This is a genomic window from Pseudomonas brassicacearum, assembly GCF_003732175.1.
Classification (GTDB): domain Bacteria; phylum Pseudomonadota; class Gammaproteobacteria; order Pseudomonadales; family Pseudomonadaceae; genus Aquipseudomonas; species Aquipseudomonas brassicacearum_G.
In genome coordinates this window covers 1-51,843 of record NZ_MOBI01000031.1, presented here as the reverse complement: position 1 = coordinate 51,843, position 51,843 = coordinate 1, and the positions used below count along the sequence as shown (strand labels likewise).

Here is a 51,843-nt window from a genome sequence, read left to right as displayed (position 1 = left end):
GAAGTATCCGATCAGAAATAAAAATGCCAGTCAGCTTAACTGACTGGCATTAGCCCGCGAGGGCCTTTTTTTCGTCTGCCGAATCTGTCGGCGGGCGGTTGAACCCTGCCGAAAACCCGGTCGGCACGATGCGTTTCTGTGCCATGCAACCGCTACGGTTTGCCTGGGGTATTCAGCAATTTGATGGTCATGGGTGTAGGAAAATCCTTCGCTACACTGCGAGTATCTTCCCCGGAACATCAAGGCAACTCCCTATGCAAAATCGCATGATGATCACTGGTGCCGGATCCGGCCTGGGTCGCGAAATCGCTCTGCGCTGGGCTCGTGAAGGTTGGCAGTTGGCCTTGTCCGATGTCAGCGAGCCAGGCTTGCAAGAAACCCTGAAACAGGTCCGCGAGGCGGGTGGTGACGGTTTCATTCAGCGTTGCGATGTGCGCGACTACAGCCAGTTGACCGCCTTCGCTCAAGCCTGTGAAGAGAAGCTGGGCGGCATCGATGTGATCGTCAACAACGCCGGCGTGGCCTCGGGAGGTTTCTTCAGTGAGCTGTCGCTGGAAGACTGGGATTGGCAGATTGCGATCAACCTGATGGGCGTGGTCAAAGGCTGCAAGGCGTTCCTGCCTCTGCTGGAAAAGAGTAAAGGCAAGATCATCAACATCGCCTCGATGGCTGCGTTGATGCAGGGGCCTGCCATGAGCAATTACAACGTGGCCAAGGCTGGTGTCGTGGCGTTGTCCGAGAGCCTGCTGATTGAACTGGCACAGCAGGAAATCACTGTGCATGTGGTCTGCCCGTCGTTCTTCCAGACCAACCTGCTGGACTCCTTCCGTGGCCCGACCCCGGCCATGAAAGCCCAGGTCGGCAAGTTGCTGGAAAGCTCGCCGATTACCGCCAGCGACATCGCTGACTACATCTACCAGCATGTTGCCGCAGGCGAGTTCATGATTCTGCCCCATGAGCAGGGCCGTATGGCCTGGGCACTCAAACAGAAGAATCCGCAGCTGCTCTACAACGAGATGACCGTGATGGCCGACAAGATGCGCGCCAAGGCCAGGCAAAGCGCCAGCTGAGCTTGCGAGTATCGGGCTGCGTCGTTAGGGTTGCCGCTTCTGGCCGCCCTGACGAGATGTGTGCATGCTCAATTACCTGTGGTTTTTCCTCGCGGCGCTGTTCGAAATCGCCGGCTGTTTCGCTTTCTGGATGTGGTTGCGGCAGGGCAAAAGCGTCTGGTGGGTCGTGCCGGCGCTGCTCAGTTTGACGCTGTTCGCCATTGTGCTGACCAAAGTCGAATCGACCTACGCGGGCCGTGCTTATGCAGCCTACGGCGGCATCTACATCATTGCGTCCATCGGCTGGCTCGGCGTGGTCGAGCGGATTCGACCGCTGGGTTCGGACTGGCTGGGCGTTGCGTTGTGCGTATTAGGCGCGAGTATCATTCTGTTTGGCCCACGCTTCACTACACCTTGAGTCATTGGCGTTGCGGTGAAAGGGACGTCTGTAAGGGGAATCGTTTTACCGTGTAGGAGGGAACTGTTTTACCGCTGTTGCATTGTAGACCCGGCGTCAGCCGGTCATCTTCAAGGCCCGGTAATCTCAAGGACTAGAGCCATGCTCGTACTCAGCCGCGTCGTGGGCGAATTGATCTCCATTGGCGACAACATCTCTGTGCGTATCCTCGCCGTGAACGGAAGCAACGTCCGGTTCGGTATCGAAGCCCCGCAAAACATCAATGTGCATCGCGCCGAAGTCTACGAGCGCATTCAGGCCAAACGGGTACACGGCAAACGCGACTGAAGGACCCGGTTAAATAGCTGCCCGGCCAAACGGATGCTCAGTCAAACAGGTGCTTGGGCACGTCGTGCTTGAGCATCAGTTGGCATTGCTGGCTTTCAGGATCGAACACAATCAGCGCCTGACCTTTGCTCAACGCATGGCGCACCCGCAACACGCGGGTTTCCAGCGGGGTTTCGTCGCCATTGTCGGTACCGTCACGGGTGACGAAGTCTTCGATCAGGCGGGTCAGGGTGTCGACTTCAAGTTGGTCGTGGGGAATCAGCATAGGCACCTCGGGTCATCAATCCGGCGATCCTACGGCGGATAACCATTAACAGCCAGTAGGAGCTGGCGTAGCCTGCGATCTTTTAGCGTCCTCAAAGGCGCCGAAGATCAATAGATCGCAGCCTGCGGCAGCTCCTACGCGAGTAGGGTTGCAACCCGCTGTCGATTCAGCTGCCGCGAATCAGCTTGCGCAAGGCAAACCGGTTCGGATGGCAGGCCTCGGCGACGCTTCGCGGCAGGGGCAACGGTTCGTTGTCCAGCCACGCCGCCAGCAATTCGCCCGACAGCGGTGCGGTGATCAATCCGCGTGAACCGTGCCCGCTGTTGACGTACAAACCGTCGAGCCATGGACACGCGATGTCTGGCACTTGTCGGGCATCCTTGCTCAGTGCGGCATAGACTTGGGCGAACGCCTGGCTGTCAGCCAATGGGCCGACGATCGGCAGGTAATCAGGACTGGTGCAGCGGAACGCGGCACGACCTTGCAGTTGTTCGGGGTCCAACTGTCTGGTGTGCAGGCGAGTGACCAGATCACTGGATATTTCCTCGAGCAGTTCCAGGTTGCCGAGGTGTTCGGCGGTGGTCGGAGTCAGGTCGTCGCTCTTGAAATCGAAGCTGGCACCCAGAGTGTGTTCACCCAAGCGTGCGGGTGCGACGTAACCTTCAGCGCAGACCACCGTCGCCAGGCACTGGCTCTCAGCAGTTTGCGCCAATCGGGTGATTTGCCCGCGAATGCGTTTGAGCGGCAGCTCGGCACTGTGCGCGAAGCGTTTGATTTCCGCCGCGCCGGCCAGTACCACCACGGGCGCGCTGGCGAGCAGGGTCTCGCCATCCCAGGCTTGCCACTGATCATCGACCTTGCGCAGTTCCAGCACATCGCGGTGCGTCAGCAGTTGGACATTGGGGAACGATGCTTGCCATTGGCACAGGGTCGGCGGATGAACCCAACCACCCTCTGGATAGAACAGCCCGCCATGGGCCAGTTCGATTCCGGCTTGGGCCTGCGCGTGCGGCTGGTCCAGCAGGTGCAACAGATCGGCGGGGAAGGCTGCTGCCAGTTGCGCCTGACGCTCGGCTTCCTTGGCATTGAATGCCAGTTGCAGCACTCCGCAATCGTCCCAATCGACGCCGCGCTGCAAGTGTTCAAGCAAGCGCCGGGTGTGTCCGAAACCGCTGACGATCAATTGCGAAAGTGCGGTGCCATGGGCCGAGAGTTTCAGGTACAGCACGCCTTGCGGGTTACCCGAGGCTTCTTGCGCCAGGTCGGCATGCCGTTCCAGCAGGTTGACCTGCCAACCGCGTGCGGCGAGGCTGGCGGCGCTGGCGCAACCGGCCAGCCCGGCGCCGATCACCAGCGCACGACGTTCGCCGCTCACCTGATTCGGGCGAGCAAACCAGGGTTTGGCGGTTGCCGGGGCCGGTGTTTCCTGCGGCCAGCCGACGAACTCACCCCGCAGGATTTCCCATTTGTGACCGATGCCCGGTGTGCGGCGCATTTTGAAACCCGCCGCATTGAGCAGACGGCGTACCCAGCCGGTGCTGGTGAAGGTGCTGATGGTCGAACCGGGCGCCGACAGACGCGCCAGTTCGGCAAACAGTTCGGCGGTCCACATGTCGGGGTTTTTCGCCGGAGCGAAACCGTCGAGAAACCACGCGTCGACCTGTGCGTCCAGTTGTGGCAGCTGGTCCAGCACATCACCGATCAACAGCGTCAGGGTTACGCGGCCATTGTCCAGCACCAGCCGCTGAAAGCCCTGGTGGATGGCGACGTACTGCGCCAACAACTGATCGGCAAACGGTTTTAGGTCGGGCCAGAGTGTCAGGGCCCGTTGCATATCTGCCGGGCTCAGCGGGTATTTCTCGACGCTGATGAAATGCAGCCGTGCGCCAGCCACAGCCTGTTGCTTGAACAACTGCCAGGCGCAGAGAAAATTCAGCCCGGTACCGAAACCGGTCTCGCCAATCACCAACCTTTCGCCGGCCGGCAGTTCGGCAAAACGTTCGCTCAGGCGGTTCTGCTCGATGAACACGTAACGGGTTTCATCAAGGCCCGACTGGTCGGAGAAATACACGTCGTCAAACACCCGCGAGCGCGGGCGACCTTGGTCGTCCCAGTCGAGCTGGGCATGCGGTACGGGGTTCGGCAGTGTTTCAGGATTCATGGTCGGCTCAGGCGAGGCAAGGTGGCCATTCTAGCCGATCGCGACACAAGCGATTGATCCATGGCAAAGCGGATGGGATGGTCCAGACAAACACTCGGTCAATCCGCTAGTCTTGGGCAATCTTGGAAGGGAGTCGCTCATGTTCGAATCTGCCGAAATCGGTCATGTGATTGATAAAGAAGCCTACGAGGCTGAAGTGCCGGCGTTGCGTGAGGCTTTGCTTGAAGTTCAGTTCGACCTCCAGCAGCAAGCGCGATTTCCGGTAATCGTGTTGATCAACGGGATTGAAGGCGCAGGTAAGGGCGAGACGGTCAAGTTGCTCAATGAGTGGATGGACCCGCGATTGATTGAGGTCCGCACCTTCGATCAGCAAACCGATGAAGAGCTGGCGCGACCCCCGGCCTGGCGCTATTGGCGAATGCTCCCGGCCAAGGGGCGGATGGGGGTGTTTTTCGGCAACTGGTACAGCCAGATGTTGCAGGGGCGAGTTCACGGTCTGTTCAAGGACGCGGTGTTGGACCAGGCAATCAACCAGACCGAGCGCCTGGAGAAAATGCTCTGCGATGAAGGCGCGGTGATCTTCAAGTTCTGGTTTCACCTGTCCAAGCAACAAATGAAGGCACGCCTCAAGGCCTTGCGGGACGACCCATTGCACAGCTGGCGCATCAGCCCGCTGGACTGGCAGCAATCGCAGACCTACGACAAGTTCGTGAAATACGGCGAGCGGGTGATTCGCCGGACCAGCCGTGACTACGCGCCCTGGTATGTGATCGAAGGTGTGGATGCCCATTACCGCAGTCTGACCGTGGGCAAGATCCTGCTCGACGGTCTGCAAAATGCCCTCAAACGCCCCAGGATCAACCCGGACAAAGTCAGCGCTGCGCCGCTGTCGGCCAGTGTCGATCACTTGAGTTTGCTCGGTAGTCTGGACATGAGCCAGCGGCTGGAGAAGAACGATTACGAGGAGCAACTGATTACCGAGCAGGCACGGTTATCCGGCCTGATGCGTGACAAACGCATGCGCCGACACGCACTGATCGCGGTATTCGAGGGTAATGACGCTGCGGGCAAGGGCGGGGCGATTCGTCGTGTGGCCGCCGCACTCGACCCGCGCCAGTACAGCATCGTGCCGATTGCCGCGCCGACGGAGGACGAGCGCGCCCAGCCGTATTTGTGGCGCTTCTGGCGACAGATCCCGGCTCGGGGAAAGTTCACTGTCTTCGACCGTTCCTGGTATGGCCGGGTGCTGGTGGAGCGCGTCGAGGGCTTTTGCAGCCAGGCCGACTGGTTACGCGCCTATAGCGAAATCAACGACTTCGAAGAACAGATCAGCGCCTCCGGGGTGATCGTCGTGAAGTTCTGGCTGGCCATCGACAAACAGACCCAGCTGGAGCGTTTCCAGGCGCGCGAAGCCATTCCCTTCAAACGCTTCAAGATCACCGAAGACGACTGGCGTAACCGCGAGAAGTGGGATGAGTACCGGACGGCTGTCGGCGATATGGTCGACCGCACCAGCACCGAGGTTTCGCCCTGGACCCTGGTGGAAGCCAACGACAAACGCTGGGCCCGGGTCAAAGTACTGCGCACCCTCAACCGCGCGCTGGAAGAGGCCTTCGAGAAATCCGACAAGGACGAGAAGAAGCTGAAGAAGGACAAGAAGTAGCCCGATGGGTTTGCATCCGCGGGGTGAATGATTGTCGCGGTCGGCCGGGAGCAGGCAGGGGCGATGTCGTGGGCACGCGTGGTTAACTGATCAACGGTAAACGTCAACTTCTCGGTGCGACCGATACAGTCTCATTTACGGCTTGTCGCCAACTGTCCGTGTGTGATGCCTCGCCGGCAGCCTAGAATGGTTTTTCTCGCCGTCAGCCTTTGGGGTTTCCATGCACATTTCGTCCGGTCGCTGGGTTTATGGTCTGTTCCTCGCCTTGCTGACCGCGGTCTTGTGGGGAATCCTGCCGATCAAACTCAAGCAGGTGTTGCTGGTGATGGACCCGGTCACGGTGACCTGGTTTCGGCTGATAGTGTCCGGCAGCTTGCTGTTCCTTTATCTGGCGGCGACCAAGCGTCTACCAAGCCGACAGGCGCTCGGGCATAAAGGTGGCTGGCTGGTGCTGATGGCGGTACTCGGACTGGTGGGCAATTACGTGTTGTACCTGATGGGCCTGAACCTGTTGAGCCCGGGTACCGCGCAACTGGTCGTGCAGATGGGGCCGATCCTGTTGCTGATCGCCAGCCTCTTCGTGTTCAAGGAGCGTTTCAGCGTGGGGCAGGGGATTGGCCTGCTGGTGCTGTTGTTGGGCTTCGGTTTGTTTTTCAATCAGCGGCTGAGCGAGTTGCTGACATCTTTGAGTGATTACACCGCAGGTGTGTTACTGGTACTGGCGGCGTCGACCGTCTGGACCTTCTATGCGCTGGGCCAGAAACAACTGCTGACGGTGTGGAATTCGTTGCAGGTGATGATGGTGATCTACCTGTTTTGCGCCTTGTTGCTGACGCCGTGGGTGCATCCGCTGGAAGCCTTGCAACTGAGCCCCCTGCAAGGCTGGTTGCTGCTTGGCTGCTGCCTGAATACGTTGATCGCTTACGGTGCTTTTGCCGAGGCGCTGGCCCATTGGGAAGCGTCGAGGGTCAGTGCGACACTCGCCATCACACCGTTGGTGACCTTCGCGGCCGTGGCGCTGGCCGCCTGGTTATGGCCCGATTATGTGCATGCCGAACAGATCAACAGCCTGGCGTATGGCGGTGCAGTGCTGGTGGTGCTGGGGTCGGCACTCGTCGCGTTGGGGCCATCGCTGATCGCCGGGCTCAAGGCCCGCAAGGCAAAAGTGGTAGTTGGATGATCGTTCCCTCGCTCCGCGTGGGAATGCAGCCCGTGACGCTCTGCGTCACATGCCAAAGCGGACGCAGAGCGTCCATTGAGGCATTCCCACGCAGAGCGTGGGAACGATCAGTATCAGACGATCAGCCTTTGCTGCCAGCCTCCAGCATGTTCTCCGGCCGCACCCAGGCATCGAACTGCTCATCCGTCAGATAACCGAGTTGCAACGCCGCCTCACGCAGGGTCAGTCCTTCGGCGTAGGCTTTCTTGGCGATCTCGGCGGATTTGTCGTAGCCGATGTGCGGATTCAGCGCCGTCACCAGCATCAAGCCGCGTTCCAGATGCGCGGCCATCTGCTCGGCATCCGGCTCAAGGCCTGCAATGCAATGCTGCTGGAAGTTACTGCAACCATCACCGAGCAAGCGGATCGATTGCAGCAGATTGTGAATGATCACCGGCTTGAACACGTTCAATTGCAGGTGACCCTGGCTGGCGGCGAAGCCAATCGCCACGTCGTTGCCCAGCACCTGGCAGGCGAGCATCGACAGCGCTTCGCACTGAGTCGGGTTGACCTTGCCGGGCATGATCGAACTGCCGGGCTCGTTGGCGGGCAGCTTGACCTCGGCGAAACCGGCCCGTGGCCCGGAGCCCAGCAAACGCAAGTCATTGGCGATTTTCATCAGGGTCACGGCGAGGGTTTTCAGCGCGCCGGACAATGTGGTCAATGGTTCATGCCCGGCCAGCGCGGCAAACTTGTTCGGCGCGGTGATAAACGGCAGGCCGGAGAGGGCGGCCAGCTCGGAGGCAATCGCTTCGCCAAAGCCATGGGGCGAGTTGAGTCCGGTCCCCACCGCGGTACCGCCCTGAGCCAACTCGCAGACGGCCGGCAAGGCGCTGCGGATCGCACGTTCGGCGTAATCGAGCTGTGCGATGAACGCCGAAAGTTCCTGGCCGAAGGTGATCGGCGTGGCATCCATCAAGTGCGTGCGACCGGTCTTCACCAGTTTCATGTGCCGTGCGGCCTGCTCGGCCAGCCCGGCGGAGAGTTCAGCGATTGCCGGCAACAGCTGCTGTTGTACGGCCTGCACCGTGGCGATATGCATGGCGGTGGGGAAGCTGTCGTTGGAACTTTGCGAGCGATTGACGTGGTCGTTGGGGTGCACCGGAGCCTTGCCGCCACGGGGATTGCCGGCCAGTTCGTTGGCGCGACCGGCGATCACTTCGTTGACGTTCATGTTGCTTTGGGTACCACTGCCGGTCTGCCAGACCACCAACGGAAACTGGTCGTCATGCTGGCCGTCGAGCACTTCGTCGGCGGCCTGCTCGATCAACCGGGCAATGTCGGCCGGCAGATCGCCGTTGCGACTATTGACCCGTGCCGCGGCTTTCTTGATCAGGGCCAAGGCATGCAGTACGGCCAGCGGCATGCGTTCATTGCCGATGGCAAAGTTGATCAGCGAACGCTGCGTCTGAGCGCCCCAGTAGGCTTCATCCGGGACTTCCACTTGGCCAAGGCTGTCGGTTTCGATACGGCTCATCGGTTACATTCCTGTAGGTCTGATAGCGAAGTTTAGGCCGTGATTGGCGCTTGGGGTTCCATCAGTCGTTTTTTCTACCGTTCGGTCCTGAAAATCAGGCCTGGCAAGGGGGAGGGGTTGAGCGCATGAGTTTTTTAGGCGCAGAATGGCCCCCCTTGGGGTTTTACCTCGCCTGCTAGAAAAGGAAACTCGATGACTCGTCTTCGTGCCATTTGTACCGCGGTTGCTCTGGTCTGTGCCAGCGGCCAGGTTTTCGCCGATACCGCCAGCCACAACGCCAGTGCTGAAGCTTTCCTGACCCTGGCGCATGCTGACAAACTGGGCACACCGGTATACGCGCAAGTGCAGCAAATGTTCGCCCAGCGCTTTGAGCAAACCAAAGCACCGGAATCGAAAAGGGCTCTGCTGGAAACCTACCAGGCCAAGGCCAACACCGCTTTGAACCAAGCCATTGGCTGGGACAAACTGAAGCCGGACATGGTCAAGCTCTACACCACCAACTTCAGCGAATCCGAGCTCAAGGACCTGGTCGCGTTCTACCAGTCGCCACTGGGCAAGAAAGTCCTGGAAAAAATGCCTCAGCTGACTCAGCAATCGGCCCAGATGACTCAAGCCAAGCTGGAAAGCGCGGTGCCTGTGGTCAACAAACTGCTGGCTGACATGACTGCCGAGCTGACGCCGAAAGACGCCGTCGCTCCAGCCAAGAAAAAGCCTTGAGCGGAGCCCCGCAATGACCATGCAACAACGTATTGAATCGGCGCTGAGCGCTTTGCAGCCCGCGCATCTGGATGTGCTGGACGAAAGCCATATGCACAGCCGTGGGTTGCAAACCCACTTCAAGGCCGTGGTGGTCAGCGAGCAATTTGCCGGGCTCAACAGCGTCAAGCGTCACCAGAAGGTCTACGCTACGTTGGGTGACCTGATGGGTGAGTTCCATGCGTTGGCGCTGCATACCTATACGCCTGAGGAATGGGCAAAGGCCGGCGCGGCACCTGCCTCGCCGACCTGTGCTGGCGGTAGCAAGCACTGATTGTGAGGGCTGTTGTGGCGAGGGGGCTTGCCCCCGTTCGAGTGCGAAGCACTCGTAAATCCATCTAGCGCGTATTGTCAGAATTAACGCGTCTGGTTTTTTAAGGGCCGCTTCGCAGCCCCGCGGGGGCAAGCCCCCTCGCCACAAAGATATCTGGCAGCCCATTAATCACTTTGTTTTTGTTAGAATCCGCAACGCGCCGCTTAGCCGGCGCGTTTTTTTTCGCATCCGGTTCACCCCTTACGCGGGTAGCCACCTGGAGAATCACCCATGACACAACAGATTGTCGTGGCGGCACTGTATAAGTTCGTCACCCTTGAAGATTACGTGGCCTTGCGCGAGCCACTGTTGCAGGCGATGGTCGACAACGGCATCAAAGGCACCTTGCTGATTGCCGAGGAAGGCATCAACGGCACGGTTTCCGGTAGCCGCGAAGGCATCGACGGGCTGATGGCCTGGCTCAAGAACGATCCGCGCATGGACGACATCGACCACAAAGAGTCGTACTGCGACGAGCAGCCGTTCTACCGCACCAAGGTCAAACTCAAGAAAGAGATCGTCACCCTGGGTGTTGAAGGCGTTGACCCGAACAAGAAGGTCGGCACCTACGTTGATCCGCAGAACTGGAACGCGTTGATCAGCGACCCTGAAGTGCTGTTGATCGATACCCGCAACGACTACGAAGTGTCGATCGGCACCTTCGAAGGTGCGATCGATCCGAAGACCACCAGTTTTCGCGAATTTCCCGACTACATCAAAGCCAACTTCGACCCGGCCAAGCACAAGAAAGTCGCGATGTTCTGCACCGGCGGCATTCGGTGTGAAAAGGCTTCGAGCTACATGCTCAGCCAGGGCTTCGATGAAGTCTTCCACCTCAAGGGCGGAATCCTCAAGTACCTCGAAGAGGTGCCGCAGGAAGAAACCAAATGGCAGGGCGACTGCTTTGTGTTCGATAACCGCGTCACTGTTCGCCACGACCTGAGCGAAGGCGACTACGATCAATGTCATGCCTGTCGTACGCCAGTGAGCGTGGAAGACCGTGCATCCGAGCACTACGTCGCCGGCATCAGCTGCCCGCATTGCTGGGATAAGCTGAGTGAGAAGACCCGTCGCAGTGCGATCGACCGGCAGAAACAGATCGAACTGGCCAAGGCCCGTAATCAGCCGCACCCGATCGGTTACAACTACAAGCAATCCAACACCGAGGCCTGAACCATGTCCGCGCGCCTGCTCTATGTAATGGATCCGATGTGCTCCTGGTGCTGGGGCTTCGCTCCGGTAGCCGAGGCGCTGGTCGAGCAGGCGCAGGCTGCGGGCGTTGACGTGCATTTGGTAGTTGGCGGTTTGCGCACCGGCAGTGGTGCGGCACTGGAACCCACCACGCGGCGCTACATTCTCGAACACTGGCAGGCGGTCGCCGAAGCCACTGGCCAGCCGTTCAAGTTCGAAGGCGCGCTCCCCGACGGTTTTGTCTACGACACTGAACCGGCCTGCCGTGCACTGGTGACGGCGCGCAGTCTGGCACCGGATTGCGCCTGGAAACTGCTCAAGCTCATCCAGCAAGCTTTTTATGCCGAGGGTCGCGATGTCACCCGCGCCAGCGTGTTGGTGGAGTTGGCCGAACAAGCCGGTTTGCCCCGTATCGAGTTCGCGGCAGCGTTCGACCGTGCCGATCAGCACGCGGCGACGGCGGCAGACTTCACCTGGGTTCAGGATCTGGGCATCGCCGGCTTCCCGACCTTGCTCGCCGAGCGCAATGGTCAATTGGCGCTGTTGACCAATGGTTATCAACCGCTCAGCGAACTGGCTCCGTTGCTCGGCCGTTGGCTGGAGCGCGCAGCCTGTGTATGAGCAACCCGATGATGCACCACAACCCAAGCGGGTCGATCGGCTGAGTTGGGCGGAAATCCGTCGACTGGCACTTCAGCATAAAAAATCCTTGTGGATCGCCAACGGCGTCGCCGTATTGGCGACCCTGTGCAGTGTGCCGATCCCTTTGCTGCTGCCATTGCTGGTGGACGAAGTGCTGCTGGGGCATGGCGACGCCGCACTGAAAGTCATGAACCACGCGCTGCCCTCTGGCTGGCAGCGTGCTGCCGGTTACATCGGCTTGATGTTGCTGGTGACCTTGACCCTGCGTTGCGGCGCATTGATGTTCAACGTCTTGCAGGCGCGCCTGTTTGCAGGTCTGGCCAAGGACATCGTCTATCGCATCCGCATCCGGTTGATCGAGCGGCTCAAGCGTATTTCCCTTGGCGAATACGAAAGCCTGGGCAGCGGCACGGTGACCACGCACCTGGTCACCGATCTGGATACTGTCGACAAATTCGTCGGCGAAACCCTTAGCCGTTTTCTGGTGGCAATGCTCACGCTGGTCGGTACGGCGGGGATTCTGGTGTGGATGCACTGGAAGCTGGCGCTGCTGATCCTGTTGTTCAACCCGCTGGTGATCTACGCCACCGTGCAGTTGGGGAAGCGGGTCAAACACCTGAAGAAACTTGAGAACGACAGCACCTCAAGGTTCACCCAGGCGCTAACCGAAACCCTGGATGCGATACAGGAAATCCGCGCTGGCAATCGTCAGGGGTTTTTCCTCGGGCGGCTCGGGTTGCGGGCGCAGGAAGTGCGCAACTACGCCGTCAACTCACAGTGGAAAAGCGATGCCTCGAGCCGCGCCAGCGGTTTGCTGTTCCAGTTCGGCATCGATATCTTCCGCGCCGCCGCGATGCTCACGGTGCTGTTCTCCGACCTGTCCATCGGCCAGATGCTGGCGGTGTTCAGCTACCTCTGGTTCATGATCGGGCCGGTCGAGCAACTGCTGAATCTGCAATATGCCTATTACGCGGCCGGTGGTGCACTGACGCGAATCAACGAGCTGTTATCGCGTGCCGACGAGCCGCAGTACCCAGCTGGCGTCGATCCGTTCAAAGGGCGCGAGACGGTGGGCATCGAGGTGCAAGGCTTGAGTTTCGGCTACGGCGGTGAGCTGGTGCTGGATCAGATGAACCTGTCCATCGCGCCCGGCGAAAAAGTCGCCATCGTGGGCGCCAGTGGTGGCGGTAAAAGCACGCTGGTGCAGTTGCTGCTGGGGCTCTATACGCCGCAGTCGGGCAGTATCCGTTTTGGGGGCGTCACTCAACAGGACATCGGCCTGGAAACCGTGCGCGAGAATGTCGCCGTGGTGTTGCAGCATCCGGCACTGTTCAATGACACCATACGGGCCAACCTGGCCATGGGCCGCGAACGCAGTGACGAAGCCTGTTGGCAGGCACTGGAAATCGCCCAGCTCGAGGCGACGGTCAAGGCGTTGCCGCAAGGTCTGGATAGCGTCGTGGGCCGTTCCGGTGTGCGCTTGTCCGGCGGGCAGCGTCAGCGCCTGGCGATTGCGCGCATGGTGCTGGCCGAACCCAAGGTCGTGGTCCTCGATGAGGCGACTTCGGCGCTGGACGCCGCCACCGAATACAACCTCCATCAGGCACTCGCGCGGTTTCTCAGCGGTCGCACAACACTGATCATTGCGCACCGGTTGTCGGCGGTAAAACAGGCGGACCGTGTGCTGGTATTCGATGGCGGACAGATTGCCGAGGATGGCGACCATCAGCAACTGATTGCTGATGGTGGTTTGTACGCCAAGCTGTATGGGCATTTGCAGCAACATTAGATCAGTGCCACAGGACGTTCAGCGCATTTTCACCGCCGTCGAAACCGAATTCCTTGATAACAACCGAACAGGATTCGCAGGGTGGCATGGTGGTGGCGACGTTAACCGTTTCGATCGATCTGGGATCGGGGTATTTTTCGCGAATCACGCTGATCAACTTGCTTTCGCTGTCCAGCGACGTGGGCTTGAGAGTTAGTGCCGGGCGATAGCTTTCAATATCCTTTATTGTCGCTGGCACAGCGAGTAATTTGCCTTCATCAGACACATGGAGTGATGTGCTGGGAAAAACTTCGTTCATATCAACATTGAAGTAGGTCGTTTCACCAACACTGACCTGATCTGCACCAAGATTATGTCTGAACAAAGGCAGATGTCCGGTCGCCCCCTGTGCTCCCGAAACACTTACATAAACCTCTCGCCTCCCCGTGGCGGTGACTACTTCGGCATAGGCGATGTTTCTAGCTTTGAACGGGCGCTCGTGACGAGGGATAAGGTTTTGAAGCTTATCCATCGTGCGGTCGATCCTCAGTGCGCTGTCGGGATTCTTCAGCACGATGCTCTTCTCAAGGAACAATGCATCGAAAACTTCCACTGTTCTTTGACGGAAGGCTTCCGGTGCGTCCTTGCTGCGCGACCAGCTTGTCGCCCCTGCCTCCAGTTTGGTGACAATCATTCGGGTCGAGTGATCGAACAGCACCGCTTCTCCTGGACTGGTATCGACCCTGAGCAGCTTGAGCGTATCGGGCGGGTTCACGTGGCCGCCAATCGGAATGGCAATTTCGTCCATTGTTCTCAACGCACGTTCCACCGCTTCCGTACCGTAAATCCTTGCCATATTGTTGGCATTCAACGATCCGGTGTAGACAGTCAGCAATTCTGCTTTGAGATCTTCCGGCAGTGTGGAAGCTTTCTTGAAGTTCAGCGGGTCTCTTATGCTTTGACCTTGTGCCAGTTCGGCGACGTAAAATGTTCCACTCTCCATCCGGGTGAACACATAGCGCTTCGAATCATCTATCGCCGGGATGATGATGGCACCGGCCTCGAAGGTATGAAATTGATCCTTGGTCCCGTAGGGAAGACTCACCTTGATCCTTCCATACATCCCTTTTTGGAACTCTACCGTAGCCGGGAGCCGATTTTTTTTCTTCAGGGTTTTAAGCAACATCGCCCGATCCGCAATGGCCGGTGTATAGATAGTGTCTCCGAACCACGGCGCCCAGCCTTTGCTTTCGTCGAAACTGCCAATGGCCGGCGTCGGTGCCGGATCACGGGTGACGAATGTGCTCGTGCATACCTTCGCACCCGGGCTACGTCGTACCCGGCAAGGCAAGGATCTGAACATTGCCTGATCATCAATCAAGTCGGCACGGCGCAGTTGGTTGCCGTCCAGACGATAGGGAATGTCATCAACGAATAGTGTGGTTCGACCATCGACCTCAAGTACTTCACGGACATGGGCGTCTTTCGGGAGTTCTACCAGGGCGTGGGATTCGGTAGGAGATAACGTTTTGAAGGTTGACCGGCCCTGTATGAGGTTGTCGCTGTGATTGTGCAGGCGGGGGCCATAGGGCAAGGACGTCACCGGGTCGACGGGGTGGAATCGGGTCAGGTCCGATGGGCTGGTATTGCGCACGAGTACGTCATCGACGCCGTTGACCGTTGCCAGTCGATCGCTGTTTGCCAGCGGCTTCCAGCGCCCCGGATCGGTTGTCTGGGGCAGGTTGTGCACCAGTCGGTAGCTGTCGGCGTGTCCTGTCAGTTTCTTGAACCCGCTAACACCAATGCGTCCCGCCGTGTGCAGTCCTTTCCACGCACCGCTTCCCATTGTCTTGAGTAGTGTCGGGACCCCATCCAGCGGATTGAGGTTGCTCAGCGAAGCGGTCAGGAGATTTCGGGTCAACGTTGAAAAGGAAGGCAGACTTGCTTTGACGGTCATTTGCGAGGCTTTGGCGCCCGCCCTGAACAGCTGTACCGAACCCGACATGAATTTCCCGACTGGACTGATGAATGAGGCCAGGTCCAGCACGAGTCCGGTTACGCCTATGAGTATCTGGTCAGTTTTACCCGACAAAATGTCCTCGATATTGCCCCAGAAGGGCACAAACCCTTTGGCTATTTCCAGGGTCGTACTGATCCTTTGTTCGCTTCTGGTCCTGATGGTGTCGAATGCCGTCGCGCCGCGAGCCTGGGTATGCAACTGCTGTTCGTCGACGTACAGAAAATTCGTTGCAATGTAGTGGGCCACTGCATTCAAACGGGAGGATGCCAGCGGGGTTACTTCGCTATCACTATCGCTAACGCCTGCGATTGGCGATACAACTGTGGGCACGTCGCCTACCACGCCGAGGATCGCCATGCAGTACGCTCTGTCAGCAGGCTGTGTGCCATCTAAGTGAGCGGCCCAATCGACAAGCAGCGTAGTGCTGATTTCAGCAGTATATGTTTGTCCGGGGATCGAGGCGTGCAACGGAAACGTGGTGCGAACCCCGTTGACTGTTGAAACTCGCAGGTGGGGTCGACAACGAATGACGCCAGCACTCGGGATCAGTTCGTAATAGGTAATTTCATGATTGTGGGTCACCTGTAGAACGAAACCTTTTCTTGGCCGGATGTCCCCCCTTACCTTGATGAGTTTTTCGTCCAGGTGCAGGCTCAGCAAGCGGACGTCACCCCGTTCAAGGGCCTGGCGGTCGGTCAGTGGCAGTGAGGTCAGCAGACTGGTGATTAGGGTTTGATAGGCCGTCCTGATTTTCGAGAGGTAGTTTGTGAAGTCTGTTTCAAACTGCGTGTTGATATCAGGCAACGTCTCGCCTCCGTATCTGGTACGCACACGCGTTTCGATCCCCTCATGATCCTTGTGAAAGAACTCCTCATGACGCAGGGTTCGCTTATCGTCAATCTTGATCCAGTGACTGGTTCGTGTTTTCCCGTCGGACCGGGTTACAAACCATTTTCTCTTGTCATCGAATTGGCCGTCGGCATAGACATCCAGGAATGCATAGCCTTGCAGCTTCAATGAGGGCGTGTCTCTGGGGCCGCCGCTCAGTGGATCGTCGCGCAGCAACTTGCGCCCGTCCGATTCGAACATTGCCTCGCCAAACAGATCATCCTTTATCCGTTTGGCCATCTTCAGTCTTTCAGGTGGGGGCAAATCCAGTGTCATAACGGCGATGTTCAGGCACTCGCTGTGGCTTTCCAGAGCCGCCATCGCCCGCTTCATATCGTCCTCGTCGTAATCGGATTTTGTTCGCGATTGAACGATGCCGCAGCAGACCGCCCATTCCAGTGCTGGCTCCATCCTCAGTCGAGTAATCTGCTCAAGTTGTTCGGGCGAGGCGTCGGCGCTCCGGGCCAGGGGCAAGTCGACGAGTTGTTGAAAGGACAGCGCTTGCAATCGATCAAGGCCGAGTTCATCTGCCAGCAGCACGCCGTGCATGAAGTTGACCCACACCACCGAACTTTTGTAAGGAAGGTCGGACGGGATATCGCGCACAGCGAAGTCCTTTGAGAGACGGGTCTCGAACACCCGCGCGAGAAGGGCCGCTTCTTTTGCATCAGTGACCCGTTTGGTGCGCAGCAAGTGCTGTTCAAAATCGCTGCGCAGGGGCTGGTAGCTTTTGCCCCAGTGAGCCCGATCATGCTAGCGGAATCCGGCGAGTTCCTTCTCATCGGCTGACGGAGCGTGCAGGTAAAGGCATATGGTTTTGCAAACCAGTTGATGGCGTACGGATGCCGAAGTCTGTTCACCAGGGCGTGCGCCATACCACTTGAGTGCCTTGAGCAGCCTGTCGCCCAGGTCTTGCGCTTCAACCGTGTTCAACATTCGCTGGAGGAATACAGAGGGCGTCGCACGCAGTTGATCCATGGAGGCGGAAGCCAATACAGAGGCGCCGAGATAACCGATTAAGGAATTCTTGCCGTTCAGGAAAGCCTTCACGATGTCGGTGATTTGAGCATCGATGCGTTTTGCCGTGAAAGTGACGATGGTCATGTGTTGCGCGAGGTCCGGGGCCGCGCGTTGGATAGCCTTGAACCCTCTTCGATCCTGGGCAGTGGGGCGCAGGCCCAAGTCTTCGATATCCGGGCCGTCGTCGAGTCCCAGAGCCTGTCTGGCGCGAAACTCTTCGTCCGTCGGTGACGGGGGGCGTTGATCAGGTGAAGGTAAAGACGTCTCTGTCATGTTGCACTCCTTTGAAAGGGTTCCCACAATGGATAGGGGGAGCCCGAAGTGCCCAGTAAACAGATCTCTAAACCGGTATCGGCGGTATATACATATGTGGGTCGTATGTGGGCGGCATTGAGGCCGATCCTCTGCTTGCCGGAACCGGGAACGCACCCTAGTCTAGCTGTAGCGATCTGGTCCGGACGACAACCGGGCAGTGCGGCGCAAGGAATCTCATGAAGCAAAAGCGGACTCTCGGAACGCCACGGTTGTTGGGCATCGTCTGGCCATTTATCGCCGTCGTGTTATTTCAGGCCCTGTTGGGCGGCGTCAGCCTGTACGTTTTGTCGGCGGTTCGCGGCTACGTTGCCGGAGAAAGCCTGTGGTCCAAGGGCCAGAAAGACGCCATCTATTACCTCAATCTCTACGCTGACAGTCGTGACGAGTCGATTTTCCTCAAGTACCAGAAGGCTATTTCAGTCCCCCAGGGCGGGCATGAACTGCGGGTCGCGCTGGATCATCAGCCGCCTGATCTTGAGGCCGCCAGGCGGGGTATCCTCAAGGGTGGTAACCATCCCGATGACGCTTCAAGCCTGATTTGGCTGTACCTGAACTTCCGGCATTTCAGTTACCTGGAAACCGCTATCGATCGCTGGACCGTGGGCGATGCCTACCTGGTGCAGCTCGATAACGTCGCCCTTGAAATGCATCAGCGCATTGTCGGCAACCAGGCGAGCGACGCCGACATTCAGCGCTGGAAAGCCCGGATATTTGCCATCAATGAAGGAGTGACACCCGCCGCCAAAGCGTTCAGTGACGCGCTGGGCGAGGGCTCGCGGCTGATTCTGCGGTTGTTGCTGTTCACCAACCTGGCCACGGCGTTGGGGTTGATTGCTCTGGCACTCTTGCGCACCCATAAGCTACTGGCTCAGCGCCACGCGTTTGCCAATGCCTTGCAGCTGGAAAAGGAACGCGCGCAAATCACCTTGCAGTCCATTGGCGATGGCGTGATCACCACCGACGTTGAAGGCGCCATCGCTTACATGAACCCGGCAGCCGAGGAGTTGACCCACTGGAAGGCTGAGCAGGCAATCGGGCTGCCGTTGGCAGCCTTGTTCAATCTGCTGGATGAAAATGCCCAGGCGGATGGCTTCACACTGATCGAGCATATTCTCAGCGGTCAGCTCAGCGGCGGCAGTGAACACTCCAAACTGATTCAGAGGCTGGACGGCAGCACGGTTTCAGTCACGCTGGTAGGTTCGCCGATTCGCAATGCCGGTAAAGTCAGTGGCACGGTACTGGTGCTGCATGACATGACCCAGGAGCGGCAGTACATCGCCAATCTTTCCTGGCAGGCCACCCACGATGCGCTGACCGGGCTGGCCAACCGCCGCGAATTCGAATATCGCCTGGAGCAGGCGTTGCATAACCTGACGCGCCAGCCCGCCCGACATGCCTTGATGTTCCTCGATCTGGATCAATTCAAACTGGTCAACGACACTTGCGGACATGCTGCGGGTGATGAGCTGCTACGGCATATCTGCGCACTGTTGCAATCGGGTTTGCGCGAAGGTGACACCTTGGCCCGATTGGGCGGTGACGAGTTCGGCATTCTGCTGGAAAACTGCTCGCCGCAAGCCTCGGAAAAAATCGCCGAGGGCCTGCGCCAGACGGTACAAAACCTGCACTTTGTCTGGAAAGGCCGGCCATTCGTGACCACCGTCAGCATCGGTCTGGTGCACATCATTCAAGCTCCGGCCACCCTGGAGGCTTCATTGCGTGCTGCCGACATGGCCTGCTACATGGCCAAGGAGAAGGGCCGCAATCGGGTGCAGGTCTATCACGCTGACGACTCCGAGTTGTCCCTGCGCTTTGGCGAGATGGCCTGGGTACAGCGCCTGCACATGGCGCTGGAAGAGAACCGCTTCTGTCTGTACTCCCAGGAAATCGCTGCGCTGGGGCATATCGAACGGGGTGGTGGGCATATTGAAATCCTGCTGCGTCTGCACGACGAAGCCGGGCGGATGATTCTGCCGGACAGCTTCATTCCTGCCGCCGAGCGTTATGGGCTCATGACGTCCCTGGATCGTTGGGTGGTCGAGAATGTTTTCAGGATCATTGCGCAGGGCATCGCACAAGAGCGCCAAGGGCCGTTGGCCATGTGTGCGATCAATCTGTCAGGCACTACCATCGGTGATGAGGCTTTTCTGCACTTCCTGCGTGAAAAATTCACTGCCTATGCCATCCCGCCTGAAATGATTTGTTTTGAAATCACTGAAACCAGTGCGATTTCCAATCTGGGTAGTGCAATCAGATTTATTAACGAACTCAAAGGGTTAGGATGCCATTTTTCCTTGGATGACTTTTGTGCCGGTATGTCCTCATTCGCCTATCTAAAACATTTACCTGTAGACTTCTTGAAGATCGACGGGAGTTTCGTAAAGGATATGCTGGACGACCCGATTAACCGTGCAATGGTCGAAGTGATCAATCACATCGGTCATGTCATGGGTAAGCGCACCATTGCCGAGTTTGTTGAAACATCCCAGATCGAGCAGGCATTGCTGGAGATCGGGGTGGATTATGCTCAAGGGTATATCATTGAACGCCCGCAATTGTTTACCTGTGACAGCCTGCAATGTCGGCCCGCCAGACCGCAGCCTCTGTTATTCAAGGCGCCTGGCACGTTCCGTTGAAATCTCTTGCTGATCCGTACCATCACAATCAAAAGGAGTGCGACAGTGATCGATACATTCAACAGATCCGGCCCGCTTATGGAAGCCGCAAGTTACCCAGCCTGGGCTCAGCAGCTGATCCGGGATTGCAGCGAGAGCAAGCGTCGGGTTGTCGAACATGAACTGTATCAGCGGATGCGTGACAACAAACTCAGTGCAAGGACCATGCGTCAGTACCTGATTGGTGGCTGGCCGGTCGTTGAGCAGTTCGCGTTGTACATGGCGCAAAACCTGACGAAGACCCGCTTTGCCCGTCATCCTGGCGAGGACATGGCGCGTCGCTGGCTGATGCGCAACATTCGGGTTGAGCTTAATCATGCCGATTATTGGGTGCACTGGAGTCGCGCGCATGGCGTTAGCCTGGAGGATTTGCAGGCACAGCAGGTTACCCCTGAACTTCATGCATTGAGTCATTGGTGCTGGCATACCAGCTCGGCGGATTCGCTGATTGTTGCCATTGCAGCGACCAACTATGCCATTGAAGGGGCGACCGGGGAGTGGTCGGCGCTGGTGTGTTCCAGTGGTGTCTATGCAGCAGCGTTCCCAGAGGACGACCGCAAACGCGCGATGAAGTGGCTGAAAATGCACGCTCAATACGATGATGCCCATCCGTGGGAAGCCCTGGAAATCATCTGCACGCTGGCGGGCCTGAACCCCGCCAGATCCCTGCAAGCTGAACTGCGTCAGGCGATCTGCAAGAGCTACGACTACATGTATCTGTTCCTGGAACGCTGCATGCAACTGGAGCACTCCGAAAGGGTTCCGGTAGCCCGGGAACGGATGGCGCTGGTCGAAAGCTGATCCGTTAATTCAAGACAGTACAAAACCATTGTGGGAGCGAGCCTGCTCGCGATGCAGGCAACCCGGTTTCCTGTTAAACCGGGTTGCCTGCATCGCGAGCAGGCTCGCTCCCACATTTGGTTTGTATGGTTGCTGGTGATTCAACCCGCCATCGCCAACCGGTTACGTCCCTCGCGCTTGGCCACATACAGCGCACTGTCGGCGCGTCGCAACAAGCTGTCTGCGGACTCACCCGGCAGCAGCGTCGAGCATCCGAGGCTGACCGTTAAGCCGATCAGCGTCCCATCCGCCGAATACTCCCCGGCTTGTGCGGCATAGCGCAGGCGTTCGCCTATCATCGCAGCAGCTTCGCGGCTGGTGTTGGACAGCAGAATCAGAAACTCTTCTCCGCCGAAGCGAAAGACCATGTCTACGTTGCGCAACTGGTCTTTGATCGAGGTTGCGACAGCCTTCAACACGTCATCGCCGGCGCTGTGACCGTAGTTGTCATTGATCTGTTTGAAGTGATCGATATCGAGCATCAACAACGACAGCGGCTGCATGTGTCGCCGGGCCATGTCGATCTCCCTTTGCAGGGTCTGATCCATGGCAATTCGATTTCCGGTTCCTGTCAGTGGGTCGCGCAATGCACTTTGAGTGGCCGCTCGATAGAGCAGGGCATTGCGCATCGGGAAGAGCAGGGTGGATAACAGGGACTCGAGGTTGCCCTGATCCTTTTCGCTGAAGCGCTGATTGCGACGGAACACCAGATCGCCCAAGTGTGTGCCTTCGTGGCTCAGTCTGTAGCTTACCGAGTGATGTCCGCGCTGACCGAACTCCAGGCGCAGATCGCTGGTCTTGTGCTGATAGTTCAAGGCGTCCAGTGGCACAAGGCGCTGAATTTCGCGGAAAAACAATCCCAGAATGCGCTGCGGCTCAAGGCTGGTTTGCAGTTGCAGGCCCAGTTGCTGGCGCAATTGACCGAGGCTGGCAGGACGCTCCAGAAGGGGCGGCAACTGGCCAAAGCCCAGCCGCTGCATTTTGGCGCTATCGAAGTCAATGGCGTTGGTCTGGGTTGGAGATTTCATATGGCGTGAGCCCCTAAGCAGGAATGCTGTCTTACAGGCTGGGTGAGAGCGGCTTTGGGCTGCGCGTCATACTGGTCCATCAGTCGCGTAGGACATGTGGCTAGATTTTAGTCTGCTTTGTCGAGCAAAAGTAAGCTCGACATGGCGCTGCCCGATCGCTAACACGCTGCGTGTTTCACAGGGTTAGAGCGAAAGTCATGCCATTCGGTTCAGATGAATAAAACTCGTTTTAAATCAGCTTGTTGGCTTGTGTATCGGTTTCTGGTGGCGGATTCGGCGGCATTTGATTGACTTCAAACAGGCGCTTGAAGGGGGTGAGGCGCGTACCGCGACAGTATGCCGTCGCGGCAGCGGGGTACAGTGAGGGCTTTACTGAGCGTTGAACGCCTGACCGTTGATACCGGTGCTGTCCGGTCCCATCAGGTACAGGTAGACCGGCATGATCTCTTCAGGCGTTGGGTTGTTGGCCGGGTTTTCGCCCGGGTACGCTTGAGCGCGCATGCTGGTGCGGGTAGCGCCTGGGTTGATGCTGTTGGAGCGAACCGGCGCGACGCTGTCGACTTCGTCGGCCAGGGTTTGCATCAGGCCTTCGGTGGCGAACTTCGACACGCCATAAGCGCCCCAGTACGCACGACCTTTGCGGCCGACGCTGCTGGAGGTGAAGATCACCGAGGCGTCCCGAGACAGCTTGAGCAGTGGCAGCAGGGTGCTGGTCAGCATGAACATGGCATTGACGTTGACGTGCATCACACGCATGAAGTTTTCGCCGGAGAGTTGCTCCAGTGGCGTGCGCGGGCCAATGATCGAGGCGTTGTGCAGCAAGCCATCAAGGTGACCGAATTCGGTTTCGATCATGGCCGCGAGTTCGTCGTATTGATGCGGCAGGGCGGTTTCCAGGTTGAACGGAATCACTGCAGGCTGTGGATAACCGGCCGCTTCGATTTCGTCGTAAACCTGGGTCAGATTGGCCTCGGTCTTGCCCAGCAGCAGTACGGTAGCGCCGTGAGCGGCATAGGTTTTTGCCGCGGCAGCGCCGATACCGCGACCAGCACCAGTGACCAGGATGACCCGATCTTTGAGCAGTTCAGGGCGGGCGGAATAATCAAACATAAAAAACCTCTACAAAGCAGAAAACAGACTGTGGCGAGGGGGCTTGTCGGAACGCCGCACCGCCCCGTTCGGCTGCGAAGCAGTCGTAAATCAGCCAGTTCGGTGAAGCTGACAAACCGAGCCTGGGGTCGCTTCGCAACCCAGCGGGGGCAAGCCCCCTCGCCACAAATGCCTCCGGCAGCCAGTTAGATCAGCAGCTACACAGCGCGCTATCGAGCACCTTGCGCAACTCCGAAGGGTGGTCCACCACCACGTCGGCCCCCCAGTTTCGTGGATTGTCATCAGGGTGAATGTAGCCAAAGGTCACCGCGGCGGTCCGGGTGCCGGCATCGCGGCCCGACTCGATATCGCGCAGGTCGTCGCCCACAAACAGCACGCTGGCCGGGTCCAGGTCGAGCATTTTGCACGCGAGGATCAACGGCTCCGGGTGCGGCTTGCTGTTGGTCACGTGGTCCGGGCAAATCAACAGCGCCGAGCGTTTGGCCAGTCCCAGTTGTTGCATGATCAGCTCAGCGAAGCGCAGCGGTTTGTTGGTCACCACGCCCCAGATCAGATTGGATTTCTCGATGTCGGCCAACAGTTCAGCCATGCCATCGAAGAGTTTGCTGTGAACCGCGCAACCCTTGAGATAGCGCTCCAGGAACTCCAGTCGCAACGCCTCGAAGCCCGGTGACTCCGGGTCCATCGAGAAGGTTACCGCTACCATGGCTTTCGCCCCGCCAGAGATCTCGTCGCGGATGTGTTTGTCCGGGATCGGCGCCAGCCCGCGGTCTGCCAGCATGCTTTGGCAGATGGCAATGAAGTCCGGCGCGGTGTCGAGCAGGGTGCCGTCCATGTCAAAAAGAACTGCTCTGATTGCCATCGGCTTACTCCTCGCGCAGCGTCTGGATCATGTAGTTGACGTCAACATCGGCAGCCAGCTTGTAGTGCTTGGTCAGCGGGTTGTACGTCAGGCCAATGATGTCCTTGACGCTCAGGCCGGCCTGGCGGCTCCAGGCACCGAGTTCGGAAGGGCGGATGAATTTCTTGAAATCATGCGTGCCGCGCGGCAGCAGTTTCATGATGTATTCGGCACCGACGATAGCGAACAGGTAAGCCTTCGGATTACGGTTGATGGTCGAGAAGAACACCTGGCCACCCGGTTTTACCATGCGGAAGCAGGCACGAATGACCGACGATGGGTCGGGCACGTGTTCGAGCATTTCCAGGCAGGTGACCACGTCGAATTGCTCGGGCATTTCTTCCGCCAGGGCTTCGGCGGTGATCTGCCGGTACTCGACGCTGACGCCGGATTCCAATTGATGCAGTTGCGCGACCGCCAACGGCGCTTCGCCCATGTCGATGCCCATCACGGTGGCGCCGCGTTGTGCCATGGATTCGCTGAGGATGCCACCACCGCAACCGACGTCCAGGACCTTCTTGCCGGCCAGTTTGACGCGTTCGTCAATCCAGTTGACCCGCAGCGGGTTGATGTCGTGCAGCGGCTTGAACTCGCTTTCGCGGTCCCACCAGCGATGAGCCAGGGCTTCGAATTTGGCGATTTCAGCGTGGTCGACGTTGCTCATGGGTAATCCTCTAAATCTAAAAAATTCTGCTGTCAGCCTTGAAGTTCGATTCAAGGGGTCGTTCTATTCGGCGTGTCCGCTGATGCGCTGGCCCCAGGCGGTGGCCGTGGCGCATAGCTGTTGTTCATCGAGGCGCGTCAGGCGCCGATCGTCGAGCAATTGCTTGCCGGCGACCCAAAGGTGTTTCACACAGTCCCGGCCAGTGGCATAGATAAGCTGCGACACCGGGTCATAAACTGGTTGCTGGGCCAGGCCAGATAGGTCGAAGGCCACCATGTCCGCGGCCTTGCCAACTTCCAGCGAGCCCACTTCGGCTTCCAGCCCCAGCGCACGGGCCCCGTTGAGGGTTGCCATGCGCAAGGCGCGATGAGCGTCCAGGGCGGAGGCCGAGCCGGCAACGGCTTTGGCCAGCAGGGCGGCGGTGCGGGTTTCGCCCAGCAGGTCGAGGTCATTGTTGCTGGCCGCGCCATCGGTGCCGACCGCCACATTGACTCCAGCCTGCCACAAGCGCTCAACCGGGCAAAATCCGCAGGCCAGTTTCAGGTTCGATTCCGGGCAATGAATCACGCTGGTGTTGCTTTCTACCAGTAACGCCAGGTCTTCTTCGCTGATTTGCGTCATGTGAACGGCCTGGAAGCGCGGTCCGAGCAGGCCCAGGCGACCGAGGCGGGCCAATGGCCGCTCGCCGCGCTGTTCGACCGATTGCTGGACTTCGAAGGCTGTTTCGTGGACGTGCATGTGAATCGCTGCGTCCAGTTCCTCGGCGATCACCCGGATTTTTTCGAGGTTTTCGTCACCGACGGTGTAGGGTGCATGAGGGCCGAAGGTTATTTTGATGCGCGGGTGATGCTTGAGATCGCCGAACAGCTCGACGCCCTGACGGATAGCCTCATCCGCATCGCAGGCGCCGGGAATCGGGAAATCGAGGATCGGGATGGCGATTTGTGCGCGAATACCGCTGTTGTGCACGCGTTCGCTGGCAACTTTCGGGAAAAAATACATGTCCGAGAAGCAGGTGATGCCACCTTTGATCTGCTCGGCAATGGCCAGGTCGGTGCCGTCGCGGACGAAGGCCTCATCGACCCATTTGGTCTCGGCTGGCCAGATGTGCTGCTCAAGCCAGGTCATCAGCGGCAAATCATCGGCCAGGCCACGGAACAATGTCATCGCAGCATGTCCGTGGGCGTTGATCAGGCCCGGGCTGAGCAGCATGCCCGGCAGTTCACGGACCTCGCTGGCCTTGAACTTCAAGGCTTCGCTGCGCGGGCCGATAAACGCAATACGCCCGTCGCGGATGCCCAGGCCGTGCTCCTTGAGGACTACGCCAGCAGGTTCGACAGGTACTAACCAGGTTGGCAGCAAGAGTAAGTCGAGCGCAGCGGCAGGATTCGGCATTGAGGGTTCGGTCCAGTGCTTTTATAAAGGATGGCGAAGTATACCCGAGCGTCTTCGCGGGGGGATCGCTATAATCGGCGGCTTTTGTTCATGAGTGCGGGGTGAGGGATGCGCGATCGACTGTTGGCTGCGGAGAAGGTGAAGGCCATCGATTGGCGGGACGGCGCCCTGTACCTGCTGGATCAGCGCATTCTGCCATTCGAGGAAACCTGGATTGCCTATACCAGCGCAGCGGGTGTGGCTGAGGCTATTCGCTCGATGGTGGTGCGTGGTGCTCCGGCAATCGGCATCAGCGCAGCCTACGGCGTGGTGCTGGCGGCGCGCGCGCGGTTTACTGCGGGTGGCGACTGGCAGGCGGCGCTGGAAGAAGACTTTGCCCTGCTTGCGGATTCACGGCCGACCGCCGTCAACCTGTTCTGGGCGCTGGGTCGCATGCGCGAACGCCTGGAGCGGCTCAAGGATCACCCCAAGCCATTGGAAGTGCTTGAGGCCGAGGCCTTGGCAATCCATGAAAGTGATCGCGAAGCCAACCTGACCATGGCGCAATTGGGTGTTGACCTGATCCGCAAGCATCAGGGCAATGCCCAGGCTGTTTTGACCCACTGTAATACGGGGGCATTGGCGACTGGCGGTTTCGGCACTGCGCTCGGAGTGATTCGTGGCGCGTTCCTGGAAGGCATGATCGAGCGGGTTTACGCCGACGAAACCCGGCCTTGGCTGCAAGGCTCGCGCTTGACCGCCTGGGAACTGGCCAACGAAGGCATTCCGGTCACCCTGAACGCCGACTCGGCCGCTGCGCACATCATGAAAACCAAGGGTGTGACCTGGGTGATCGTCGGCGCTGACCGAATTACCGCCAACGGTGACGTGGCGAACAAGATCGGCACTTACCAGTTGGCGGTCAATGCCATGCACCACGGCGTGCGTTTCATGGTGGTGGCGCCGAGTTCGACCATTGACATGAACCTGGCCAGTGGCGACGACATCCCGATCGAAGAGCGTGATGGCAGCGAGTTGCTGGACATCGGTGGGAAACGGGTGGGGGCTGATGTCGATGCATTCAATCCGGTGTTCGATGTCACGCCGGCTGACCTGATCGACGTCATCGTCACCGAAAAAGGCATCGTCGAACGCCCGGACGCCGCGAAGATGGCACAACTCATGTGCCGCAAGCGGTTGCATTGAAGATCGCTATCGCGAGCAAGCTCGCTCCCACATTAGATCGATGACGTTCGCAAAATCTGTGACTGCCTCGGTCAATTGTGGGAGCGAGCTTGCTCGCGATGGGGCCCTCAAGGTCAACAAATCAGCCAGAGTCAGACCTGAAATCTGGCTCTAAGCCTCTCTCGTCGCCTTTACGCCTGTCACCGGTCAACTAACTATGCTCCATGCGCATCTGGGGGATAGGTGCGTGGCGGCTCTTGTGATAACATCCGGCGGTTTCCAAGGTAGCTCGATGTAGCTGCCTTTACTGCGCAGATCCATGGCATAACTCGTTGATTTGTCGTAAGTCGGTGCTGGCACTCAGCCTGCAGCGGCGAGCTTCGTTCGTCCCATATGGATGTGACGAAGTTTCACCAGAAAAAGGAATCAGGCTTCTCATGGGCGAACTGGCCAAAGAAATCCTCCCGGTCAATATCGAAGACGAGCTGAAACAGTCCTACCTCGACTACGCGATGAGCGTAATTGTCGGTCGGGCACTGCCTGATGCGCGCGATGGCTTGAAGCCCGTGCATCGGCGTGTGCTGTTCGCGATGAGCGAGCTGGGTAACGACTTCAACAAGCCGTACAAGAAATCTGCCCGTGTTGTCGGTGACGTGATCGGTAAGTATCACCCGCACGGTGATACCGCGGTGTACGACACCATCGTTCGTATGGCGCAGCCATTCTCGCTGCGTTACCTGCTGGTAGACGGTCAGGGCAACTTCGGTTCGGTCGACGGCGACAACGCCGCTGCGATGCGATACACCGAAGTGCGCATGACCAAGCTGGCGCACGAGCTGCTGGCTGACCTGCATAAAGAAACCGTGGACTGGGTGCCGAACTACGACGGCACCGAAATGATCCCGGCGGTCATGCCGACCCGCATTCCCAACCTGCTGGTCAACGGCTCCAGCGGTATCGCCGTGGGCATGGCGACCAACATTCCGCCGCACAACCTCGGTGAAGTCATCGACGGTTGCCTGGCACTCATCGACAACCCCGAGTTGACCATCGATGAGCTGATGCAATACATCCCTGGTCCGGACTTCCCGACCGCCGCGATCATCAATGGTCGCGCCGGTATCATCGAAGCCTACCGCACCGGTCGCGGGCGCATTTACATGCGTGCCCGTTCGATCATCGAAGACATCGACAAGGTCGGTGGCCGTCAGCAGATCGTCATCACCGAACTGCCTTACCAGTTGAACAAGGCGCGTCTGATCGAGAAGATCGCCGAGCTGGTCAAAGAGAAGAAGCTGGAAGGCATCACCGAACTGCGCGACGAGTCCGACAAAGACGGTATGCGCGTTGTGATTGAGCTGCGTCGTGGCGAAGTGCCTGAGGTTATCCTCAACAACCTCTACGCCCAGACCCAGCTGCAAGCGGTGTTCGGTATCAACATCGTCGCGCTGATCGACGGCCGTCCGCGGATCCTGAACCTCAAGGACTTGCTGGAAGCCTTCGTGCGTCACCGCCGCGAAGTGGTGACCCGTCGTACCGTGTTCGAACTGCGTAAAGCCCGTGAGCGTGGTCACATCCTCGAAGGTCAGGCGGTTGCGCTGTCGAACATCGACCCGGTCATCGCCCTGATCAAGGCTTCGCCAACGCCGTCGGAAGCCAAGGAAGCGCTGATCAGCACGCCGTGGGAATCCTCCGCGGTGGTTGCGATGGTTGAGCGCGCCGGTGCTGACTCTTGCCGTCCAGAGACCCTGGACCCGCAATACGGTCTGCGCGAAGGCAAGTACTTCCTGTCGCCGGAACAGGCGCAAGCCATTCTGGAACTGCGTCTGCACCGTCTGACCGGCCTGGAACACGAAAAACTGCTGGCCGAGTATCAAGAGATCCTCAACCAGATCGGCGAGCTGATCCGCATCCTCAATAGCGCCACGCGCCTGATGGAAGTGATCCGCGAAGAGCTGGAAGTGATTCGTGCCGAGTACGGCGATGTGCGTCGCACCGAAATTCTCGATGCGCGTCTGGACCTGACCCTGGGTGACATGATCCCGGAAGAAGAGCGCGTCGTGACCATTTCCCACGGTGGCTACGCCAAGACCCAGCCTTTGGCTGCGTACCAGGCCCAGCGTCGTGGCGGTAAAGGCAAATCGGCTACCGGCGTCAAGGATGAGGACTACATCGCTCACCTGCTGGTCGCCAACAGCCACACCACGCTGCTGCTGTTCTCCAGCAAGGGCAAGGTTTACTGGCTGAAAACCTACGAAATTCCTGAAGCGTCCCGCGCCGCCCGTGGTCGTCCGCTGGTCAACCTGCTGCCGCTGGACGACGGTGAATACATCACCACCATGCTGCCGGTCGAGGAATACACCGAAGGTCACTACATCTTCATGGCTACCGCCAACGGCACCGTGAAGAAGACCCCGCTGGAATCCTTCAGCCGTCAGCGCAGCGTTGGTTTGATCGCTCTGGAGCTGGACGAAGGCGACGTATTGATCTCCGCTGCCATCACCGATGGCGAGCGTGAAGTCATGCTGTTCTCCGACGGTGGCAAGGTTACCCGCTTCAAAGAGTCCGACGTTCGCGCCATGGGCCGTACCGCTCGCGGTGTCCGCGGCATGCGTCTGCCGGAAGGTCAGAAGCTGATTTCCATGCTGATCCCGGAAGAAGGCAGCCAGATCCTCACCGCTTCGGCGCGTGGTTTCGGCAAGCGTACCGCCATCACCGAGTTCCCTGAGTACAAGCGTGGCGGTCAGGGCGTTATCGCCATGGTCAGCAACGAGCGTAACGGCCGTCTGGTCGGTGCAGTCCAGGTGCTCGACGGCGAGGAAATCATGCTGATTTCCGACCAGGGCACCCTGGTGCGTACTCGTGTTGACGAAGTATCCAGTCTGGGGCGTAACACCCAGGGCGTAACCCTGATCAAACTGGCCAGCGATGAAACACTGGTCGGTCTGGAGCGGGTTCAGGAACCATCGGAAGTCGAAGGCGAAGAGCTGGAAGGCGAAGAGGGTGCCGAGCTCGAAGGTGTGGTGCTCGATGCCGGCACCGAGCCGGACGATACTGTCGAAAGCCAGCAGGCTGACGCAGCTGACGAAGAAGAGCCGCAAGACTAACCAAATCGTAGCAGGGCAGAGTGTTTGCTCTGTCCGCTACCGTGAATGCATAGCGAGAGTGGATGTGAGCAAACGAGCCTATAACTTCTGCGCAGGTCCTGCTGCGCTGCCTGAAGCTGTCCTGTTGCGTGCCCAGTCGGAGTTGCTCGACTGGCATGGCAAGGGCCTCTCGGTCATGGAAATGAGCCATCGTAGCGATGAGTTCGTGTCCATTGCGACCAAGGCCGAGCAGGATCTGCGTGATCTGCTGAATATCCCCTCGAACTATAAAGTGCTGTTTCTGCAAGGCGGCGCCAGCCAGCAATTTGCTCAGATTCCTCTGAACCTGTTGCCGGAAAACGGCAAGGCCGACTATATCGACACCGGTATCTGGTCGCAGAAAGCCATTGAAGAAGCGCAGCGCTACGGCCACGTCAATGTTGCCGCGACCGCCAAGCCTTACGACTATTTCGCAATTCCCGGCCAGAACGAGTGGACGCTGTCGCAAGACGCGGCCTACGTGCACTACGCGCCGAACGAAACCATCGGTGGTCTGGAATTCCAGTGGATCCCGGAAACCGGTGATGTTCCGCTGGTTGCAGACATGTCTTCGGACATTCTCTCGCGCCCTGTGGATATCTCGCGTTTCGGCATGATCTACGCCGGCGCCCAGAAAAACATCGGCCCGAGCGGCGTTGTCGTCAACATCGTGCGTGAAGACCTGCTGGGTCGTGCCCGTTCGTTCTGCCCGACCATGCTTGACTACAAGGTCGCGGCCGACAATGGCTCGATGTACAACACTCCGCCGACCCTGGCCTGGTACTTGTCCGGTCTTGTGTTCGAATGGCTGAAAGAGCAGGGTGGTGTTGAGGCCATTGGCAAGCTCAATGAAGTCAAGCAGCGCACGTTGTATGACTTCATCGATGCCAGCGGCTTGTACAGCAACCCGATCAACAAGGCTGACCGCTCGTGGATGAACGTGCCGTTCCGTCTGGCTGACGATCGCCTCGACAAGCCGTTCCTGGTCGGTGCTGAAGCACGCGGTCTGCTGAACCTCAAGGGTCACCGTTCGGTAGGCGGCATGCGTGCCTCTATCTATAACGCCGTCGACATCAACGCAGTCAATGCGCTGGTGGCGTACATGGCAGAGTTCGAGAAGGAACACGGCTAATGTCTGAGCAAGAACTCAAGGCACTGCGCCTGCGCATTGATGCTCTGGACGAAAAAATCCTCGAGCTGATCAGTGAGCGTGCACGCTGCGCCCAGGAAGTCGCGCGAGTAAAGATGGCCTCGCTGGCCGAAGGCGAAGTGCCGGTGTTCTATCGTCCTGAGCGTGAAGCTCAGGTGCTCAAGCGCGTAATGGAGCGTAATCAGGGGCCGCTGGGTAACGAAGAGATGGCGCGGTTGTTCCGTGAAATCATGTCCTCGTGCCTGGCGCTCGAGCAGCCGCTGAAAGTGGCCTACCTCGGCCCTGAAGGAACTTTCACTCAAGCGGCGGCCATGAAGCACTTCGGTCATGCGGTGATCAGCAAGCCAATGGCGGCGATCGACGAAGTGTTCCGTGAAGTGGCTGCCGGTGCGGTGAACTTTGGCGTGGTGCCTGTGGAAAACTCCACCGAAGGTGCGGTCAACCACACCCTCGACAGCTTCCTCGAGCACGACATGGTTATCTGTGGCGAAGTCGAGCTGCGCATTCACCACCACTTGCTGGTGGGTGAAAACACCAAGACCGACAGCATCAGTCGCATTTATTCCCATGCCCAATCCCTGGCGCAGTGCCGCAAGTGGCTGGACGCTCATTACCCGAACGTCGAACGCGTGGCGGTATCGAGCAACGCCGAAGCGGCCAAGCGGGTCAAGGGTGAGTGGAACTCGGCGGCGATTGCCGGCGACATGGCGGCAGGCTTGTACGGTTTGACCCGTCTGGCCGAAAAAATCGAGGATCGCCCGGACAACTCCACGCGATTCCTGATGATCGGCAGCCAGGAAGTGCCACCGACCGGCGACGACAAAACGTCGATCATCGTCTCGATGAGCAACAAACCTGGCGCGCTTCACGAGTTGCTGGTGCCATTCCATGACAATGGCATCGACCTGACGCGAATCGAAACCCGTCCATCGCGCAGCGGCAAGTGGACCTACGTGTTCTTCATCGATTTCGTCGGCCACCACCGCGACCCGCTGATAAAAGCGGTGCTGGAGAAAATCAGTCAGGAAGCGGTAGCACTTAAAGTGTTGGGTTCCTACCCGAAAGCAGTTCTCTAAAGGCGTTGATAATGAGTGGCGACTTCCTCGCTCTGGCACAGCCGGGCGTGCAACAACTTTCGCCTTACGTTCCGGGCAAGCCCGTGGACGAACTGGCCCGCGAGCTGGACATCGATCCGGCAAAAATCGTCAAGCTGGCGAGCAACGAAAACCCGCTGGGTGCCAGTCCCAAGGCACTGGCGGCGATTCGCGAAGAGCTGGCTGAGCTGACTCGCTATCCAGACGGCAACGGGTTTGCGCTGAAAACCCTGCTGGCTGAGCAGTGTCGGGTGGAGCTCGATCAAGTGACATTGGGCAACGGCTCCAACGACATTCTTGAGCTGGTCGCGCGTGCCTATCTGGCGCCAGGCCTGAATGCGGTCTTCAGTGAGCATGCGTTCGCCGTCTACCCGATCGTCACTCAGGCTGTGGGTGCCGAGGCGCGAGTGATTCCAGCCAAGGACTGGGGTCATGACCTGTCGGCCATGCTCGAAGCCATCGACAGCAACACCCGCGTGGTGTTCATCGCCAACCCGAACAACCCGACCGGAACCTGGTTCGACGCCGAGGCGCTGGACGAGTTTCTGCAGGACGTGCCTGAGCGTGTGCTGGTAGTGCTGGATGAGGCGTACATCGAGTACGCCGAAGGTAGCGACCTGCCCGATGGCCTGGATTTTCTCGCGGCGTACCCGAACCTGCTGGTTTCCCGGACCTTCTCCAAGGCCTACGGTCTGGCCGCGTTGCGTGTGGGTTATGGCTTGTCGACCGCGGTGGTCGCCGATGTGTTGAACCGTGTGCGTCAGCCATTCAATGTCAATAGCCTGGCCCTGGCTGCGGCTTGTGCGGCGTTGCAGGACGATGAATACCTGGCTGAAAGTCGTCGCCTGAACGAGTCCGGCATGCAGCAGCTCGAAGCGGGTTTCCGTGAGTTGGGGCTGAGCTGGATTCCTTCCAAAGGCAACTTCATCTGTGTGGATCTGGGGCGCGTTGCGGCGCCGGTTTTCCAGGGCTTGCTGCATGAGGGTGTGATCGTGCGTCCGGTGGCCAATTACGGCATGCCGAATCACTTGCGCATCACCATCGGTCTGCCGGCTGAAAACAGTCGCTTCCTCGAGGCGCTGGCCAAGGTTCTGGCCCGTGGTTGATGTCATCGCCGTGCAACCTGCTGTGCCTATGATCGGTCGCCTGGTGGTGGTCGGTCTCGGGCTGATCGGTGGTTCGTTCGCCAAGGGCCTGCGTGAAAGCGGGTTGTGCCGCGAAGTGGTTGGTGTTGATCTCGATCCGCAATCGCGAAAACTGGCCGTTGAGCTGGGCGTGGTGGACCGTTGTGAAGACGACCTCGCTGTCGCCTGCCGCGGCGCCGATGTGATTCAGTTGGCGGTGCCGATCCTGGCGATGGAGAAACTGCTGGTGCTGTTGGCTGGCATGGACCTGGGGGCGGCGATTCTGACCGATGTCGGCAGTGCCAAGGGCAATGTGGTGCGCGCTGCGACCGAAGCCTTCGGTGGTATGCCGGCGCGCTTCGTTCCGGGGCATCCGATCGCCGGTTCCGAGCAGAGCGGGGTCGAGGCTTCCAACGCTCAGTTGTTCTATCGGCACAAAGTGATTCTGACGCCGCTCAAGCAAACCGATCCGGCTGCCCTGGCAATTGTCGACCGGCTCTGGCGCGAATTGGGTGCCGATGTCGAGCACATGCAGGTCGAGCGTCACGACGAAGTATTGGCGGCGACCAGCCATTTGCCGCACCTGCTGGCATTCGGTTTGGTCGATTCGTTGGCCAAGCGCAGTGAAAATCTGGACATCTTCCGTTACGCTGCGGGCGGTTTCCGCGATTTCACGAGAATCGCCGGCAGTGACCCGGTCATGTGGCACGACATCTTCCTCGCCAATCGCGAAGCTGTCCTGCGCACACTCGATACATTTCGCAGCGATCTCGACGCCTTGCGCGACGCGGTCGATGCAGGGGACGGGCACCAACTGTTGGGCGTCTTTACGCGCGCCCGGGTTGCCCGCGAGCATTTCAGTAAAATCCTGGCCCGCCGGGCCTATGTGGACGCTATGAACTCCAACGATCTGATTTTCCTGGCAAATCCTGGTGGCCGCCTGAGTGGGCGGATTCGTGTACCGGGCGACAAATCAATTTCCCACCGTTCGATCATGCTCGGCTCCCTCGCTGAAGGCGTTACCGAAGTCGAAGGTTTCCTTGAGGGTGAAGATGCCCTGGCGACCTTGCAGGCCTTCCGTGACATGGGTGTCGTGATCGAAGGTCCGCACCATGGTCGCGTGACCATTCACGGTGTCGGCCTGCATGGCTTGAAGCCGGCTCCTGGCCCGATCTATCTGGGCAACTCGGGTACGTCGATGCGTCTGTTGTCCGGCTTGCTGGCCGCGCAGGACTTCGACAGTACCTTGACAGGCGATGCGTCGCTGTCCAAGCGTCCGATGAATCGTGTGGCTAATCCGCTGCGCGAAATGGGTGCGGTGATCGAGACGGCGGCAGAAGGTCGTCCACCGATGACCATTCGTGGCGGCCACAAGCTCAAGGGCCTGACCTACACCATGCCGATGGCCAGCGCACAGGTTAAATCCTGCCTGCTGTTGGCGGGTCTGTACGCCGAGGGCAAGACCACCGTCACCGAGCCTGCTCCGACGCGTGACCATACCGAGCGTATGCTGCGTGGCTTCGGCTACCCGGTTACTGTCAACGGCGCCACCGCGTCGGTCGAATCCGGCCATAAGCTGACCGCGACGCACATTGAAGTGCCGGGCGATATCTCCTCGTCGGCATTCTTCCTGGTGGCAGCATCGATTGCCGAAGGTTCGGAGCTGGTGCTTGAGCACGTGGGTATCAACCCGACCCGTACCGGTGTGATCGACATCCTGCGTCTGATGGGCGCCGATATCACCCTGGAAAACCAGCGTGAAGTCGGTGGCGAGCCAGTGGCTGATTTGCGCGTGCGGGCAGCTAAGCTTAAGGGTATCGAAATTCCTGAAGCGCTGGTTCCGCTGGCCATTGACGAATTCCCGGTACTGTTCGTGGCTGCGGCCTGTGCAGAAGGTCGGACGATCCTGCGTGGCGCGGAAGAGTTGCGGGTCAAGGAATCGGATCGTATCCAGGTGATGGCGGATGGTTTGCTGGCGCTGGGCGTCAAGTGCGAGCCAACGCCGGACGGCATCATCATCGACGGCAGCCAGATTGGCGGCGGCGAAGTGCATGGTCACGGCGATCACCGGATTGCCATGGCGTTCAGCGTTGCATCGTTGCGCGCCAATGCGCCGATCCGTATCCATGACTGCGCCAACGTTGCGACCTCCTTCCCGAACTTCCTCGCGTTGTGCGCGCAAGTCGGTATTCGTGTTGCTCAAGAGGCTCAGTCGTGACCAGCCATGCTCCGGTAATCACCATCGACGGACCGAGCGGCTCGGGCAAGGGCACCATCGCCGGGATTCTCGCCAAGCGCCTGGGTTGGTGCTTGCTGGATTCCGGTGCGTTGTACCGTTTGCTGGCATTCGCTGCGCGCAATCATGGTGTCGACCTGACCAATGAAGAGTCGCTGAAGCTGTTGGCCGCTCATCTCGATGTGCAGTTCATCGGGGCGACCGAAGGTCATCCGCAGCGCATCATCCTTGAAGGTGATGATGTCACTGACGATTTGCGCAACGAGCAGGTCGGTGCATGGGCCTCGCAAGTGGCGGCACTGCCTGCGGTGCGTGACGCCTTGCTGCAGCGCCAGCGGGCATTTCAGGAGGCGCCGGGGTTGGTGGCTGATGGCCGCGACATGGGCACCGTTGTATTTCCCGACGCGCCGCTGAAGATTTTTCTGACCGCCAGTGCCGAGGAACGGGCGCGCCGTCGTTATTTGCAGTTGAAGGGCAAAGTCGAGGGTGTTAGTCTGTCGAGTCTGCTAGATGAGATCCGTGTGCGCGATGAGCGCGACACCCAGCGAGCGGTAGCCCCGCTCAAGCCGGCGGTCGACGCCATACAGCTGGATTCCACGGAGTTGTCCATCGAGCAGGTGCTGGAACGCATCATGAGCGAGATCGCCATTCGCGATATCGCCGGGTGACCAAGAAACACCGCAGGGGACCAGTCATAGTCTTGCGGCGTTTCTTTTATATAAACGTAACCCACATTGTCTGGGATGTGGCAGATGGGCGTATTCTTCGCCCTTATCAACAGGAATTAAAATGAGCGAAAGCTTTGCGGAACTCTTTGAAGAAAGCCTAAAAACCCTGAACCTTCAGGCAGGCTCCATCATCACCGGTGTTATCGTTGATATCGATTACCAAGCTCGCTGGGTAACCGTTCACGCTGGCCTGAAGTCTGAAGCACTCATCCCGCTTGAGCAGTTCTACAACGACGCTGGCGAACTGAATATCAACGTCGGTGACGAAGTTCACGTTGCGCTGGATTCGGTTGAAGACGGCTTTGGTGAAACCAAGCTGTCCCGTGAAAAAGCCAAGCGCGCTGAATGCTGGATCGTTCTGGAAGCAGCCTTCGCAGCCGAAGAAGTGGTCAAGGGCGTTATCAACGGTAAGGTTAAAGGCGGCTTCACTGTCGACGTTAACGGCATCCGTGCGTTCCTGCCTGGTTCTCTGGTTGACGTCCGTCCAGTGCGCGACACCACGCACCTGGAAGGCAAAGAGCTGGAATTCAAGGTCATCAAACTCGACCAGAAACGCAACAACGTTGTCGTTTCCCGTCGTAGCGTCCTCGAAGCCGAGAACTCCGCTGAGCGTGAAGCTCTGCTGGAATCCCTGCAGGAAGGTCAACAAGTCAAAGGTATCGTCAAAAACCTCACCGATTACGGCGCATTCGTCGATCTGGGTGGCGTCGATGGCCTGCTGCACATTACCGACATGGCTTGGAAGCGTATCAAGCATCCTTCCGAAATCGTCAACGTTGGCGACGAGATCGATGTCAAGGTTCTGAAGTACGATCGCGAGCGCAATCGTGTTTCCCTGGGCCTCAAGCAACTGGGCGAAGATCCATGGGTTGCTATCAAAGCCCGTTACCCAGAAAGCACTCGCGTTACCGCACGTGTAACCAACCTGACCGACTACGGCTGCTTCGCTGAGCTGGAAGAAGGCGTTGAAGGTCTGGTACACGTTTCCGAAATGGACTGGACCAACAAGAACATCCACCCTTCGAAAGTCGTACAAGTCGGCGACGAAGTGGAAGTTATGGTTCTGGACATCGACGAAGAGCGTCGTCGTATCTCCCTGGGCATCAAGCAGTGCAAATCTAACCCATGGGAAGATTTCTCTGGCCAGTTCAACAAGGGCGATAAAATCTCCGGCACCATCAAGTCGATCACCGATTTCGGTATCTTCATTGGTCTGGACGGCGGCATCGACGGCCTGGTTCACCTGTCCGACATCTCCTGGAACGAAGTGGGCGAAGAAGCCGTACGTCGCTTCAAGAAGGGCGACGAGCTGGACACCGTTATCCTGTCGGTTGACCCAGAGCGCGAGCGTATCTCCCTGGGTATCAAGCAACTGGAAAGCGATCCGTTCTCCGAGTACGTTCAAGAGAACGACAAAGGCGCAATCGTTAAAGGCATCGTGAAAGAAGTTGACGCTAAAGGCGCCATCATCACTTTGGCTACCGATATCGAAGCTACTCTGAAAGCCTCCGAAATCAGCCGTGACCGCATCGAAGATGCGCGCAACGTTCTGAAAGAAGGCGAAGAAGTTGAAGCCAAGATCATCAGCGTTGACCGCAAGAGCCGTGTAATCCAGCTCTCGATCAAGTCGAAAGACGTTGAAGACGAGAAAGAAGCTATCCAGAGCCTGCGCGACAAGCCAGCTGCTTCGGATGCTCCAGTTGACACCACTCTTGGTGCTCTGCTGCGTGCACAAATGGAAAAACAGAACTAAGTTCTGTCAGACCATAGAAAAAGGGCGACTTCGGTCGCCCTTTTTTGTGCCTGAAATTTGAGGTTTTTGGGGTTTGGGGGAAACAATGTGTGGGAAAGGTGGTCTGTTGTTCAGGCGTATCGATTGTCTATTCGGAGCTAGACTTTAGCTTGAATCGAGCATTGGTTGGGTGTGATGCCTGGCATAAGGAAGGGGATGAACAAGCTCATTGTCACATTGGCAGTGCTGGTCTTGGTGGGGTGTACGACAAACGCCAAAACTCATGTGGTGCGTGGCGTGAGTGGTATCGAGATCGATTGTTCGGGGTTCGGATCAGGTTGGGATAAGTGTTACAAGCGCGCTGCAAGAGAGTGTGGGGTGGAGGGGTACAAGGTCATTGGCAGGTCCAGTGATGCTAAAGAAGAGGGAGAGGATTATCTATTCGGGTGGAACCCGGCCGGATACCTCACTCGCGTCATGTTGGTGGTTTGCAGGTGATGGTTTGGTTTGCCTCTGTGGCGTGGAAGGGTGGGGTGCCGGCTCTGGGAGGCGAGCTTTGCGGTGTCTGTCAGGGAATGCAGATAAGTCAATATATAGGCTGTTCAAAACCCTTCGAGCATGCTAAAACCTTTGAAGCGCTGATCTAGCTGCTTGAAAAAGAAGGGAAAAATATGACGAAGTCGGAGTTGATCGAACGAATTGTCACCCATCAAGGGCTACTCTCATCCAAGGATGTTGAGCTGGCCATCAAGACCATGCTTGAGCAAATGTCCCAGTGCCTGGCGACCGGTGATCGAATCGAAATCCGTGGATTTGGCAGCTTCTCTTTGCACTATCGCGCGCCGCGCGTCGGTCGCAACCCCAAGACCGGCCAGTCGGTTAGTCTTGATGGTAAGTTTGTGCCGCATTTCAAGCCGGGCAAGGAACTGCGAGATCGAGTGAACGAAGACGAGGAGGATGGGGTTTGACAGTGTTGATTCAAGGGGGGGGCATGCGTAATCTCGGGCGCGTTATCATCGTGGTTTTTGTTCTTCTGCTTATCTTGGCGATCCTGGGATTTGTTCTTGAGAATCAGCAGGCTGTTTCTTTGTTGTTCTTTGGTTGGGCTGGCCCGCAATTGCCTATTTCTGTTGTTGTGGTAATAGCATTGTTGGTTGGGATGTTGATCGGTCCCTGTATTGCTTGGTTATATGGTCGCATCATGCGAGTTCGTCGCAAGCGCTTGGCTTGACTCCAATGCTCTCGGCGTCTAAAAGTGCCTGCTTGGCATTTGCTCAGAAGCTGGGGGAAGCGCGCTGTGTACTCATGTTGGATGGCTATTTCCTTAGAGGGTACATCTAGTTCGAAGCTGCTATGTGTTGAAAGATTGGAGTTCTACTCTCCTTCCTCTGGTGTTGAGATTCCTGCAGCTTGCCGCGGTCGATGCGGTTCGTTCTGTTTCGATGCTTTTTTCACTTGCACGGCACCATTCCTGGTTCGGGCGCGCTGCGCCTTGCCTACAAATCGCAAACATGCGATCCTCGCAACGATATTTTTTGTTGCAATACAGTGCTATATGTCGGCTATCGGAATGTTAAATTATTCTGTTTAGTCGTCGTTGATAGTTTTTTTCTATTTCAGGTAGTGCTGTGTCTATTCAAGGGTCAATAAGCGTTTGAGGTTGTGGGAGGGGAATCCCTGTATTGCTTACGCCGGATGGTTATATGAGCATTCCTGATGCTGCGTTTGAGTTTTAGGGGGCTTGGTGATCTGGTCTTGCAGCATGCTCGATGGAATTGCCCGATTTATGTGGTGTTGTTTAGTGGTGTACCTTGTTTGATGTGTTTCGGGTGCGTTGTGCGTATTACGCGGAAGATGAGTTGAACGATAATAGATGAATATGAATGTTTTTCTTCAAAAGCTTCTGCTTTATGTACCGGTAAAAATGGTACCTGCTTTTTCAGGCATCTTCCTGATTTTTTTTCTGTATAAGTCCTTCCCTAATGGGCAGTATGTAAGTTACTCGGTTAGTTTGTTTTGCTCGTTAATTGCTGCGCAATTGTGTGCTGGGTGGGTTGGTAATTCATTTATTTACTATTATTCGGGGGTTGAGGATAAAAGATTATTTATTTCTAATTGCATGTCGGTGATTTTGCTTATTGCGCCTATTGCTTCGCTTCTGGCAGCGGTGGTGTCTGTTTTTTTTGTGCTCGAAAGCTATGTGTTTATATGTGTTTGGTTTTTGTGCTTCAGTCAGATTCTATTTTTCTTTCTTTCGTCCGCGTGTCAGGCAGACTTTTTGGTCAAGCAACAACTAGTGGCGGTAGTGCTGCAGGCTCTCGCGCAGATTTTGTTGATTGTAGCTTTTTTTCGGTTTGTTGATGTTGATTTCAGATATGCGCTTCTGGCTCTGTCTGTGGGTTATTTCATTGCGGCATTCTTTTTGCTGTTTGTAATGCTGAAGAAGTTCGGTGTTTCTAATCCTTTTTTGGATGTTGGCGTATTTAAAGATAATTTGAGATTGATTTATCAGTACGGTGCAGCCTTGTCGCCGTGGATTCTCGGTATGTTGGTGGTGGCTGGTTCTGATCGATTTGCAATAGGCTACTATAGTATTGAACATGGTGATTCGTACCTCTCCTTGAAGGATTTGTTTGTGGGGGGGGCGGGCCTATTAAGTATGCCTTTGTTAATGATGGTTCATCCATTTGTAATTAAAAGATTTAGAGAAGGTGTTTTTGCTGTAAACATAATTGAAAGCTCTTCGAGTTTTTTGATTGTTGCGTTCTCGCTTCTTTGGTGTGCGCTGTATTTTGTGGGTTTTGATTTTTTTGAAAGGATTACGGGGAAGACCATTGAGGCATCTAAAGTGGCTATCCTTTTCGCGTTCGCTGGTGTTTTTTTGAATAGTGTGTCCGTTTATTTTCAAAAGCGCCTTGAAGTGCATCGAAGGATGAAGTTGTTAGCTTACCTCTCAATGATTTCCGCGCTGATTTCGGTGTTTTTTTCTTGGGTGGGCGGCAGGTACTGGGGGCTTTACGGCGTATCTCTTGGTGTTTTGTTGGCTCAAGCACTCTACTTTGTTTTGGTTACTGCGAGCATGTTTAAGCGCCTTGATCTGTATCGTAGCTTTGTGTTGCCGGCATTTATATCGTCTTTAGCCTTTCTCGCCGGTTATGTCTTCTATGCAGGGCTGCAGAGTATTGCGATTTCCTTGCTCTGGTGGGAGAAAACAGTTTTTTGGTTGGTTGGGTTTTCGATTGTCTCGCTTTTTTCTCTTTGGTGGGGGGTGAGGTGGAGTGAATTCATGAAGGCCACTGTATGATGGTGTGGCGTATTGTTATATTATCTCGTTCGTTCCAATGGTCTGTTTTTTATCAGGTTTTGGTTTGGATGGTATTGAGCAAAATGGTGGTGCTTGTCTATGGAGTGTGTTCATTTCGGCGGCAGTCAGGCTAAGCTTTTACTTGTAAAATCTTCAGGTTTTGTTGTTCGTCGTATTGGTTATTGAGAAGGCGAAAATGAGTAAAAGAATTGTTTTGTTGGGTTTTTATGTGGGTGACCGCTATTTTGAAAAATATTCGGCAGGGGATGCATTTCCCCAGGTGGCAGCTTATAAGTTAGAGGGGCGATTTCTTGATGCGCTACGATTTGCTGGCGGTGTAGTTAATACGGTTGCCAGTATTGCTGTGTCAACGTATCCGAACAACAAAAAGGTGTACTTTCCAAGTGATATGTATGTGGGGGTGGAGGGGGGGAGATGTAATGTTACTCCGCTGATAAACTTGCCGCTATTTAAAGTTATTAGTCGCATGTTGGGGTCGTTGTTTGGTCTGCTTCGCTTGCGAAGGGTTGGGCTAGATGTTGTATGTGTCTATGCGGCTCATACGCCCAATCTGCTGGCTGCCTATATTCTACGAAAACTCCACGGCATTCCTTTTTTTGTTTATATACCAGATCTGCCCTCTTATATGGATATGGGGATGAATAGATCTTTTTTTATGCGGCTCTTGAAAAGGCTGGACGCGCGTATTATCGATTTTCTTATTTCTGCGTCCTCTGGTGTTTTTGTTACGAGTCAGTACATGGTGAAAGATAGTGCCAAGTGGTCCGATAAGGCGTACTTGGTGCTTGAAGGTATTTCTAGTTCTGCTGCGCTGGCTGTAAGCAGTGATGTGTCACTGGGGGCGCACAAGCAATTTATTTTTTATGCGGGCGGGTTGAATAAAGCTTATGGAATAGTTGAACTGGTTGAGGGTTTTATAAAGGCCGGTGTTGACTATGAGTTGTGGCTGTGTGGGCGTGGTGAGCTGGAGTCGTATCTTTCTGAAGTTTCTGCTCGGCATCCATCGGTGAAGTACTTGGGCTTCTTGAGTGTCTCGGAAGTTGAGAGAATACAAGCTAGCGCATCGTGCTTGATTTTAAGCAGGAGTCCAGAGCAGCTCTACACGCGTTATTCATTTCCTTCTAAATTGCTTGAATATATGGTTAGCGGCGTACCTGTGTTAACGACTCGGCTCGGGGGGATCCCTGATGAGTACTATGAATTTTTGAATGTTATAGAGGACTCTTCCTCTGATGGCATCAGTGCCGCTTTGACGGCGTTTTGTGCAGCTGATCAACAATTTTTGTTGAAGAAGGCGGCTTGTGGTAAGATTTGGGTTTCGGAAAATAAGTCTAGCTTTGCCGTCGGACGAAAAATCGTAGATTTTATGGAGGAACATAATTGACTATTTTTAGTGGTAAAAAACTGTTGATCACCGGCGGGACTGGTTCTTTCGGAAACGCCGTACTTAAGCGTTTCCTGGATACTGATATAGCTGAGATTCGTATATTCAGTCGTGATGAAAAGAAGCAGGATGACATGCGTAAGCACTACGCAAACTCCAAGCTTAAGTTTTATATTGGTGATGTTCGCGATTATCAGAGCGTTCTAAATGCCACTCGCGGTGTTGACTATATTTTCCATGCTGCCGCGCTCAAGCAAGTACCTTCCTGTGAATTTCACCCCATGGAAGCGGTCAAGACTAACGTCATGGGCACAGAAAACGTACTTGAGGCCTCCATTCAAAATGGCGTTAAGCGTGTAGTTTGCCTTAGCACCGACAAAGCTGTTTATCCGATCAATGCCATGGGTATCTCCAAGGCGATGATGGAAAAGGTGATGGTTGCCAAGTCGCGCGGTGCTGATGACGACAAAACTGTCATTTGTGGTACTCGCTATGGCAACGTGATGGCGTCGCGTGGTTCGGTTATTCCGCTGTTTATTCAACAGATTCGTGATGGTAAGCCTTTAACGCTGACCGACCCGAACATGACGCGTTTCATGATGACTCTTGCCGATGCTGTGGACCTTGTGCTTTATGCATTCGAACACGGTAATAATGGTGATTTGTTTGTACAAAAGGCGCCGGCGGCTACTGTAGAGGTTCTTGCCAAAGCGTTGACGCAGATGCTCAATTTGCCTGAGCATCCGATACAAGTGATCGGCACGCGTCATGGTGAGAAGTTGTATGAAGCATTGCTCAGTCGTGAAGAGATGGCCTGCGCCGAAGACCGCGGTGAGTACTTCCGTGTGCCGCCTGATTTGCGTGATTTGAACTACGCAAAATTCGTAGAACAAGGCGAAGAGAAGATTTCCCGTACTGAAGATTACAACTCGCACAATACTGTGAGATTGGACGTGGACGGTATGAAGCAGCTGTTACTTAAGCTTGACTTTATGCGCGCTATTCAGCGTGGCGAATACGCAACGCCTGAGGAGTGACAGAATGAAAGTGCTGATCACCGGTTCCAACGGTTTTGTTGGCAAGAATCTGATAGCGCACTTGAGCGAACGTAGCGACGTTGAAGTGCTGCGCTTTACTCGTGAAGATGATATCGCGCAACTGCCTGTCTTAATGGCAGAAGTGGACTTTGTGTTTCACTTGGCCGGGGTCAATCGCCCGCAGGATCCGGAGGAGTTCAAGACGGGTAACGCTGACCTGACTCGCGCGCTTTGCGAGGCGGTTGCGGCGTGTGGCAGGTCTGTGCCTGTTCTTTATACTTCTTCCAGCCAGGCAGAGCTTGATAATCCTTACGGCAGCAGTAAGCGTGCTGCCGAAGAAGCGTTGACCGAACTGGCTGATCAGCACGGCGCGACAGTTTACGTGTTCAGGTTGCCGAATGTTTTTGGCAAATGGGCTCGTCCAAACTACAATTCTGCGGTCGCAACCTTCTGTCATAATATTGTCCATGGTTTGCCTATTCAGATTAATGATCCGCAGGCCAATATCAATCTGGTGTATATCGATGATGTAATTAAGTACTTCATCGCCGCGCTGGATGGTCAATTACCGGTTGAGCGTTTCGTTGCGGTTGAACCTCAATACACTATTAGTGTTGGAGCACTGGCGAAGCAGCTAGAGGCATTTCGCGATAGTCGCGCTTCGTTGATCACGGAGCCGGTTGGTACGGGGTTGGTTCGAGCGTTATATTCTACCTACGTCAGCTACCTGACACCGGATCGCTTCACTTACGAGGTTCCTAAATATGGGGACCCTCGGGGTGTATTTGTTGAAATGTTGAAGACAGGGGACAGCGGTCAGTTCTCCTACTTTACCGCCCATCCAGGAGTAACGCGTGGCGGTCATTACCATCACTCGAAAACTGAAAAGTTTCTGGTGATTAAAGGTAAGGCATGTTTTCGTTTCCGTCACATAGTCTCTGGGGAATTTTACGAGTTGTTCACAACAGGTGAGCAGCCGGAAATTGTCGAGACTGTGCCGGGGTGGACGCATGACATCACTAATGCAGGAGACGATGAAATGATCGTCATGCTCTGGGCCAACGAGATTTTTAATCGTGAGCTCCCGGATACCTATGCGCGGCCATTAGCGACTCCGGTATAAGGCATGAGGTACTCTCTGCTCTGTTTGCATGCTTTGAGTGCGCAGTGCAGAGAGCCTGTCTGTTAGTAAGCGTGCAATGAGTCCCACATTCTAATCAGCCACTTGAAATCTATCCTCCTCTTTCGGGGATGGGTCGTTCAGGTGCGCTTCGTCATCAAAGGCAGAAAACAACGCCCCGTTGAAACTCTCGGCGCCTCGAAGGTCTGTTGATAGTTGGGTGCTCTGCCCCATCTGGATGTCGAATCCGCGGTGCTCTTGGTCGTTGCTGCGTTCGCAGTACAGGTTGAATTTTTGACTTGGTATGCTGTCATCAGCCTGGCGCGACACCTGTCGTCGGGGCGGCTGGATGCTGGTGTGCCATGCGCAGTAAAAAACGGGTGCTGGCTAAACTGAGGCGCAAAAAAAACGACTCAATGTGTCATTATGTACCGCGACATTCGTCGCTTGCTCGGCAGCGATAAGCAGGCTCTGCGCGCTGCGCCAAAGCCGACAGCAGCTTGGCGACGATCGAGTTGCGCTTCGGTTGATTCGAGGCAGCAGGCGAGTATTACTGATTGTTTGTCTATCACTTTTTGAAATGTGACGCTTAAAAAATGAAAAAACTAAAGGTCGTAACCGTGGTGGGAACCCGCCCGGAAATTATTCGTCTGTCGCGTGTAATGGCTGCTCTGGATCAGTATTGTGATCATGTACTTGTTCATACCGGGCAAAATTACGACTACGAACTGAACGAAATTTTCTTTCAGGATCTAGGCATTCGCAAGCCTGACCATTTCCTGAACGCGGCCGGCTCTACGGGTGCGGAAACCATCGGTAACGTGATCATTAGCGTAGATCGTGTACTGGCGGAGGTTCAACCTGAGGCCTTGTTGGTACTGGGCGACACCAATAGTTGTATGGCGGTTATTCCTGCCAAGCGTCGTAAGATTCCGACCTTCCATATGGAGGCTGGCAATCGTTGTTTCGATATGCGAGTGCCGGAAGAGATCAATCGTCGAATTGTCGATCACACCGCAGACATTAATCTGACTTATAGCACTATCGCTCGGGATTATCTGCTGCGTGAAGGTTTGTCGCCTGACATGGTGATCAAGACCGGAAGCCCAATGTTTGAAGTCCTCAACTATTATCGCGAGGGTATTGAGGCGTCTGATGTTCTTGAACGATTGGGTCTTGAGTCAGGTAAGTTCTTTGTCGTCAGCGCGCACCGCGAAGAAAATATTGACTCTGATCAGAATTTTCTGAAGCTGGTAGACGTTCTTAATAAAACAGCAGAAACCTACGGGATGCCGGTTATTGTATCTACGCACCCTCGGACGCAGAAGCGTGTAGATGCAATGGGCGTGCAGTTTCACGAGAATGTGCGCTTGCTTAAGCCGCTGGGCTTCAAAGACTACAATAAACTTCAGCTCGAGTCCAAAGCGGTTCTTTCCGACAGCGGCACGATCAACGAAGAGTCCTCGATTCTCAACTTCCCTGCATTGAATATTCGGGAAGCTCACGAGCGTCCAGAAGGCATGGAAGAGGCTGCTGTCATGATGGTCGGCCTTGAGGTCGAGCGAGTGATGCAAGGTCTGCAACTCTTGGAGACACAAAGTCGTGGGGATAAACGGACGCTCCGACTGGTGCAGGATTACAGCATGCCAAACGTTGCGGAAAAGGTAGTTAGAATTATCCACAGCTACCGTGATTATGTTATGCGCGTCGTTTGGAAAAGGTTCTAAATAGAATGGCAGTTCGCGTATTATTGCTTACCCAATGGTTTGACCCGGAGCCGACTTTCAAAGGTCTTGTTTTCGCGCGGGAGCTTGTTAGGCAGGGGTTTGACGTCGAGGTGATTACGGGTTTTCCCAACTATCCTGGTGGCAAGATTTATCCTGGCTTTAAAATGCGATTAATTCAGCGTGAGTTGATCGATGGTGTAAGAGTAACGCGACTGCCTCTCTATCCAAGTCATGGACAAAGTGGGGCTGGGCGGATAGTCAATTATGTCAGTTTTGCTGCGACAAGTCTTTTTTACGGACTGTTCTTCAGTAAGCGCGCTGATGTGATATATGCCTACCACCCTCCCTTGACGGTAGGTATCGTAGCGACGATTATCCGTTTCTTTAGACGTATTCCGGTTGTTTACGATATACAGGATCTGTGGCCTGATACTTTGCGTGCAACAGGAATGTTCGCTAATGAAAAGGCGCTCAATCTGGTGTCCAAAGTTTGTAACTACGTCTATAAAAATGTTGATCAACTGGTAGTGCTTTCACCCGGTTTCAAGCGTTTGCTGGTTGAGCGTGGTGTGCCGGAAAGTAAGATTGAAATTATCTATAACTGGTGCGCGGAGGATCTTTTGGTTTCCTCCGGTAATCAGTTACCCGCCAATTTTCCAAATGCCTCAAGATTTCGCGTTTTGTTTGCCGGGAATATGGGCAAGGCGCAAGCTCTGGACTCAGTGCTCGACGCCGCTAATCTTCTTCAGGAACGGAGTATCGAACTGGTATTCGTCTTCTTGGGTGGAGGGGTTGAAGTCGAACGCTTGAAGCAAAAGGCTGAAGCGAACGGTCTGCGCAATGTTGTGTTTTTACCTTCCGTCCCTATGAGTGATGTGGGCAGTTATCTTGCGAATGCCGACGCGTTGCTGGTACATCTGAAAAAAGATCCATTGTTTACGGTGACCATCCCTTCTAAAACGCAGGCGTATATGGCTGTTGGTAAACCGTTATTAATGGCAGTCGATGGGGATGCAGCTGACTTGGTGCGGCTGAGTGGCTGTGGACTCGTCGCTGAGTCGGAAAATCCAGAGTCGCTGGCTGCTGCTGTCCAGTCTTTGCATCTGGCTGGCGATCGGAGTCGAAATGAGATGGCTGAAAAAGGTCGATTTTATTATCGCGACAATCTTTCGTTAAGTGAAGGTGTGCGACGATTTGCCGATATTTTCAAGCGGCTTTCAAAACGCAAATGACATTATGTTTCAGGTCGAAATCGACGCTCGCCTTGATATGCAATTTAGGAACATAAAATGTTGAAACGGCTTTTTGATATTCTGGCTTCTTTTTTTGGCCTGCTATTGTTGTCTCCCGTTATTTTGTTTGTGGCTTTTCAAATTCGCCGCAAACTCGGAGGGCCCGTTTTGTTCCGCCAAGTCAGGCCTGGTCTTCACGGCAAGCCTTTCGAGATGGTTAAGTTTCGCACGATGAAGAACGCTTTTGATTCAAAAGGCGTACCTCTTCCTGATGCTGAGCGCATGACGCCATTTGGGGCGTTTTTGCGCTCCAGTAGTTTGGATGAGCTACCTGAGTTGTGGAATGTCCTGAAGGGGGAGATGAGTCTTGTAGGGCCGCGCCCGCTGTTGATGGAATATCTTCCTCTTTACAGTCCAGAGCAATTTAGACGCCATGATGCGCGCCCAGGCGTGACCGGATGGGCGCAAATCAATGGGCGTAATGCGTTGAGTTGGAATGAAAAATTCAACCTGGATGTCTGGTACGTTGATAATCAGTCTCTAAAACTTGATATAAAAATCATTCTATTGACCCTCAAGAAGGTTGTAGTTCGCGAAGGAATCAGCGCCGACGGGGAGGTCACCATGTCGAAATTCACCGGTAACAAGCCATGAAACGGTTGGCCATTCTCGGGGCGGGCGGGCACGGCAAGGTGGTCGCCGATACTGCAGAATGCTGTGGGTGGGAGCATGTAGATTTTTTTGCGGACGGCTGGCCTGCGCAGGTGACGAATGGCAGTTGGAGTGTCGTTGGAGACACTTCGTTGTTGATAGAGCAGCTCTCGCACTATGACGGGGTAGTCGTTGCGATAGGGCAAAACTCAATTCGTAAAGCCAAGCTTGATGAGCTTGCTCAGATAGGGGCTCCTCTGGTTTCGTTGGTTCATCCCGCGGCCACTGTCAGTCGGCGAGCATCTATTGGCCTTGGTTCAGTAGTATTCGCAGGTGTAGTGGTGAATGCTGACGCGGTGATAGGTCCGGGCGCGATTCTGAATACCGGTTGCAGCGTTGATCACGATTGTGTTTTGGGTGAGTGCGTCCATGTCAGCCCCGGTGCTAGACTGGCGGGCGGTGTTCGGGTCGGCAATCTGAGTTGGATTGGCATTGGTGCTAGTGTCAGGCAATTGATTCGGATCGGCGCAGGCGTAACCGTCGGCGCGGGGGCCGTTGCGGTAAGCGATGTAGAAGACTCGGTGACAGTGCTTGGTGTCCCGGCAAAGGTGTTTTTCAGGACGTGACCTGCGTCGTACAGCGCGATCATTGCGCTTGATACGGCGTATTTGAATGGATGCTTCGCGAGATCCTTTATTTTTAATCTATGGGTACTGGCTGTGTTGAATACACCATTTTCTCCTTGGCCCTCTTTCACTGTTGATGAGGCTGATGCGGTTCGTGATGTGATTCTCTCCAATAAAGTCAACTATTGGACGGGGCAAGAGTGTCGGGAGTTTGAAAAGGAATTTGCTGTCTGGGCAGATACAAAGCATGCAATTGCCCTGGCCAACGGAACGGTCGCACTGGACCTCGCATTGCAGGCGCTGGGAATTGGCGCTGGTGATGAGGTCATTGTGACTCCGCGTACCTTCCTGGCCTCTGTATCCAGCATTGTCAATGCGGGGGCTATTCCCGTATTTGCCGAAGTTGACCCGGACTCCCAGAATTTCACTGCCGAGACCATCCGTGCGGTGCTGACTGAGCGTACTCGTGCGTTGATTTGCGTGCATCTTGCAGGATGGCCGTGCGACATGGACCCGATTATGTCGCTGGCAGCAGAGTATGATCTGAAGGTCATTGAAGATTGTGCCCAGGCACATGGCGCGCTCTATAAAGGACGCCCGGTAGGTTCCATTGGTCATGTCGGAGCCTGGTCGTTCTGCCAGGACAAGATTATGACCACCGGCGGCGAAGGCGGCATGGTCACCACGAATGACCGAGACCTCTGGTTGAAAATGTGGTCTATCAAGGACCATGGCAAGAGCTGGGAAGCGATCTATGAACGTGAACATGCGCCTGGCTTTCGCTGGTTGCATGAAAGTTTTGGTACTAACTGGCGAATGCTGGAAGTACAGGCTGTCATTGGGCGTATCCAATTGCGTCGAATGCCCGAGTGGCAAGCAAGTCGACTTGAGCACGCGGAACGCATTTGGTCATGTGCTCGTCAACTGGGCGGGCTGCGTGTTCCAGTCATTCCAGAATATTGCACTCACGCGGCCTACAAGTGTTATGTCTTTGTTGAGCCACAATTTCTGAAAGCTGAATGGAGTCGTGATCGCATTATTTCGGAAATTACTGCTCGTGGTGTTCCGTGCTACTCCGGTTCTTGCTCCGAGGTTTACCTTGAGAAGGCCTTTGACGATACCGGTTGGAGACCCGACGTTCGCTTCTCTGTGGCACAGGAACTCGGGGAAACAAGCTTGATGTTCCTTGTGCATCCGACGCTGACACAGTCGGAAATGGACAAGACATGTGCGGTTCTTGGCGAAGTAATGCAATTGGCATATCAAGCACACGCTTGATTTGACAGGGCATCCTGCGGCCGAAAGTCTTCTTGGCATACATTCCCGGCTGTCAATTTGCTCGGGATGTATGTCAGTAATCAGATGTTCTGTTTGCTGCAGTGACGTTGGCGATTTAGAGTGCAGGAGCTGTGAGGTGTTCGAAGGGTTTATGGATAAGTTGCGAACTTTGTTGTTGGGGCTGCCGCGCCGTCATAAAAGGTTGATTCAGATTCTTGCGGACGTCATGTTGGTTTGGGGGGCGCTGTGGTTGGCGTTTTTCGTACGCCTGGGTCTCGACGAGGTGGTCAATCCCTTTGCAGATCATCTATGGCTTTTTTTGGCGACCCCCGTAATTTCCGTTCCTCTCTTCATTCGTTTTGGCATGTACCGAGCAGTGCTGCGCTACTTCGGCAATGATGCGCTGATAGCGATTATCAAGGCTGTCAGCCTTTCATCGCTGATTCTCGGGGTGGTGGTGTACTGGTACAGCAACCATCAGAACGTCGTACCTCGCTCGATCATTTTTAACTATTGGTGGTTAAGCCTGATCATGGTGGGTGGACTGCGCCTGGCCATGCGCCAGTATTTTCTGGGCGACTGGTTTACCGCGGCGCAGCACGTTCCGTTCACCAATCGTGACAATGGATTGCCCCGTGTTGCTATCTATGGGGCAGGTGCCGCCGGTAACCAACTGGTTGCCGCCTTGCGCATGGGCCGGGTCATGCGCCCGATAGCGTTTATCGATGATGATAAGAGCATTGCCGATCGGGTGATCTCAGGTTTGCAGGTGTACAAGCCCAAGCACATTCAACGCATGATCGAAGAGACCGGGGCTCAGGAAATCCTGTTGGCGATTCCTTCGGCCAATCGCGGGCGTCGCCGCGAGATTCTGGGCTTTCTGGAAGGTTTTCCGCTGCACGTTCGAAGTGTGCCGGGTTTCATGGACCTGGCCAGCGGCCGGGTCAAGGTGGATGACATTCAGGAGGTCGACATCGCGGACCTGCTTGGCCGCGATGCGGTGCC

General features: G+C 56.2%; 43 protein-coding genes. 33 read left to right on the top strand and 10 right to left on the bottom strand.

The window, feature by feature from the left end:
- Positions 1 to 254: 254 nt before the first annotated feature.
- The 3 genes from BK658_RS27275 (at position 255) to csrA (ending at position 1,794) form a co-directional block, all read left to right on the top strand.
- On the top strand, positions 255 to 1,070 hold the full coding sequence (locus BK658_RS27275) for an SDR family oxidoreductase (RefSeq protein ID WP_123585000.1): 816 nt from the start codon (positions 255 to 257) through the stop codon (positions 1,068 to 1,070).
- 64 nt (positions 1,071 to 1,134) lie between these two features.
- Positions 1,135 to 1,467: a YnfA family protein gene (locus tag BK658_RS27270; RefSeq protein WP_103315817.1), complete on the top strand. Its 333-nt coding sequence runs from the start codon at positions 1,135 to 1,137 to the stop codon at positions 1,465 to 1,467.
- A gap of 141 nt (positions 1,468 to 1,608) precedes the next feature.
- On the top strand, positions 1,609 to 1,794 hold the full coding sequence (gene csrA / locus BK658_RS27265; protein WP_123584999.1) for a carbon storage regulator CsrA: 186 nt from the start codon (positions 1,609 to 1,611) through the stop codon (positions 1,792 to 1,794).
- Between the two features lie 37 nt (positions 1,795 to 1,831).
- On the opposite strand, the gene BK658_RS27260 is transcribed toward csrA, so the two are convergent.
- Both BK658_RS27260 and mnmC read right to left on the bottom strand, forming a co-directional pair.
- On the bottom strand, positions 1,832 to 2,059 hold the full coding sequence (locus BK658_RS27260) for a YheU family protein (RefSeq protein ID WP_019693006.1): 228 nt from the start codon (positions 2,057 to 2,059) through the stop codon (positions 1,832 to 1,834).
- Between the two features lie 166 nt (positions 2,060 to 2,225).
- Positions 2,226 to 4,220 (bottom strand): bifunctional tRNA (5-methylaminomethyl-2-thiouridine)(34)-methyltransferase MnmC2/FAD-dependent 5-carboxymethylaminomethyl-2-thiouridine(34) oxidoreductase MnmC1, encoded by a 1,995-nt coding sequence (mnmC, locus tag BK658_RS27255; RefSeq protein ID WP_404943202.1) that lies wholly within the window; start codon positions 4,218 to 4,220, stop codon positions 2,226 to 2,228.
- Positions 4,221 to 4,359: 139 nt separating this feature from the next.
- Between mnmC and pap the strand changes: the two genes are divergently transcribed.
- Positions 4,360 to 5,883, top strand: a complete 1,524-nt coding sequence (pap, locus tag BK658_RS27250) for a polyphosphate:AMP phosphotransferase (protein ID WP_123584998.1) — start codon at positions 4,360 to 4,362, stop codon at positions 5,881 to 5,883.
- A gap of 220 nt (positions 5,884 to 6,103) precedes the next feature.
- Positions 6,104 to 7,063 (top strand): DMT family transporter, encoded by a 960-nt coding sequence (locus BK658_RS27245; protein WP_123584997.1) that lies wholly within the window; start codon positions 6,104 to 6,106, stop codon positions 7,061 to 7,063.
- Positions 7,064 to 7,184: 121 nt separating this feature from the next.
- On the opposite strand, the gene BK658_RS27240 is transcribed toward BK658_RS27245, so the two are convergent.
- The gene (locus BK658_RS27240; protein WP_123584996.1) at positions 7,185 to 8,579 is read right to left on the bottom strand and encodes a class II fumarate hydratase; all 1,395 of its coding nucleotides are present in this window, start codon (positions 8,577 to 8,579) and stop codon (positions 7,185 to 7,187) included.
- A gap of 192 nt (positions 8,580 to 8,771) precedes the next feature.
- On the opposite strand from BK658_RS27240, the gene BK658_RS27235 reads away from it, so the two are divergent.
- The 5 genes from BK658_RS27235 (at position 8,772) to BK658_RS27215 (ending at position 13,270) form a co-directional block, all read left to right on the top strand.
- Entirely contained in the window at positions 8,772 to 9,296 is a 525-nt protein-coding gene (locus BK658_RS27235; RefSeq protein WP_123584995.1) for a DUF2059 domain-containing protein, read from the top strand.
- A 13-nt stretch (positions 9,297 to 9,309) separates the two neighbouring features.
- The gene (locus tag BK658_RS27230; RefSeq protein WP_123584994.1) at positions 9,310 to 9,609 is read left to right on the top strand and encodes a BolA family protein; all 300 of its coding nucleotides are present in this window, start codon (positions 9,310 to 9,312) and stop codon (positions 9,607 to 9,609) included.
- A 270-nt stretch (positions 9,610 to 9,879) separates the two neighbouring features.
- Positions 9,880 to 10,821 (top strand): oxygen-dependent tRNA uridine(34) hydroxylase TrhO, encoded by a 942-nt coding sequence (gene trhO / locus BK658_RS27225; protein ID WP_054593475.1) that lies wholly within the window; start codon positions 9,880 to 9,882, stop codon positions 10,819 to 10,821.
- Between the two features lie 36 nt (positions 10,822 to 10,857).
- Positions 10,858 to 11,460 (top strand): DsbA family protein, encoded by a 603-nt coding sequence (locus tag BK658_RS27220; protein ID WP_185019908.1) that lies wholly within the window; start codon positions 10,858 to 10,860, stop codon positions 11,458 to 11,460.
- On the top strand, positions 11,453 to 13,270 hold the full coding sequence (locus tag BK658_RS27215; protein WP_123584992.1) for an ABC transporter ATP-binding protein: 1,818 nt from the start codon (positions 11,453 to 11,455) through the stop codon (positions 13,268 to 13,270). Before BK658_RS27220 ends, BK658_RS27215 begins: the two co-directional genes overlap by 8 nt.
- Before the next feature lies 1 nt (position 13,271).
- Here BK658_RS27215 and BK658_RS27210 read toward each other — a convergent pair whose 3' ends face one another.
- Positions 13,272 to 16,850 (bottom strand): hypothetical protein, encoded by a 3,579-nt coding sequence (locus tag BK658_RS27210; RefSeq protein WP_259740153.1) that lies wholly within the window; start codon positions 16,848 to 16,850, stop codon positions 13,272 to 13,274.
- 60 nt (positions 16,851 to 16,910) lie between these two features.
- Positions 16,911 to 17,450 carry a hypothetical protein gene (locus BK658_RS30480; protein WP_259740152.1) on the bottom strand — a complete coding sequence of 180 codons (540 nt, stop codon included), beginning with the start codon at positions 17,448 to 17,450 and terminating at the stop codon, positions 16,911 to 16,913.
- A gap of 218 nt (positions 17,451 to 17,668) precedes the next feature.
- On the opposite strand from BK658_RS30480, the gene BK658_RS27205 reads away from it, so the two are divergent.
- Both BK658_RS27205 and BK658_RS27200 read left to right on the top strand, forming a co-directional pair.
- Positions 17,669 to 20,128: an EAL domain-containing protein gene (locus BK658_RS27205; RefSeq protein WP_123584991.1), complete on the top strand. Its 2,460-nt coding sequence runs from the start codon at positions 17,669 to 17,671 to the stop codon at positions 20,126 to 20,128.
- A 78-nt stretch (positions 20,129 to 20,206) separates the two neighbouring features.
- On the top strand, positions 20,207 to 20,968 hold the full coding sequence (locus BK658_RS27200) for an iron-containing redox enzyme family protein (RefSeq protein ID WP_404943203.1): 762 nt from the start codon (positions 20,207 to 20,209) through the stop codon (positions 20,966 to 20,968).
- Between the two features lie 140 nt (positions 20,969 to 21,108).
- Here BK658_RS27200 and BK658_RS27195 read toward each other — a convergent pair whose 3' ends face one another.
- The 5 genes from BK658_RS27195 to BK658_RS27175 all read right to left on the bottom strand — a co-directional run bounded on the left by BK658_RS27195 (position 21,109) and on the right by BK658_RS27175 (position 26,105).
- Positions 21,109 to 22,035 carry a GGDEF domain-containing protein gene (locus BK658_RS27195; RefSeq protein WP_123584989.1) on the bottom strand — a complete coding sequence of 309 codons (927 nt, stop codon included), beginning with the start codon at positions 22,033 to 22,035 and terminating at the stop codon, positions 21,109 to 21,111.
- A gap of 369 nt (positions 22,036 to 22,404) precedes the next feature.
- Positions 22,405 to 23,145, bottom strand: coding sequence for a YciK family oxidoreductase (locus tag BK658_RS27190; protein ID WP_123584988.1), 741 nt, complete (start codon positions 23,143 to 23,145; stop codon positions 22,405 to 22,407).
- Between the two features lie 190 nt (positions 23,146 to 23,335).
- The gene (mupP, locus tag BK658_RS27185; RefSeq protein ID WP_123584987.1) at positions 23,336 to 24,007 is read right to left on the bottom strand and encodes an N-acetylmuramic acid 6-phosphate phosphatase MupP; all 672 of its coding nucleotides are present in this window, start codon (positions 24,005 to 24,007) and stop codon (positions 23,336 to 23,338) included.
- A gap of 4 nt (positions 24,008 to 24,011) precedes the next feature.
- A complete protein-coding gene (gene ubiG, locus BK658_RS27180; protein ID WP_019692990.1) occupies positions 24,012 to 24,710 on the bottom strand; it encodes a bifunctional 2-polyprenyl-6-hydroxyphenol methylase/3-demethylubiquinol 3-O-methyltransferase UbiG in 699 nt (232 codons plus the stop codon).
- A 63-nt stretch (positions 24,711 to 24,773) separates the two neighbouring features.
- Positions 24,774 to 26,105, bottom strand: coding sequence for a TRZ/ATZ family hydrolase (locus tag BK658_RS27175; protein ID WP_123584986.1), 1,332 nt, complete (start codon positions 26,103 to 26,105; stop codon positions 24,774 to 24,776).
- A gap of 108 nt (positions 26,106 to 26,213) precedes the next feature.
- Between BK658_RS27175 and mtnA the strand changes: the two genes are divergently transcribed.
- From mtnA to BK658_RS27065, 21 genes are all read left to right on the top strand, one after another.
- A complete protein-coding gene (gene mtnA, locus BK658_RS27170; RefSeq protein ID WP_123584985.1) occupies positions 26,214 to 27,290 on the top strand; it encodes an S-methyl-5-thioribose-1-phosphate isomerase in 1,077 nt (358 codons plus the stop codon).
- Between the two features lie 416 nt (positions 27,291 to 27,706).
- Positions 27,707 to 30,376, top strand: coding sequence for a DNA gyrase subunit A (gyrA, locus tag BK658_RS27165; protein ID WP_123584984.1), 2,670 nt, complete (start codon positions 27,707 to 27,709; stop codon positions 30,374 to 30,376).
- A gap of 64 nt (positions 30,377 to 30,440) precedes the next feature.
- The gene (gene serC, locus BK658_RS27160) at positions 30,441 to 31,526 is read left to right on the top strand and encodes a 3-phosphoserine/phosphohydroxythreonine transaminase (protein WP_123585004.1); all 1,086 of its coding nucleotides are present in this window, start codon (positions 30,441 to 30,443) and stop codon (positions 31,524 to 31,526) included.
- Positions 31,526 to 32,620, top strand: a complete 1,095-nt coding sequence (gene pheA, locus BK658_RS27155) for a prephenate dehydratase (protein ID WP_123584983.1) — start codon at positions 31,526 to 31,528, stop codon at positions 32,618 to 32,620. The genes serC and pheA overlap by 1 nt, the downstream gene beginning before the upstream one ends.
- An 11-nt stretch (positions 32,621 to 32,631) precedes the next feature.
- Positions 32,632 to 33,744 (top strand): histidinol-phosphate transaminase, encoded by a 1,113-nt coding sequence (gene hisC, locus BK658_RS27150; protein ID WP_123584982.1) that lies wholly within the window; start codon positions 32,632 to 32,634, stop codon positions 33,742 to 33,744.
- 28 nt (positions 33,745 to 33,772) lie between these two features.
- The gene (locus tag BK658_RS27145) at positions 33,773 to 35,980 is read left to right on the top strand and encodes a bifunctional prephenate dehydrogenase/3-phosphoshikimate 1-carboxyvinyltransferase (RefSeq protein WP_123585003.1); all 2,208 of its coding nucleotides are present in this window, start codon (positions 33,773 to 33,775) and stop codon (positions 35,978 to 35,980) included.
- A complete protein-coding gene (gene cmk / locus BK658_RS27140; RefSeq protein ID WP_054593462.1) occupies positions 35,977 to 36,666 on the top strand; it encodes a (d)CMP kinase in 690 nt (229 codons plus the stop codon). Before BK658_RS27145 ends, cmk begins: the two co-directional genes overlap by 4 nt.
- 121 nt (positions 36,667 to 36,787) lie before the next feature.
- The gene (rpsA, locus tag BK658_RS27135) at positions 36,788 to 38,479 is read left to right on the top strand and encodes a 30S ribosomal protein S1 (protein WP_019692981.1); all 1,692 of its coding nucleotides are present in this window, start codon (positions 36,788 to 36,790) and stop codon (positions 38,477 to 38,479) included.
- 195 nt (positions 38,480 to 38,674) lie between these two features.
- Positions 38,675 to 38,956: a hypothetical protein gene (locus BK658_RS30475; protein ID WP_123584981.1), complete on the top strand. Its 282-nt coding sequence runs from the start codon at positions 38,675 to 38,677 to the stop codon at positions 38,954 to 38,956.
- 173 nt (positions 38,957 to 39,129) lie between these two features.
- A complete protein-coding gene (gene ihfB / locus BK658_RS27125; protein WP_032888918.1) occupies positions 39,130 to 39,426 on the top strand; it encodes an integration host factor subunit beta in 297 nt (98 codons plus the stop codon).
- A gap of 23 nt (positions 39,427 to 39,449) precedes the next feature.
- Complete coding sequence (locus tag BK658_RS27120; RefSeq protein WP_123585002.1) at positions 39,450 to 39,689, top strand: lipopolysaccharide assembly protein LapA domain-containing protein; 240 nt, start codon at positions 39,450 to 39,452, stop codon at positions 39,687 to 39,689.
- Positions 39,690 to 40,331: 642 nt separating this feature from the next.
- Positions 40,332 to 41,762 (top strand): sugar transporter, encoded by a 1,431-nt coding sequence (locus tag BK658_RS27115; RefSeq protein WP_123584980.1) that lies wholly within the window; start codon positions 40,332 to 40,334, stop codon positions 41,760 to 41,762.
- Between the two features lie 196 nt (positions 41,763 to 41,958).
- The gene (locus BK658_RS27110; protein WP_123584979.1) at positions 41,959 to 43,167 is read left to right on the top strand and encodes a glycosyltransferase; all 1,209 of its coding nucleotides are present in this window, start codon (positions 41,959 to 41,961) and stop codon (positions 43,165 to 43,167) included.
- A 2-nt stretch (positions 43,168 to 43,169) separates the two neighbouring features.
- Positions 43,170 to 44,204 (top strand): polysaccharide biosynthesis protein, encoded by a 1,035-nt coding sequence (locus BK658_RS27105; RefSeq protein WP_071555825.1) that lies wholly within the window; start codon positions 43,170 to 43,172, stop codon positions 44,202 to 44,204.
- 4 nt (positions 44,205 to 44,208) lie between these two features.
- The gene (wbjC, locus tag BK658_RS27100; RefSeq protein ID WP_123584978.1) at positions 44,209 to 45,327 is read left to right on the top strand and encodes a UDP-2-acetamido-2,6-beta-L-arabino-hexul-4-ose reductase; all 1,119 of its coding nucleotides are present in this window, start codon (positions 44,209 to 44,211) and stop codon (positions 45,325 to 45,327) included.
- Between the two features lie 593 nt (positions 45,328 to 45,920).
- The gene (gene wecB / locus BK658_RS27090; RefSeq protein ID WP_123584976.1) at positions 45,921 to 47,051 is read left to right on the top strand and encodes a non-hydrolyzing UDP-N-acetylglucosamine 2-epimerase; all 1,131 of its coding nucleotides are present in this window, start codon (positions 45,921 to 45,923) and stop codon (positions 47,049 to 47,051) included.
- Between the two features lie 5 nt (positions 47,052 to 47,056).
- Positions 47,057 to 48,283, top strand: coding sequence for a glycosyltransferase family 4 protein (locus BK658_RS27085; protein ID WP_123584975.1), 1,227 nt, complete (start codon positions 47,057 to 47,059; stop codon positions 48,281 to 48,283).
- A 57-nt stretch (positions 48,284 to 48,340) separates the two neighbouring features.
- The gene (locus BK658_RS27080; protein WP_123584974.1) at positions 48,341 to 48,937 is read left to right on the top strand and encodes a sugar transferase; all 597 of its coding nucleotides are present in this window, start codon (positions 48,341 to 48,343) and stop codon (positions 48,935 to 48,937) included.
- Positions 48,934 to 49,560, top strand: coding sequence for an acetyltransferase (locus BK658_RS27075; RefSeq protein WP_123584973.1), 627 nt, complete (start codon positions 48,934 to 48,936; stop codon positions 49,558 to 49,560). The genes BK658_RS27080 and BK658_RS27075 overlap by 4 nt, the downstream gene beginning before the upstream one ends.
- 93 nt (positions 49,561 to 49,653) lie before the next feature.
- Positions 49,654 to 50,838 carry a DegT/DnrJ/EryC1/StrS family aminotransferase gene (locus tag BK658_RS27070; RefSeq protein WP_123585001.1) on the top strand — a complete coding sequence of 395 codons (1,185 nt, stop codon included), beginning with the start codon at positions 49,654 to 49,656 and terminating at the stop codon, positions 50,836 to 50,838.
- 151 nt (positions 50,839 to 50,989) lie between these two features.
- Positions 50,990 to 51,843, top strand: an 854-nt coding sequence (locus BK658_RS27065) for a nucleoside-diphosphate sugar epimerase/dehydratase (protein WP_404943201.1), incomplete at its 3' end; no start/stop codon positions are given.

Coding starts and splice junctions, on each gene's coding strand:
- ihfB (WP_032888918.1), top strand. CDS start 39,130: ATGACGAAGTCGGAGTTGATCGAACGAATTGTCACCCATCAAGGGCTA.
- BK658_RS30475 (WP_123584981.1), top strand. CDS start 38,675: ATGAACAAGCTCATTGTCACATTGGCAGTGCTGGTCTTGGTGGGGTGT.
- wbjC (WP_123584978.1), top strand. CDS start 44,209: ATGAAAGTGCTGATCACCGGTTCCAACGGTTTTGTTGGCAAGAATCTG.
- BK658_RS27145 (WP_123585003.1), top strand. CDS start 33,773: ATGATCGGTCGCCTGGTGGTGGTCGGTCTCGGGCTGATCGGTGGTTCG.
- BK658_RS27205 (WP_123584991.1), top strand. CDS start 17,669: ATGAAGCAAAAGCGGACTCTCGGAACGCCACGGTTGTTGGGCATCGTC.
- BK658_RS27190 (WP_123584988.1), bottom strand. CDS start 23,145: ATGTTTGATTATTCCGCCCGCCCTGAACTGCTCAAAGATCGGGTCATC.
- BK658_RS27230 (WP_123584994.1), top strand. CDS start 9,310: ATGACCATGCAACAACGTATTGAATCGGCGCTGAGCGCTTTGCAGCCC.
- BK658_RS27080 (WP_123584974.1), top strand. CDS start 48,341: ATGTTGAAACGGCTTTTTGATATTCTGGCTTCTTTTTTTGGCCTGCTA.
- ubiG (WP_019692990.1), bottom strand. CDS start 24,710: ATGAGCAACGTCGACCACGCTGAAATCGCCAAATTCGAAGCCCTGGCT.
- mupP (WP_123584987.1), bottom strand. CDS start 24,007: ATGGCAATCAGAGCAGTTCTTTTTGACATGGACGGCACCCTGCTCGAC.
- mnmC (WP_404943202.1), bottom strand. CDS start 4,220: ATGAATCCTGAAACACTGCCGAACCCCGTACCGCATGCCCAGCTCGAC.
- BK658_RS27195 (WP_123584989.1), bottom strand. CDS start 22,035: ATGAAATCTCCAACCCAGACCAACGCCATTGACTTCGATAGCGCCAAA.
- BK658_RS27115 (WP_123584980.1), top strand. CDS start 40,332: ATGAATATGAATGTTTTTCTTCAAAAGCTTCTGCTTTATGTACCGGTA.
- pheA (WP_123584983.1), top strand. CDS start 31,526: ATGTCTGAGCAAGAACTCAAGGCACTGCGCCTGCGCATTGATGCTCTG.
- BK658_RS27120 (WP_123585002.1), top strand. CDS start 39,450: ATGCGTAATCTCGGGCGCGTTATCATCGTGGTTTTTGTTCTTCTGCTT.
- trhO (WP_054593475.1), top strand. CDS start 9,880: ATGACACAACAGATTGTCGTGGCGGCACTGTATAAGTTCGTCACCCTT.
- BK658_RS27260 (WP_019693006.1), bottom strand. CDS start 2,059: ATGCTGATTCCCCACGACCAACTTGAAGTCGACACCCTGACCCGCCTG.
- hisC (WP_123584982.1), top strand. CDS start 32,632: ATGAGTGGCGACTTCCTCGCTCTGGCACAGCCGGGCGTGCAACAACTT.
- BK658_RS27235 (WP_123584995.1), top strand. CDS start 8,772: ATGACTCGTCTTCGTGCCATTTGTACCGCGGTTGCTCTGGTCTGTGCC.
- mtnA (WP_123584985.1), top strand. CDS start 26,214: ATGCGCGATCGACTGTTGGCTGCGGAGAAGGTGAAGGCCATCGATTGG.
- BK658_RS27085 (WP_123584975.1), top strand. CDS start 47,057: ATGGCAGTTCGCGTATTATTGCTTACCCAATGGTTTGACCCGGAGCCG.
- gyrA (WP_123584984.1), top strand. CDS start 27,707: ATGGGCGAACTGGCCAAAGAAATCCTCCCGGTCAATATCGAAGACGAG.
- BK658_RS27110 (WP_123584979.1), top strand. CDS start 41,959: ATGAGTAAAAGAATTGTTTTGTTGGGTTTTTATGTGGGTGACCGCTAT.
- rpsA (WP_019692981.1), top strand. CDS start 36,788: ATGAGCGAAAGCTTTGCGGAACTCTTTGAAGAAAGCCTAAAAACCCTG.
- BK658_RS27270 (WP_103315817.1), top strand. CDS start 1,135: ATGCTCAATTACCTGTGGTTTTTCCTCGCGGCGCTGTTCGAAATCGCC.
- BK658_RS30480 (WP_259740152.1), bottom strand. CDS start 17,450: ATGACAGAGACGTCTTTACCTTCACCTGATCAACGCCCCCCGTCACCG.
- BK658_RS27240 (WP_123584996.1), bottom strand. CDS start 8,579: ATGAGCCGTATCGAAACCGACAGCCTTGGCCAAGTGGAAGTCCCGGAT.
- BK658_RS27275 (WP_123585000.1), top strand. CDS start 255: ATGCAAAATCGCATGATGATCACTGGTGCCGGATCCGGCCTGGGTCGC.
- BK658_RS27075 (WP_123584973.1), top strand. CDS start 48,934: ATGAAACGGTTGGCCATTCTCGGGGCGGGCGGGCACGGCAAGGTGGTC.
- csrA (WP_123584999.1), top strand. CDS start 1,609: ATGCTCGTACTCAGCCGCGTCGTGGGCGAATTGATCTCCATTGGCGAC.
- BK658_RS27175 (WP_123584986.1), bottom strand. CDS start 26,105: ATGCCGAATCCTGCCGCTGCGCTCGACTTACTCTTGCTGCCAACCTGG.
- BK658_RS27200 (WP_404943203.1), top strand. CDS start 20,207: ATGGAAGCCGCAAGTTACCCAGCCTGGGCTCAGCAGCTGATCCGGGAT.
- BK658_RS27220 (WP_185019908.1), top strand. CDS start 10,858: ATGTGCTCCTGGTGCTGGGGCTTCGCTCCGGTAGCCGAGGCGCTGGTC.
- BK658_RS27245 (WP_123584997.1), top strand. CDS start 6,104: ATGCACATTTCGTCCGGTCGCTGGGTTTATGGTCTGTTCCTCGCCTTG.
- wecB (WP_123584976.1), top strand. CDS start 45,921: ATGAAAAAACTAAAGGTCGTAACCGTGGTGGGAACCCGCCCGGAAATT.
- pap (WP_123584998.1), top strand. CDS start 4,360: ATGTTCGAATCTGCCGAAATCGGTCATGTGATTGATAAAGAAGCCTAC.